The 56,975-nt window shown below is 55.5% G+C and carries 50 protein-coding genes, 3 pseudogenes and 1 other annotated feature (1 of these 54 running past the window's edge); of the genes and pseudogenes, 23 read left to right on the top strand and 30 right to left on the bottom strand.

Annotation, left to right across the window (positions count from 1 at the left end; translation table 11 throughout):
* From allB to allA, 8 genes are all read right to left on the bottom strand, one after another.
* Positions 1–1,286: the 5' portion of an allantoinase AllB gene (gene allB, locus HMPREF3178_RS21090; RefSeq protein WP_004099754.1), read on the bottom strand. The gene continues 76 nt to the left of window position 1, outside the view; only the first 1,286 of its 1,362 coding nucleotides appear in the window; its start codon is at positions 1,284–1,286; the stop codon falls past the left edge of the window.
* A 131-nt stretch (positions 1,287–1,417) separates the two neighbouring features.
* Positions 1,418–2,872 (bottom strand): allantoin transporter, encoded by a 1,455-nt coding sequence (locus HMPREF3178_RS21085; RefSeq protein ID WP_004099750.1) that lies wholly within the window; start codon positions 2,870–2,872, stop codon positions 1,418–1,420.
* 79 nt (positions 2,873–2,951) lie between these two features.
* On the bottom strand, positions 2,952–4,208 hold the full coding sequence (locus tag HMPREF3178_RS21080; RefSeq protein WP_004099748.1) for an MFS transporter: 1,257 nt from the start codon (positions 4,206–4,208) through the stop codon (positions 2,952–2,954).
* A gap of 53 nt (positions 4,209–4,261) precedes the next feature.
* On the bottom strand, positions 4,262–5,140 hold the full coding sequence (glxR, locus tag HMPREF3178_RS21075) for a 2-hydroxy-3-oxopropionate reductase (RefSeq protein ID WP_004099746.1): 879 nt from the start codon (positions 5,138–5,140) through the stop codon (positions 4,262–4,264).
* Positions 5,141–5,259: 119 nt separating this feature from the next.
* Positions 5,260–6,036, bottom strand: coding sequence for a hydroxypyruvate isomerase (gene hyi / locus HMPREF3178_RS21070; protein WP_004099744.1), 777 nt, complete (start codon positions 6,034–6,036; stop codon positions 5,260–5,262).
* Between the two features lie 13 nt (positions 6,037–6,049).
* Positions 6,050–7,831: a glyoxylate carboligase gene (gene gcl / locus HMPREF3178_RS21065; protein ID WP_017146473.1), complete on the bottom strand. Its 1,782-nt coding sequence runs from the start codon at positions 7,829–7,831 to the stop codon at positions 6,050–6,052.
* A gap of 88 nt (positions 7,832–7,919) precedes the next feature.
* The gene (gene allR, locus HMPREF3178_RS21060) at positions 7,920–8,738 is read right to left on the bottom strand and encodes an HTH-type transcriptional repressor AllR (RefSeq protein ID WP_004099742.1); all 819 of its coding nucleotides are present in this window, start codon (positions 8,736–8,738) and stop codon (positions 7,920–7,922) included.
* Positions 8,739–8,829: 91 nt separating this feature from the next.
* Positions 8,830–9,312, bottom strand: coding sequence for an ureidoglycolate lyase (gene allA / locus HMPREF3178_RS21055; RefSeq protein ID WP_017146474.1), 483 nt, complete (start codon positions 9,310–9,312; stop codon positions 8,830–8,832).
* Between the two features lie 211 nt (positions 9,313–9,523).
* Here allA and allS point away from each other — a divergent pair, with 211 nt between their 5' ends.
* Both allS and mnmH read left to right on the top strand, forming a co-directional pair.
* Positions 9,524–10,447, top strand: a complete 924-nt coding sequence (allS, locus tag HMPREF3178_RS21050; protein ID WP_004111061.1) for an HTH-type transcriptional activator AllS — start codon at positions 9,524–9,526, stop codon at positions 10,445–10,447.
* Positions 10,448–10,534: 87 nt separating this feature from the next.
* Positions 10,535–11,614: a tRNA 2-selenouridine(34) synthase MnmH gene (gene mnmH, locus HMPREF3178_RS21045; protein ID WP_004099733.1), complete on the top strand. Its 1,080-nt coding sequence runs from the start codon at positions 10,535–10,537 to the stop codon at positions 11,612–11,614.
* A gap of 117 nt (positions 11,615–11,731) precedes the next feature.
* On the opposite strand, the gene HMPREF3178_RS21040 is transcribed toward mnmH, so the two are convergent.
* Entirely contained in the window at positions 11,732–12,877 is a 1,146-nt protein-coding gene (locus HMPREF3178_RS21040) for a porin (protein ID WP_017146475.1), read from the bottom strand.
* Between the two features lie 209 nt (positions 12,878–13,086).
* On the opposite strand from HMPREF3178_RS21040, the gene HMPREF3178_RS21035 reads away from it, so the two are divergent.
* Positions 13,087–13,392 (top strand): monooxygenase, encoded by a 306-nt coding sequence (locus tag HMPREF3178_RS21035; RefSeq protein WP_004099728.1) that lies wholly within the window; start codon positions 13,087–13,089, stop codon positions 13,390–13,392.
* A gap of 167 nt (positions 13,393–13,559) precedes the next feature.
* Here the strand turns inward: HMPREF3178_RS21035 and ybbP are convergent, their stop codons facing one another.
* Together ybbP and ybbA are read right to left on the bottom strand one after the other, a co-directional pair.
* Positions 13,560–15,977, bottom strand: a complete 2,418-nt coding sequence (gene ybbP, locus HMPREF3178_RS21030) for a putative ABC transporter permease subunit YbbP (protein ID WP_004099725.1) — start codon at positions 15,975–15,977, stop codon at positions 13,560–13,562.
* Complete coding sequence (gene ybbA, locus HMPREF3178_RS21025; RefSeq protein ID WP_004099723.1) at positions 15,974–16,660, bottom strand: putative ABC transporter ATP-binding protein YbbA; 687 nt, start codon at positions 16,658–16,660, stop codon at positions 15,974–15,976. The genes ybbP and ybbA overlap by 4 nt, the downstream gene beginning before the upstream one ends.
* Between ybbA and tesA the strand changes: the two genes are divergently transcribed.
* From tesA to HMPREF3178_RS21010, 3 genes are all read left to right on the top strand, one after another.
* Positions 16,631–17,254, top strand: a complete 624-nt coding sequence (gene tesA, locus HMPREF3178_RS21020) for a multifunctional acyl-CoA thioesterase I/protease I/lysophospholipase L1 (protein ID WP_032692296.1) — start codon at positions 16,631–16,633, stop codon at positions 17,252–17,254. The genes ybbA and tesA overlap by 30 nt on opposite strands.
* Positions 17,244–18,053: an SDR family oxidoreductase gene (locus HMPREF3178_RS21015; protein WP_016808714.1), complete on the top strand. Its 810-nt coding sequence runs from the start codon at positions 17,244–17,246 to the stop codon at positions 18,051–18,053. Before tesA ends, HMPREF3178_RS21015 begins: the two co-directional genes overlap by 11 nt.
* Before the next feature lie 61 nt (positions 18,054–18,114).
* Positions 18,115–18,969: a co-chaperone YbbN gene (locus tag HMPREF3178_RS21010; RefSeq protein WP_004099714.1), complete on the top strand. Its 855-nt coding sequence runs from the start codon at positions 18,115–18,117 to the stop codon at positions 18,967–18,969.
* Positions 18,970–19,067: 98 nt separating this feature from the next.
* On the opposite strand, the gene fetB is transcribed toward HMPREF3178_RS21010, so the two are convergent.
* Positions 19,068–19,850: an iron efflux ABC transporter permease subunit FetB gene (gene fetB, locus HMPREF3178_RS21005; RefSeq protein ID WP_004099712.1), complete on the bottom strand. Its 783-nt coding sequence runs from the start codon at positions 19,848–19,850 to the stop codon at positions 19,068–19,070.
* On the bottom strand, positions 19,837–20,517 hold the full coding sequence (gene fetA, locus HMPREF3178_RS21000) for an iron efflux ABC transporter ATP-binding subunit FetA (RefSeq protein WP_004099706.1): 681 nt from the start codon (positions 20,515–20,517) through the stop codon (positions 19,837–19,839). The genes fetB and fetA overlap by 14 nt, the downstream gene beginning before the upstream one ends.
* Positions 20,518–20,653: 136 nt before the next feature.
* Between fetA and HMPREF3178_RS20995 the strand changes: the two genes are divergently transcribed.
* Positions 20,654–21,571, top strand: a complete 918-nt coding sequence (locus HMPREF3178_RS20995) for an SPFH domain-containing protein (RefSeq protein ID WP_004099702.1) — start codon at positions 20,654–20,656, stop codon at positions 21,569–21,571.
* Positions 21,568–22,032 carry an NfeD family protein gene (locus tag HMPREF3178_RS20990; RefSeq protein ID WP_004099700.1) on the top strand — a complete coding sequence of 155 codons (465 nt, stop codon included), beginning with the start codon at positions 21,568–21,570 and terminating at the stop codon, positions 22,030–22,032. The genes HMPREF3178_RS20995 and HMPREF3178_RS20990 overlap by 4 nt, the downstream gene beginning before the upstream one ends.
* Here HMPREF3178_RS20990 and cueR read toward each other — a convergent pair.
* On the bottom strand, positions 22,029–22,439 hold the full coding sequence (gene cueR, locus HMPREF3178_RS20985; RefSeq protein WP_070585492.1) for a Cu(I)-responsive transcriptional regulator: 411 nt from the start codon (positions 22,437–22,439) through the stop codon (positions 22,029–22,031). The genes HMPREF3178_RS20990 and cueR overlap by 4 nt on opposite strands.
* 106 nt (positions 22,440–22,545) lie before the next feature.
* Between cueR and copA the strand changes: the two genes are divergently transcribed.
* From copA to ybaK, 3 genes are all read left to right on the top strand, one after another.
* Positions 22,546–25,047, top strand: coding sequence for a copper-exporting P-type ATPase CopA (gene copA / locus HMPREF3178_RS20980; RefSeq protein ID WP_017146477.1), 2,502 nt, complete (start codon positions 22,546–22,548; stop codon positions 25,045–25,047).
* Positions 25,048–25,313: 266 nt separating this feature from the next.
* On the top strand, positions 25,314–26,108 hold the full coding sequence (locus HMPREF3178_RS20975; protein ID WP_004111051.1) for a TraB/GumN family protein: 795 nt from the start codon (positions 25,314–25,316) through the stop codon (positions 26,106–26,108).
* A gap of 202 nt (positions 26,109–26,310) precedes the next feature.
* Complete coding sequence (gene ybaK / locus HMPREF3178_RS20970; protein WP_004099690.1) at positions 26,311–26,790, top strand: Cys-tRNA(Pro)/Cys-tRNA(Cys) deacylase YbaK; 480 nt, start codon at positions 26,311–26,313, stop codon at positions 26,788–26,790.
* 125 nt (positions 26,791–26,915) lie between these two features.
* Here the strand turns inward: ybaK and ushA are convergent, their stop codons facing one another.
* Positions 26,916–28,568 carry a bifunctional UDP-sugar hydrolase/5'-nucleotidase UshA gene (gene ushA / locus HMPREF3178_RS20965; RefSeq protein WP_017146478.1) on the bottom strand — a complete coding sequence of 551 codons (1,653 nt, stop codon included), beginning with the start codon at positions 28,566–28,568 and terminating at the stop codon, positions 26,916–26,918.
* Positions 28,569–28,731: 163 nt separating this feature from the next.
* Between ushA and HMPREF3178_RS20960 the strand changes: the two genes are divergently transcribed.
* Both HMPREF3178_RS20960 and ybaL read left to right on the top strand, forming a co-directional pair.
* Positions 28,732–29,952 carry an MFS transporter gene (locus HMPREF3178_RS20960; protein ID WP_004111050.1) on the top strand — a complete coding sequence of 407 codons (1,221 nt, stop codon included), beginning with the start codon at positions 28,732–28,734 and terminating at the stop codon, positions 29,950–29,952.
* A gap of 368 nt (positions 29,953–30,320) precedes the next feature.
* The gene (gene ybaL, locus HMPREF3178_RS30295) at positions 30,321–31,997 is read left to right on the top strand and encodes a YbaL family putative K(+) efflux transporter (RefSeq protein ID WP_077270132.1); all 1,677 of its coding nucleotides are present in this window, start codon (positions 30,321–30,323) and stop codon (positions 31,995–31,997) included.
* Positions 31,998–32,048: 51 nt separating this feature from the next.
* On the opposite strand, the pseudogene HMPREF3178_RS20950 reads toward ybaL, so the two are convergent.
* The 9 genes and pseudogenes from HMPREF3178_RS20950 to HMPREF3178_RS20910 form a co-directional block, all read right to left on the bottom strand.
* Positions 32,049–33,344 (bottom strand): annotated as a pseudogene (locus HMPREF3178_RS20950) (inosine/guanosine kinase); the annotation flags it as partial.
* 63 nt (positions 33,345–33,407) lie between these two features.
* The gene (gene hemH, locus HMPREF3178_RS20945) at positions 33,408–34,370 is read right to left on the bottom strand and encodes a ferrochelatase (RefSeq protein WP_004099681.1); all 963 of its coding nucleotides are present in this window, start codon (positions 34,368–34,370) and stop codon (positions 33,408–33,410) included.
* 127 nt (positions 34,371–34,497) lie between these two features.
* Entirely contained in the window at positions 34,498–35,142 is a 645-nt protein-coding gene (gene adk, locus HMPREF3178_RS20940) for an adenylate kinase (RefSeq protein WP_004099679.1), read from the bottom strand.
* Positions 35,143–35,444: 302 nt separating this feature from the next.
* Positions 35,445–37,319 (bottom strand): molecular chaperone HtpG, encoded by a 1,875-nt coding sequence (gene htpG, locus HMPREF3178_RS20935; protein ID WP_004099677.1) that lies wholly within the window; start codon positions 37,317–37,319, stop codon positions 35,445–35,447.
* Positions 37,320–37,430: 111 nt separating this feature from the next.
* Entirely contained in the window at positions 37,431–38,036 is a 606-nt protein-coding gene (recR, locus tag HMPREF3178_RS20930; protein WP_004099675.1) for a recombination mediator RecR, read from the bottom strand.
* Complete coding sequence (locus HMPREF3178_RS20925; RefSeq protein WP_004099673.1) at positions 38,036–38,368, bottom strand: YbaB/EbfC family nucleoid-associated protein; 333 nt, start codon at positions 38,366–38,368, stop codon at positions 38,036–38,038. The genes recR and HMPREF3178_RS20925 overlap by 1 nt, the downstream gene beginning before the upstream one ends.
* A 57-nt stretch (positions 38,369–38,425) precedes the next feature.
* Positions 38,426–40,336 (bottom strand): DNA polymerase III subunit gamma/tau, encoded by a 1,911-nt coding sequence (dnaX, locus tag HMPREF3178_RS20920; protein WP_017146479.1) that lies wholly within the window; start codon positions 40,334–40,336, stop codon positions 38,426–38,428.
* Positions 39,029–39,093: a sequence feature (DnaX frameshifting element), on the bottom strand. It overlaps the preceding gene by 65 nt.
* A 92-nt stretch (positions 40,337–40,428) precedes the next feature.
* Complete coding sequence (gene apt / locus HMPREF3178_RS20915) at positions 40,429–40,980, bottom strand: adenine phosphoribosyltransferase (RefSeq protein WP_004099669.1); 552 nt, start codon at positions 40,978–40,980, stop codon at positions 40,429–40,431.
* Between the two features lie 150 nt (positions 40,981–41,130).
* The gene (locus HMPREF3178_RS20910; protein ID WP_004099668.1) at positions 41,131–41,508 is read right to left on the bottom strand and encodes a DUF454 family protein; all 378 of its coding nucleotides are present in this window, start codon (positions 41,506–41,508) and stop codon (positions 41,131–41,133) included.
* A 69-nt stretch (positions 41,509–41,577) separates the two neighbouring features.
* Between HMPREF3178_RS20910 and priC the strand changes: the two genes are divergently transcribed.
* From priC to HMPREF3178_RS20895, 3 genes are all read left to right on the top strand, one after another.
* Positions 41,578–42,105, top strand: coding sequence for a primosomal replication protein N'' (gene priC, locus HMPREF3178_RS20905; protein ID WP_004099666.1), 528 nt, complete (start codon positions 41,578–41,580; stop codon positions 42,103–42,105).
* Positions 42,106–42,119: 14 nt separating this feature from the next.
* On the top strand, positions 42,120–42,293 hold the full coding sequence (gene rsmS / locus HMPREF3178_RS20900) for a pleiotropic regulatory protein RsmS (RefSeq protein WP_004099661.1): 174 nt from the start codon (positions 42,120–42,122) through the stop codon (positions 42,291–42,293).
* A 65-nt stretch (positions 42,294–42,358) separates the two neighbouring features.
* The gene (locus tag HMPREF3178_RS20895) at positions 42,359–43,147 is read left to right on the top strand and encodes an Rpn family recombination-promoting nuclease/putative transposase (RefSeq protein ID WP_017146480.1); all 789 of its coding nucleotides are present in this window, start codon (positions 42,359–42,361) and stop codon (positions 43,145–43,147) included.
* 35 nt (positions 43,148–43,182) lie between these two features.
* On the opposite strand, the gene mscK is transcribed toward HMPREF3178_RS20895, so the two are convergent.
* Both mscK and acrR read right to left on the bottom strand, forming a co-directional pair.
* Positions 43,183–46,524, bottom strand: a complete 3,342-nt coding sequence (gene mscK, locus HMPREF3178_RS20890; protein ID WP_004099657.1) for a mechanosensitive channel MscK — start codon at positions 46,522–46,524, stop codon at positions 43,183–43,185.
* Between the two features lie 130 nt (positions 46,525–46,654).
* Positions 46,655–47,304: pseudogene (gene acrR, locus HMPREF3178_RS20885) on the bottom strand (multidrug efflux transporter transcriptional repressor AcrR).
* Between the two features lie 142 nt (positions 47,305–47,446).
* Here acrR and acrA point away from each other — a divergent pair.
* The 5 genes from acrA (at position 47,447) to maa (ending at position 53,638) form a co-directional block, all read left to right on the top strand.
* A complete protein-coding gene (acrA, locus tag HMPREF3178_RS20880) occupies positions 47,447–48,640 on the top strand; it encodes a multidrug efflux RND transporter periplasmic adaptor subunit AcrA (RefSeq protein WP_004099653.1) in 1,194 nt (397 codons plus the stop codon).
* Between the two features lie 22 nt (positions 48,641–48,662).
* Entirely contained in the window at positions 48,663–51,809 is a 3,147-nt protein-coding gene (gene acrB / locus HMPREF3178_RS20875; protein ID WP_004099650.1) for a multidrug efflux RND transporter permease subunit AcrB, read from the top strand.
* 482 nt (positions 51,810–52,291) lie between these two features.
* Positions 52,292–52,666: an Hha toxicity modulator TomB gene (tomB, locus tag HMPREF3178_RS20870; RefSeq protein WP_004099648.1), complete on the top strand. Its 375-nt coding sequence runs from the start codon at positions 52,292–52,294 to the stop codon at positions 52,664–52,666.
* Positions 52,667–52,692: 26 nt separating this feature from the next.
* Positions 52,693–52,911 (top strand): HHA domain-containing protein, encoded by a 219-nt coding sequence (locus tag HMPREF3178_RS20865; RefSeq protein ID WP_004099646.1) that lies wholly within the window; start codon positions 52,693–52,695, stop codon positions 52,909–52,911.
* A 160-nt stretch (positions 52,912–53,071) separates the two neighbouring features.
* Positions 53,072–53,638, top strand: a complete 567-nt coding sequence (gene maa, locus HMPREF3178_RS20860; protein WP_004099644.1) for a maltose O-acetyltransferase — start codon at positions 53,072–53,074, stop codon at positions 53,636–53,638.
* On the opposite strand, the gene HMPREF3178_RS31850 is transcribed toward maa, so the two are convergent.
* Positions 53,607–53,744, bottom strand: coding sequence for a hypothetical protein (locus tag HMPREF3178_RS31850; RefSeq protein WP_224226720.1), 138 nt, complete (start codon positions 53,742–53,744; stop codon positions 53,607–53,609). The genes maa and HMPREF3178_RS31850 overlap by 32 nt on opposite strands.
* A 30-nt stretch (positions 53,745–53,774) precedes the next feature.
* On the opposite strand from HMPREF3178_RS31850, the gene HMPREF3178_RS20855 reads away from it, so the two are divergent.
* Complete coding sequence (locus HMPREF3178_RS20855; RefSeq protein WP_004099643.1) at positions 53,775–54,245, top strand: YlaC family protein; 471 nt, start codon at positions 53,775–53,777, stop codon at positions 54,243–54,245.
* Here HMPREF3178_RS20855 and HMPREF3178_RS20850 read toward each other — a convergent pair.
* The gene (locus HMPREF3178_RS20850; RefSeq protein WP_017146481.1) at positions 54,220–55,674 is read right to left on the bottom strand and encodes a MocR-like pyridoxine biosynthesis transcription factor PdxR; all 1,455 of its coding nucleotides are present in this window, start codon (positions 55,672–55,674) and stop codon (positions 54,220–54,222) included. The two genes, HMPREF3178_RS20855 and HMPREF3178_RS20850, sit on opposite strands and share 26 nt — an antisense overlap.
* Positions 55,675–55,776: 102 nt before the next feature.
* Between HMPREF3178_RS20850 and HMPREF3178_RS20845 the strand changes: the two are divergent.
* A pseudogene (locus HMPREF3178_RS20845) lies at positions 55,777–56,474 on the top strand (GNAT family N-acetyltransferase).
* On the opposite strand, the gene ykgO reads toward HMPREF3178_RS20845, so the two are convergent.
* Both ykgO and HMPREF3178_RS20840 read right to left on the bottom strand, forming a co-directional pair.
* Positions 56,471–56,611, bottom strand: a complete 141-nt coding sequence (gene ykgO / locus HMPREF3178_RS30285) for a type B 50S ribosomal protein L36 (protein ID WP_003859006.1) — start codon at positions 56,609–56,611, stop codon at positions 56,471–56,473. The pseudogene HMPREF3178_RS20845 and the gene ykgO overlap by 4 nt on opposite strands.
* Entirely contained in the window at positions 56,611–56,874 is a 264-nt protein-coding gene (locus HMPREF3178_RS20840; RefSeq protein WP_004099638.1) for a type B 50S ribosomal protein L31, read from the bottom strand. The genes ykgO and HMPREF3178_RS20840 overlap by 1 nt, the downstream gene beginning before the upstream one ends.
* Positions 56,875–56,975 lie beyond the last annotated feature (101 nt).

The raw sequence follows: 56,975 nt of genomic DNA, 5'->3' as shown, positions 1-56,975 counted from the left end.
CCGCGCAGGAGGGTTCTGGCGATCCGCGCGCCAATCGTACGGCCTACGTAAGGGCTGACTTTATGGCGATATTCAAGGTCTTCCGCCTGCAGAACGTAGCTGCTGTTCGGCTGAATAAACACCAGGTCGGCGTCTTTGCCCGGCGCGATGCGGCCCTTATGCTTCAGGCCGAAAATATCCGCGGCGTTGGTCGCCATCAGGCGAGCAAACTGCGGCAAAGGCATACCGCGCTTCTGGACCGCTTCATCGAACATGACGTCCATACAGTTTTGCAAACCGGCAATCCCGCCCCAGGCCTGCATGATATTGCCCGCCTTCATTTCCGGCGGGCACGGAGAGTGGTCGGACACCAGGCAGTCGATCTCACCGTTGAATAGCTTTTCCCACAGCCCTTTCTGATTTTCCGCGTCGCGGATCGGCGGAGAGCATTTCGCCAGGGTGCCAATCTTTTCAAACTGTTCGGTATCCAGTACAAAGTAGTGCGGGCAGGATTCGCAGGTGACATCCTGACCTTCCTGACGGGCGCGCGTCACTTCGGCGACCCCTTCCGGGCTGCTGACGTGGCACACGTGCAGGCGGCAACCGGCGACCTTCGCCAGATACAGAACGCGGCGGATCGCCTCAACTTCGGTGAATACCGGACGGGAGGCGACGTAATCATGGGCGGTCACGCGCCCTTCTCTTTTCGCCTCTTCGCCCAGCTCATCGCAGATCAGCGCGTTTTCGCAGTGCACCAGTACCGTCTGCTTCATCTCGGCCAGCTTTTGTACGCCTTTGAAGAACTGCCAGTCGTTAACGTCGCGGAAGTCATTGTCAATCCCGCGATCGCCGCAGGTCGCGACGAAGCATTTGAACCCCACCACGCCCACTTCATCCAGCTCGTGCAGCCGGTCAAGGTTATAGGAGACCAGGCCGCCAAGCTGCGCGGCATCGATGGTCAACTTGCCTTTCGCGGCGTCGAATTTCAGCTCAATGGTCTCTCGATCGACGGTGGCCGGCAGCTGGTTCAGCGGCATTTCGATCATCGTAGTGATGCCCCCTTTTGCCGCCGCGCGGGTACCCGTTTCGTATCCTTCCCAGTGGGTACGACCCGGCTCAGAGATGTGCGTATGCGCATCGACCATCCCCGGCGAAACGATCAGCCCCGTGGCATCCATGATCTGCTTCGCGTCCCCCAGGTTTTCACCGATAGCGGCAATTTTGCCGTCAGCAACCGCGATATCGACCACCCGGGATTCGTTTTCCAGAATGACGGTGCCGTTTTTAATGATTAAATCAAAAGACATATAAAACTCCTTGTATGTGTACAGACGATTAAGCCGCCATACTTCTGTTTGCAGCCACGTACACCGCAATACCAATGGCTTTGGCTCTTGAAGCTTCATCCATGAAATAAACTTTCCTGGTTGTAATAAAATCAATTCACAGCATTGGGGCGCGCCAGGTTATTCGGCTGGGCCCGTTTTTTCAGCAAGGCGTAGGCGGCAAAAGCGACAATAACACCAACAAACCACGACACGCGGGAGAACGGTTCGAGCAGCGGGATAAATTTTCCGCCGAGCGATAAAATAACCGCCACAATCGTTACCAGGAATGCGGTAACGTTAAATCCATTATCGAAATATTTATAATCTCCAGGTGCGGTGTAAAGTTCATCAAGATTAATTTGCCCACGCATGACGATAAAATAGTGCGCCATCATTACGCCAATAACCGGACCCAGCATGCCGCCGATAATATCGAGAAAAAGATAAATACTGTCCTGATTTTCCATTAATTTCCAGGGGCAGATCAGCAGGCTAATAATACTGGCAATCAGCACGCCGTTTTTATAGGTCAGTTTCGTGGGAGCAATCGCCGCAATTTGATAGCCCGCAGGAATAATATTACCGGTGGCGTTGGTGGAGATCGTGGTCATTAATATCACCAGCACCGCAAAGAACGAGGCAAACAGGCTGTCCCATTTCTGCACAATATCCAGTACGTTCCAGGTATCCATACCGTAATGGATACTGGCACCGGCGATAATGCACACTCCGGCCACCGCGAACAGAATATAGGCCACCACTAAGCCAAGGGTTTGCCCAACGGCCTGCTCGCGAAACGAACGCGCGTTCTGGGTAAAGTCCGAGGCGCTCACCGCCGGCGCGGCCCAGACGGCAACGACCGCATTGATAACGACCAGGAACAGGAAGCCGGTATGCTCCGCTTTCGCCACCCCGGTCGGCAGATAGTCAAGGATCGGACCGATCCCGACCAGCGAGATAGCCCAGATAGCCATGCCGCCGAAGACAATATAGATGCAGGGATTGAGGATTGCGGTAAATTTATTGAGAACTTTTCCGCCGCCGAAACCAATCGCCACATTAATCAGCCAGAAAACCAGAAAGGCGATCATCCCCGGCAACGACAGTCCCAGCAGCTTAAAATCACCGCCGAGCGTCAGAAACTCGGGCCACAGTTTGCCTAATAAGATCAGGAATGCCAGCGAGCCGGCATAGCATTGCAAACCAAACCACATAATTGCCGCAATGCCGCCTCTGAGCAGGCCGGGTAATAATGCCCCACGCACACCATAAGAAGCTCTTAATATCATTGCGAAGGGGACGCCGTATTTACTTCCGGCAGCACCATTAAACACCATAACCAGGGCAATAATAAAAGCACTCAATATTATCGCCATCATTATACTAAACGTTGATAGCCCGAGAATAAAAAAACCACCAACCATTACATAATTAGGCACGTTGTGTACGGAGCCCATCCATAAGGTAAAATAGTTAAATGTTTTCCAGTTACGCTGCGAGGCTACTTTGGGCAGTAGATCGTCGCTGTAACCCCTGGCTTTGTACAGGTCTTGAGTTTGTTCCATAATTCCCTCTTAATACGCATCGGATTACGTTTGTAGGTTTAGCTATGTGGAACAACAAATTTTAATTATTTATTTTTTATTATACTGGGATTGTCTTTGACTGTATTTTGTTCTTACGCAAGGTAATTAGCGCAAACAGTATCGTTCCGGTAATAACCAACCCGGCAGACATCACAAAACTAATTTCTTTTGAACCGGTCAGGTCGGAAATAAAACCGGTGAGCGTCGGTGCGACCACCGCCGAACTCATGCCAAAGAAATTAAACAAGCTAAAGGCGCGGCCTAATGTTTTCGCTGACGCCTGTTCGGAAACGAACGAGATAAGAATCGGGTCAACGGCCATTTTGCCCAGTAGTCCGTACAGCACCAGGCTAATCATCAGCATGGTGGTATTCGGCGAGAGAACGGTAAACATCAGCATGGCCGCAGCGACAATCTCCAGCCCGAGAATCACTTTGACTTTACTGTCGCGGAACTTATCCGAGAGATGGCTGAAGAACAGCGCGCCCGGCACCCCGACCACCGCCACCAGCGCGGAAGCAAAACCAATGGCGCCGCCGTCAAAGCCGCGTTCGGTCTGAAGATAAGAAGGCAGCCAGGTGACGATCAGGTAGTAGCCGTAGCAGGTGCAGAAATAGAGAAAGTAGACGCTGCACAGCAGCGGCGAAAACAGCGGCGCCGATTTCTCTTCAGCGACCGGAGCGGCAGTCGCTGCGCCAGGCTTATTCTCCGCTACGGCGGGCTCTTTTAGCTTGCGGCGAATCACCAGGGTAAACACGCAGAGCATCACCACCAGGATCGCGGCGACGATAAACAAGACATTTTGCCACGCCATATGCATGCTTTTGACCAGAATGCTTGAGCCAATCAGGCCAATCCCCATGCCGATGGCGGAGCCGCTGTTGATGATGGCGTTCGCCAGCGCCCGGCGTTCCTGCGGCACATTGGCCGAGGAGAGCGAATAGGCGGAGCTAAAAAACGACGCGCAACCAGCGCCGGCCAGCAGCGAGCCGATATAAATCAGCGTCAGGTTTCCCGCATTAGCAATACTCAACGTACCAATAATAAACAGCGAGAAACCGCACATCAGCATAATTTTTTGTCCCAGCTTATCGACCAGAATGCCGCAGGGGATCTGCATTCCGCAATAGGCCAGAAAATAGAAGCTGGCAATCGCGCCGATTTCAGCATTACTGACGTTACCTAAGGACGCCTGAATTTCCGGATAAATAGGTGTTAATACGGTACGATAAATCCATATTGCCACCCAGCCCAGACTCATGACCACGACTATTTTCTTCCAATAGTCGATACCCGTTTTATTGATAGTATCCATAAATTCACCCGTGAGGTTTAAAAAACGCTGCCGGAACCGGCAGCATTTTCTTATTACGATATTTTATGATTTGCCATTAATTCCAGCGCCTGAACTAAAGACGAGTGGTCTAATTCACTACCACCGTTGGCGGCACAAGTGTTAAATAACTCCTGACAGGTTGCCGTATTCGGTAAATTAAGCGCCAGTGCTTTCGCGCTCTGCAATGCCAGATTAAGATCCTTCTGGTGCAGGGAAATTTTAAAGCCGGGATTAAACGTCCGGTTCAACATTCTTTCGCCATGCACTTCCAGAATACGCGAGGAGGCAAAGCCGCCCATCAGCGCCTGACGCACGCGAGCGGGATCGGCTCCGGCTTTAGACGCGAAAACCAGCGCCTCGGACACTGCTTCAATATTCAGCGCGACGATAATCTGATTGGCGACTTTGCAGGTCTGACCGTCGCCATTACCGCCTACGAGGGTGATGTTTTTACCCAGAATATCAAACAGCGGTTTCACGCGGGCAAAGACGTTTTCATCGCCGCCGACCATAATTGAGAGCGTGCCTTCACGCGCGCCGATTTCGCCGCCGGATACCGGAGCATCCAGATAATCCGCGCCCAGGTCGCGCACCTGCTGCGCAAACCGCTTGGTTTCAATCGGCGAGATAGAGCTCATATCCACAATGGTTTTCCCCTTCAGCGCCGCTTTGGCGCAGCCGCGCTCGCCAAACAGAACGTCGGCAACCTGTGGGGTATCCGGAACCATGATGAAAATAATCTCCGACTGCGCCGCAACCTGCTCGGCGGTAGCCAGATGCTGCGCGCCTTGCTTGAGCAGGTCGTCAGCAACCGGGCCGATGGTAGTAACGTGCAGAACGTGGCCTGCCCTGGCAAGTCGGAGCGCCATCGGGGTGCCCATAATACCCAGACCAATAAATCCCAGTTTCATAAGTTTCCTCTCAGAATTTCTGTTTCGATTTACCCGGGCAATAGTTATCCCTTCCTGTTGTCAGGAAATAAAACCCCTGCGTCTGGAATAATAAATACTGCCCAAAGATAAATTAAAAATTAGCGGTAGTGATTAAACCATGTCAAACCCGCTTCGGTGGTGGTCAGCGGTTTATATTCGCAGCCCACCCAGCCGTCATAGCTTGATCTATCAATAAATTTAAAAAGATAATCGTAATTAATTTCACCGGTCCCCGGCTCACCGCGATTCGGATTATCAGCAATCTGTAAATGACCAATACGGTTAGCATAAGTTTGCATCGTATGGGTTAACTCCCCCTCCATCCGCTGCATATGATAAATATCGTACTGAATTTTCAGATTATCGCTGCCGACCTCATCAATAAGCGCCAGCGCCTGATGAGTGGTATTCAGATAAAAGCCCGGCATATCGAAGTAATTAATCGGTTCGATCAGCAGCAGAATACCTTCCTGCGCCAGCGCGGCAGCGGCAAAACGTAAATTCGCCACCAGCGTGGAACGAATATGATCCTCGCGGTAGCCAGGCGGGGTTTTACCCACCAGGCAGTTGATTTTGCGATTGCCCAGCGCTTTGGCATAGCGGATTGCGGCATCCACGCCTTCGCGGAACTCCGCTTCGCGACCGGGAATACAGGCTATGCCGCGCTCTCCCGCCGCCCAGTCGCCGGCGGGTAAGTTATGTAAGGTATGCTCCAGCCGGTTGTCGCTCAGCTTTTGCTTTAATACCTCGGGCGCATAATCATACGGGAACATAAACTCAACGGCGCGAAAACCGCAGGCCGCCGCTTTCTCAAAACGATCCAGAAAATCATATTCCAGAAATAACATCGAAAGGTTGGCTGAAAAGCGCAACATAGGTTCACCTCATTTATTCATATTTCATAAAGCAGGTTTCGGTTGGCGCATCGATGGCGCTATCGGCAACATCTTCAAACTCCATCACGTTATCCAGCTCGCTACCCATGGAGATATTGGTGACCCGCTCAAGGATCACTTCCACAACAACCGGTACGCGATACTCTTTCATCCAGACTTTCGCCTGCGCCAGGGCGGGCGCGATATCCTCCGGCTTGAAGACGCGAATCGCTTTACAGCCGAGACCCTCGGCAACCTTGACGTGATCGACGCCGTAACCGTTCACTTCGCTGGAGTTGATGTTTTCGAACGCCAGCTGGACGCAGTAATCCATATCGAACGCGCGCTGCGACTGACGAATCAGGCCCAGATAGGCGTTGTTTACCAGCACGTGGATGTAAGGAATATTGAACTGCGCGCCCACCGCCAGCTCTTCAATCAGGAACTGGAAGTCAAAGTCGCCGGAGATGGCCACCACGTTACGCTCCGGATCGGCGGTGCAAACGCCCAGCGCGGCAGGAAGCGTCCAGCCCAGCGGCCCGGCCTGGCCGCAGTTGATCCAGTGGCGATCTTTAAATACGTGCAGCATCTGCGCGGCGGCGATTTGCGACAGCCCGATGGTGGTGACGTAGCACACGTCGCGACCAAAGGCTTTATTCATCTCTTCATAAACGCGCTGCGGTTTGACCGGCACGTTATCGAAGTGGGTTTTACGCAGCAGCGTACGCTTGCGCTCCTGACACTCGGCAACCCAGCGCTCGCGACGCGGCAGGCGGCCCTCTTTTTGCATCTGCTGCGCGATATCTACCAGTTGAGCCAGCGCCGCTTTCGCATCGGACACAATGCCTAAATCCGGGCACAGCACGCGGCCAATCTGCGTCGGTTCGATATCGATGTGGATGATTTTGCGACCTGCGGTGTACTTCTCAACGGAACCGGTATGACGGTTAGCAAAGCGGTTACCGATGCCGAATACCAGGTCGGAGGCCAGCAGCGTGGCGTTACCGTAGCGATGCGCGGTTTGTAGGCCGACCATCCCGGCCATCAATTCGTGGTCATCCGGGATACAGCCCCAGCCCATCAGCGTTGGGATGACCGGAACTTGCGTAATCTCAGCTAATTGCTGCAGCAGCGCTGCGGCATCGGCATTAATCACCCCGCCGCCGGCGACAATCACCGGACGCTCCGCCATCAGCAGCATCGCCAGCGCGCGTTCGATCTGCGGACGAGTCGCCACGGGTTTATAAGCCGGGAGCGGCGCGTACAGCTCGGGGTCAAATTCGATTTCCGCCACCTGAACATCATAAGGCAGGTCGATCAATACCGGTCCCGGTCTGCCGGAACGCATCAGATGGAAAGCCTGCTGCAGCACGCCCGGTACCAGCGCCGCTTCGCGCACGGTAACCGCCATCTTGGTCACGGGCTTAGCAATGGATTCAATATCGACCGCCTGGAAATCTTCTTTATGCAGACGCGCGCGCGGCGCCTGGCCGGTGATGCACAAAATCGGTATCGAGTCCGCGGAGGCAGAATAGAGCGCGGTGATCATATCCGTTCCCGCCGGGCCCGATGTCCCCAGGCATACGCCGATATTACCGGCTGCGGCACGCGTATAGCCTTCGGCCATATGGGACGCGCCTTCCACGTGGCGAGCCAGAATATGGCGGATCCCGCCGTGCTTACGCATGGCGGAATAAAAGGGGTTAATCGCTGCGCCAGGCACGCCGAATGCGGTGGTAATCCCTTCTTTTTCGAGTACATACATTGCCGCGTCGACGGCTCTCATTTTTGCCATTTTTTACTACCTCACTATATTGGAAAATTTTTCCAAACTTGAACAAAGCCTAAAAATTCCCGCTCCTCCGAGCGGGTCGGTTCGGCGATCACTCTGCCTGGGGCTTCAGTCCCAGCGCGGTGCTGATATTCCTTGCCGTCTCCCTCACCAGCTCTCCCTGGCTGACAAAACGGTCCGGGGTTAAGCGGGACGCTGGCCCGGAAATCGAAATTGCCGCCACTACGGATCCGACATCATCGTAAACCGCTGAAGCAATACAGTTTAATCCTGTCACGTGCTCCTCCTGGTCAATGCTGTAGCCGCGGTCGCGCGCCTCATCCAGGTTTCGCTGCAGGACCGGTAAATCGACGATCGTCGATGGCGTAAAGCGCTGCAGCCCGGTCTTCACAATCACATCCACCAACTCATCCGGGGACAGCGGGTACAGCAGCGCCTTTCCGGCCCCAGAAGCATGCAGCGGCAGCCGGCTGCCGAGCGGCGCGCACATCCTTACCATCGATTTGCACTCCTGCTGGCCAATCAACACCGCTTCGTTGCCGTTACGAATCGCCACGTTTACCGTTTCCCCTGACATCAGCATCAGCCGCCGCATAAAAGGTCCGCCGACGGATAAAACATCCCGGTTATGGATGTACGCCGAGCCGACATTGAATGCGCCAAGCCCGATGTGCCACCAGCCTAGCTGCGCGTCCTGATAGACAAAATCCGCGCCCTCCAGCACTTTAAGCAGGCGAAAAGTGGTCGATAACGGTAAGTCCAGATTCAGGGAAATATCGCTGACCGACGAGCTGCCGCCGCTCTTTTCAAGGTATTGCAGTATCGCGATCCCTCTCTCCAGCGCCTGTGCGCCTTTTTGCGCGGAAGGCTCCTGCTGGCCCGGCCTTCCCCGCCTTCTCACTTCTGTCATACCTCGATTATCTCCGGCTCAAAACCTGAGCATAAATAGTGTGTAAGCGCCCACATGTTATGCAAGATAATCGACAGCGTCACGTGCAACCTCACGCAAAGCTCAGCTCCACGGTCGGGATCTCCACGACATCGCAGTTATCTTTTCCACCGCGATCGACGGTTAAAAAATCGGTTTCGCTCTGCCAGGCAAACAGCGGGTGATGCCAGACATTGCGATGATAATTTACCCCCTGGCGGCCATTGGAGATAAACGCGCGCAGCGTGGTCATGTCCGGCTCATCGCCTCCTGACGCAACCACCACCACAAAGGCTTCGCCGTTCATCGGCACGAACGCCTGGGTGCCCAGCGGATGACGTTCCAGCTCGGTGACGACAATCGGCAATACCGCCGGCTGGGCCCGATTAATGCTGATTAGCGTGCGATCCTGCTGCAGGGTCTCCACCATGGCCAGATCGTGAAAACGCTGCACTTTGCCATCATTAATATGAAAAAAATCCTGCCCTTCCGTTTCGATAACGTCCCCATAGGGACGGAATGCTTCGCGCGTCAGCGGCAATACCTCTAGCTTCATTGCAATATTCCTTAGTCATTAAAAACCGTCGCCCTCCTCATACCTTGAGGGTGATCGATGTACCGGTCAATTCATGGCCATCTCAAAGTGGTATCAACTATAAGTTGGAATAATTTTCCAAAACCTGATTTAAGCCACATAATTGAGAGGGTTATTATGAAAAAATACTTAAAAATCATGGGCGAATTATTAAATTACGAGGAATAAGGCGATGCTAGACCCCGAAACACTACGTACCTTTGTCAGCGTCGCGGAGACCGGCAGCTTCTCCAGAGCAGCGGAAAAACTCTATAAAACGACCGCCACGATTAGCTATCGCATCAAACTGCTGGAAGACAACACCGGCGTCGCGCTCTTTTCGCGCACTACGCGCAGCGTCCTGCTGACTCCTGCCGGAATGCATCTCCTGGCGCAGGCCAGAGAGTGGCTGGGCTGGATTGACAGTATGCCCGGCGAGCTGCAGCAGATTAACGACGGCGTGGAGCGCCAGGTGAATATTGTGGTGAATAACCTGATGTATGACCCTCAGGCCATTGCGCGGCTGCTGGCCTGGCTCACCCAGCGTTACCCTTTTACGCAATTTCATTTTTCACGACAAATTTACATGGGCGTCTGGGATACGCTCCTGCACGATGACTTTTCGCTGGCCATCGGCGTCACCGGCACCGAACCGTTAGCGGAGAATATTGCCGTCGCCCCGCTGGGTGAAGTCACCTGGCTGTTCGTGATGTCGCCGAATCATCCGCTAAGCCAGCAAACCGACCCCCTGTCGGAGGCCCAGCTACGCCGCTATCCTGCGGTCAACATTGAAGACAGCGCGCGGAGATTGACCAAACGTGTTGCCTGGCGCCTGCCGGGACAAAAAGAGATCGTGGTTCCCGATATCGAAACCAAAGTCGCCGCCCATATCGCCGGCGTCGGCATCGGCTTTTTACCCGAGCCGCTGTGCCAGCCGCTTATCGCGCGCGGCGAGCTGGTTTCCCGGCAGATACCGACCATGCGTCCCCCCTCTCCTCTGAGCCTCGCCTGGCGTAAAGATCATCATGGTAAAGCGGTGCAGGATATCACCTCGCTATTCGGTCACTCCGCCCCGGAAATCCAGGGATTCCTGACGCTATTCAGCGATACACCGTGAAAAATCAATCCAGCCTGCCGCTCACCGCGTACAATAGGAGGATTATCGCGTCGAGCGACGCGTCTGAATGGCTTAACGGTTTAAATGATGGAATTAGTCCCACAAAATATTCGGCAGATTCTTGCCAGCGATACGCCGCTGATTGACGTACGTGCCCCGGTTGAATTCAGGCAAAGCGCCATGCCCGCAGCGATCAACCTGCCGCTGATGAACGATGACGAGCGCGCTGCCGTCGGTACCTGCTATAAGCGTCAAGGGCCGGAAGCCGCTCTCGCACTTGGCCATCAGCTGGTGAATGGTAAGATTCGCGCCGGCCGCCTCGCCGCCTGGAAAGAGGCCTGCGCGCGTTATCCAGAAGGCTACCTGTGCTGCGCTCGCGGCGGCCAGCGTTCGCATATCGTCCAGCAGTGGCTGAAAGAAGCTGGCGTGGATTACCCTCTGATCGTCGGGGGCTATAAAGCGCTGCGCCAGGCCGCCATACAGCTTACCGAAGAGCTGGTACAGCGCCCTATCGTGCTGATCGGCGGCTGTACCGGCAATGGCAAAACTCAGCTGGTCTGCGCTCAACCTGACGGTATCGATCTCGAAGGGCTTGCCCATCACCGCGGCTCTTCATTCGGTCGCACCCTCCAGGAGCAGTATCAGCAGGCTACCTTTGAAAATCATCTGGCCGTGGCGATGCTTAAAAAGTCCGGGCAGCAGACGCGCTGGGTGCTGGAGGATGAGGGGCATATGATCGGCGCCAATCACCTGCCGGAGTGTATGCGTCTTCGCATGGCGCAGTCGCCGCTGGCGGTGGTGGAAGATCCGTTTGCTATCCGTCTTGAACGACTGCGGGAAGAGTATTTTGCGCGCATGCATCGCGATTTCCTGGCGGCCTACGGCGAAGAACAAGGCTGGCAGGCGTATAGCGAATATCTGCATCATGGCCTGTTCGCAATCCGCCGCCGCCTCGGGCTACAGCGTTTTGCCCAGCTCACCGCCAGGCTTGATGAAGCGCTGCTTGAACAGCAGCAAACCACCGACACCGAAGCGCATTTCAGCTGGCTGGTTCCCCTGCTGAATGAGTATTACGATCCGATGTACCGCTACCAGCTCGGCAAAAAAGCGGAGAAAATTATTTTCCGCGGCAGCTGGCAGGAAGTTGCCGCCTGGCTGGCGGAGTAATCACATCCTCTCTTGTCCCGGCTTGCGGCGTAAACGCCTTAGCCGGGCTACGGGTCCGCAGACGGCGGTGAACCTGTAGCCCCGGTAAGCGCAGCGTCACCGGGGAATGGTTACCGCTTAGAAGTCGTAGCGCAGACGCACCAGGTTCATATCGCCCAGGTTGTCGGTGCTCGACGTGAAGACGTGTTCATAGTCAACGCGGAAACCATAATCCAGCTGGAAACTCACGCCGACGCCGTTATCGATACGCTGATAGTTGCGGCCGTTCACGTACTGCAGGCGGTCGCCCATAAAGTATGGCTGAATAGATTTCACCGCATACTGACCAATCGGGAATTTATAACCGGCAAAGTACTCAATCCCCCAGGCATCGCCCGCGAAGTAGTTATGGACATCGGTTTTTTTGGTGGTCAGGAAGTTCTGATACCAACCGCCGCCCAAGGAGAAGGTCCAGTTATCCGGCGTCCAGCTTAGCGCGGTACCGACGATATTCTGATCGTATGATTTGCTGTCAGAACTGGACGGGTTACGCATATCGGCGCGGGTATAGTTCCACGCGGCGCCCCAGGTCAGATCTTTCATAATGTGGTAATCCGCGCCGATGGAACCGCCGCCTTTACGTTTATAGCGCAGACCGTTACCCGGCAGATATTCGCTGTCCTCAAACAGATAAGAGGCATAGAGATCGACATCGCCAACGGTTTTCTTATATTTCAGCATATTACGTGAGCGATAGGAGCCATCGTAGTCGCCGTTAATGCCGTTACCCGGCGCCTGGCCAATCATGTCATAATCCCAGATATCGGTTTTTACCCCGACCACGTCGTAATAAACGCTGTTCTGCTGACCGTAGGTTAACGTCCCCCAGATATCGCTTTTCAGGCCGGTATAGAGCATACGGCGGCTGGTGTTATTCGCGCCTTCGGCATAGTGGTTATCCCAGTCGAAAAGTGCCGGAATATTGACGCCCAGCTCGTAATAGCTGATCCAGCTAATATCATCAAACAGATAGTAGTCGGCCGCGAAGCGGAAACGGGTTCCGCCATCGAAACCGTTACGTTTATATGAGCCTTTGTCGCCATCGCCGGACATCATGTTGAACTGGGGACGGATACTCCCGCCGACGGTAAAATTAAGCCGGCTTAACGGATCGCCCGCCTGCGGATCTTGTTTTAAAAGCGTAATTTCCGCCTGGGATGCAAAAGAGGTTAACGCCAGGGCTGCGCCGATCGTTATCGCCAGCGCTTTTATTTTATGTGCCATACTTTTTCCTTGATTAATAAGCAACCTTATATTTTCCAGCTGAATATTAACTGCGATTGAGTATGGCGTGTTGCTGAGTTTTTAATGTTTTGTGCGGTTAAAAATCAGCAACTTATCATTTTGTGCCCTTAAAGAATCTGTGGTTATCTTTTCATCGCCATGTCATTAAAATGGTCTATTACCGCGCAAACATCATCCATGGAGGAAATATGTCGAAAAAACTACTGCAGCTGCACTTTGCTTTTAACGGTCCCTTCGGCAGCGAGATGTCCCGTCAGCTCGTGGAGCTGGCCGAGTCCATCAATCAGGAACCAGGGTTTATCTGGAAGGTCTGGACAGAAAACGAAAAAAATCAGGAAGCGGGCGGGATCTACCTTTTTGAGAATGAAGAAACTGCGCTCGCTTACCTCAACAAGCACACCGCGCGCCTCAAATCGCTTGGCGTAAACGAGGTTATCTGTAAAGTTTTCGACGTTAATGAGCCGCTCACCGCGCTGAACCACGGCCATTTGTAATAGCAACTCGCATCCGTGGCCCGAAGCCCTCCCGGGTTGCGGCTATCGCCTTACCCGGGCGACTTTCCCGCAGACGGCTGAGAAACGGTAGCCCGGCTAAGCGCAGCGCGAGCCGGGTGAAAACCCCGGGTTGCGGCTGACGCCTTACCCGGGCTATATAACTCACTCTATCCCTGGCTAAACTGGCGGAACAGCGCTTTACCTTTCAGCAGACGCAGCCCCAGCCAGCCGCCGCACAGCGACAGCAGTATCGCCCCGCACAGCGGCAGCATCACCCACAGGCGCCAGTCCGGAGACCACGGGAAGTCAAAGATTTTGCTTTGCAGCAGCGCCAGCGCAACCTCTGCACCAATCGCCGCCACGACGCCGGATACCACGCCCAGCAGCGCGAACTCCGCCCACAGCGTGGTGCGCAGCAGAGACTTACCGGCACCCAGCGTGCGCCAGACCACCAGCTCCTGGTAACGCTGACGCATCCCGACCTGCACCTGCGCCAGCAGCAGTAAAACGCCGCAGGCGGTGACCAGAATCACCATCACCTCAAGCGCGCGGCTCACCTGGGTCAGCACCTGGCCAATCTGCTGCAAAATCGCGCCGATATCCAGCAGGCTGACGGTGGGGAATTCGCGGTTGAGCTGCGTGAGCATCCCGTTGCCATTATCCCAGCGGAAGCTGGTCAGCCAGCTTTGCGGCTGGCCGTCGAGCGCCCCCTGCGGGAAGATAAAGAAGAAGTTCGGCCGCAGACTTTCCCAGTCGACTTTACGCACGCTGGACACCTTCGCGCTAAAGTCCTGAGTATCCCCGGTAAAGGTCACGCTATCGCCGAGCTTGACGCCCAGACGCTGCGCCAGCCCCTCTTCAATCGACACCTCACCCGCTTTTGGCGGCCAGCTACCGGCAACCAGCGGATTATGATCCGGACGCTCGCGGCTCCAGGTGAGGTTAAGCTCCCGGTTCAGGGCTTCATCTTTATTGCCCTCCGTTGCCTGGCCGTTAATTTGCGTCAGGCGGGCGCGCACGATGGGATAGAACTCGGTGGCGCGGGTCTGATGCTCGGCGAGGAAGGTTTTTACCGGCACCACCTGCTCCGGTGCGATGTTAATCAGGAAATAGTTAGGACTTTCTGGAGGCAGCTGCTGCTGCCAGCGGTCAAGCAGATCGCCGCGCAGCACCAGCAGCAGAGCCAGCAGCATAAACGACAGCGAAAAGGCCGCCAGCTGGCTCAGGGTCGACCACGGCTGGCGCAGCAGACGGTTCACCGCCAGGCGCAGCGGCAGCGCTTTTAACGTCAAACGCTTCAGTAACCACAGGACGCCCCATCCCGCCAGGCCGCACAGCAGCGCCAGCACTACGGCACCCGCCAGAACCGCCCACAGCAGGGGGCTGCCGCCCATCAGCAGCGCCAGCAGCGTCACCACCACCGCGCACACGATCGGGATGTAGAGCTTCAGCGGCCAGACGTTGGCGACGACGTCCTGGCGCAGCACCCGCAGCGGCAGCGTCGCCAGCAGCAGTCTATAAGGACGCAGCCCGACCAGCAGGGAAATCACCACCATCGCGCCGATCGCCCACAGCCACGGCCAGCCGCTCGCCGCCGGCAGCGCCGCCGGGAGCACCGGCTTAAGCATCGCCAGCAGAATATGCTCCAGCCCGACGCCCATCGCCCCGCCGGCGACCACCGCCAGCGCCAGCAGCATCAACCACTGGCCGACAATCAGTTTGCGCAGCTGCTCCCGTCCGGCGCCGAGGGTTTTGAGGATCGCCACCAGATCGTAACGACTGCGGCAGTAATGGCTCATCGCCACCGCCACCGCGGCGACCGCTAACAGCAGCGTTAACAGCGCCGACAGCAGCAAAAACTGCTGCGAACGTTGCAGCGATTTACCCAGCGCGCTGTCGTCCTGCTCTATGCCAATCCAGCGGTGCTCAGGCCCCAGCTTCGGCAGCAGCCACTTTTCGTAGTCCGCCAGCTGCTGCGGGGTTCCGGCATACTTATAGCGCCAGGAGACGCGGCTCCCGGGCTGCACCGCGCCGGTTTTCGCCACATCGGCGGTGTTCATCATCAGCCGCGGCGCCATCTGGAAAGGATTAAAACCGGCATCCGGCTCCTGTATTACCTCGCCGGCAATGCGCAGCGTGGCGTCGCCCACGTCGATGGTGTCGCCGGTTTTCAGATTCAGCAGCGCCATTAATCGCGGCGCCAGCAGCACGGTGCCGGCGTGCGGCTTCAGTCCGGGCGGCTGAGTTTGCAGCTGGCCATATAGCGGATAGGTGTCGTCAACCGCTTTGACATCCGCCAGCTGCGGCGTATCGCCGGAAAACGTCATGGTGGCAAAGCTCAGCTGCTCGCCGACGGTTAAACCAAGGCGGCGCGCTTCATCAATCCATGCGCCAGGGACGTCGCGCGAACTGCGCAGCGTGCGGTCGCCGGCCATAAATTCCCGGCTTTGCTGGCTAAGTCCTTTCTCCATGCGGTCGCTTATCGAGCCCAGCGCCAGCACGCAGGCCACCGCCAGGCTCAGCGCCAGCCAGACGATCAGCAGCGACGGCGAGCGCCATTCGCGCCAGAACCAGCGGGCAATCATGCTTCCTCCCGCAGCTGGCCATCAACCAGCCGCAGCCGTCGGTCGCAGCGCGCCGCCAGCAGCGGATCGTGGGTGACGAGGATCAGCGTGGTGCCGTGCTCGCGGTTCAGCGAAAACAGCAGGTCAGCGATTTTATCCCCGGTGTGACGGTCGAGATTGCCGGTGGGTTCATCGGCAAACAGCAGCTCCGGGCGGCCGTTGAACGCGCGCGCCAGCGCGACCCGCTGCTGCTCGCCGCCGGAAAGCTGTACCGGCAGATGATGCAGGCGCTTACCCAGCCCCAGTTGCTCCAGCAGTGCCCGGGCGCTGCCGCGGCTCTGGCTATCGCTTTCGCCGCGCAGCAGCGCCGGAAGCTCGACATTTTCCAGCGCATTGAGGGTGGGTATCAGCATAAAAGATTGAAACACAAAGCCGACGTGCTTAGCGCGCAGCTTCGCCCGCGCCTCTTCGTCCATCTGGTGCAGCGGTTGTCCGAGCAGCGAAACCTCCCCGCTGCTGCCATCGTCCAGCCCGGCGAGGATCGCCAGCAGCGTCGATTTACCGGACCCCGACTCGCCAATCAGGGCGATGGTCTGCCCCTGTTTGACAACCAGCTCAACTCCGGTAAGGATGGAAAGCTGATGCTCACCCTGACCGACGGATTTCTTAAGATGATGAACTTCAAGTATGTTTTCCGCTGGCATTTGCCTTTCCTGTTTCTGGTCCTGTTTACCTGCCGCGCCATGGCGGCCGACACGCTGTTGGTTCTCGGCGACAGTCTGAGCGCCGGTTATCGTATGGCAGGCAATACCGCCTGGCCTGCGCTGCTAAACGATAAGTGGCAGACAAAAACGCCGGTAGTTAACGCCAGTATCAGCGGCGATACCTCGCAGCAGGGGCTGGCAAGGCTGCCGGCCCTGCTTAAGCAGCATCAGCCGCGCTGGGTGCTGGTTGAGCTCGGCGGTAATGACGGGCTGCGCGGTTTCCCGCCTCAGCAGACGGAACAGACGCTGCGTACCATTATTGAGCATATCAAAGCGGCGGACGCCCAGCCGCTACTGATGCAAATTCGCCTGCCCGCCAACTATGGCCGCCGTTATAATGAAGCCTTTAGCGCTATTTATCCGGCACTGGCCAAAGAGTTTGATATTCCTCTGCTGCCCTTTTTTATGGAAGAGGTTTATCTGAAACCGCAGTGGATGCAGGATGATGGAATTCACCCGAATCGCGACGCTCAGCCGTTTATTGCCGACTGGATGGCGACGCGCCTGGCTCCCTTAGTTAATCATGACTCCTGATAACAGCGAGTCATTTGCAGGTAAAGTTATGCAAAAATCGGTTTTAGTTACAGGATGTTCCAGCGGAATTGGTCTTGAAAGCGCCCTGGATTTAAAGCGCCAGGGCTTTAACGTGCTGGCCGCCTGCCGCAAAGCGGAAGATGTCGCACGGATGCAGGCGCTGGGGCTGACCGGTGTGTTGCTGGATCTTGACGATCCGCAGAGCGTTGAACGTGCCGCCGCCGAGGTGATTGCCCTGACCGACAACCGTCTGTACGGCCTGTTTAACAACGCGGGCTACGGCGTCTACGGCCCGCTGCCGACCGTCAGCCGCCGGCAGATGGAGCAGCAGTTTTCCGCCAACTTTTTTGGCGCTCATCAGCTAACGATGCTACTGCTTCCGGCCATGGAGCCGCACGGAGAAGGGCGTATCGTGATGACCTCATCGGTTATGGGGATTATCTCCAGCCCGGGCCGCGGCGCCTATGCCGCCAGCAAATATGCGCTGGAAGCCTGGTCCGATGCGCTGCGTATGGAGCTGCGCCACAGCGGCATTAAGGTCAGCCTGATTGAGCCGGGCCCCATCCGCACCCGCTTCACCAACAATGTCAACCAGACTCAGGCCGATAAGCCGGTGGAAAATCCCGGTATCGCCGCCCGCTTCACGCTCGGACCGGAAGCGGTGGTGGAAAAAGTGCGTCACGCTTTTGTCAGCGATAAACCGAAACTACGCTATCCGGTAACCCTGGTGACGCACGCGGTCGCCTTGCTTAAGCGGCTGCTGCCGACCCGCGCGATGGACAAAATTATCCAGGGCTGAGTTGAAGCACCTGCCGCCGTCCCCATATATCTATACAAATATCGATTAAAGAGACTTGCTCATGTCCGCACAGAATATCGTCAATATTACCGAAGCTAATCTACACCAGACGCTGCAGCAATCCGCGACAACGCCGGTGCTGTTTTATTTCTGGTCCGCGCGCAGCCAGCATTGCGAGCAGCTGACGCCGGTACTGGAGAGCCTCGCCACCCAGTACAACGGCCTGTTTACCCTCGCTAAAGTTGACTGCGATGCCGAACAAATGCTGGCTTCGCAGTTTGGCCTGCGCGCTATCCCTACGGTTTACCTGTTCCAGAACGGTCAGCCGGTCGACGGCTTCGAAGGCCCGCAGCCGGAAGAAGCGGTTCGCGCGCTGCTGGATAAGTTCCTGCCACGTGAAGAGGAGCTCAAAGCGCAGCAGGCGCTGGCGCTGATGGAGGAAGAGAACTACGCCGAAGCGCTGCCGCTGCTGAAAGACGCCTGGCAGATGTCGAATCAGGAGAGCCAGATCGGCCTGCTGCTGGCGGAAACGCTGATTGCCCTCCATCGTTCCGATGAAGCGGAAACGGTACTGAAAACCGTGCCGCTGCAGGATCAGGATACCCGCTATCAGGGGCTGGTGGCGCAGATCGAGCTGCTGAAAAAAGCCGCCGACACGCCGGAAATTCAGCAGCTGCAGCAGCAGGTTGAGCAGAACCCGGAAGATGCGGCGCTGGCCTCCCAGCTGGCATTACAGCTGCATCAGGTGGGGCGTAACGAAGAAGCCCTGGCGCTGCTGTTCAGCCATCTGCAAAAAGATTTAGGCGCCGGAAACGGCGAGGTTCGCAAACTGCTGCAAGAGATCCTTTCCGCACTCGGCACCGGCGACGCGCTGGCCGCGAAGTACCGACGCCAGCTCTATTCTCTGCTTTATTAATGATAATCACCCGGCTCGCGCTGCGCGTAGCCGGGCTACAGGATGGCTGTTCTCGTGGCCCGGACAGGCGCGTTCAGCGCCGCATCCGGGAAAAAATCTCACGCGCGTTTTTTCAGCTGCGTCACCACCAGTTGATGGCGCGCATTGAAGAACTTCCGATAGGTCAGATACCCGGCGATGATCGTTGACAGGCTGGCGGTCGATAGCAGCATAAACGTCACCATAATCTGATACTTAATCGCTTTTACCGGATCAATCCCGGCGAAAATCAGCCCCGACATCATCCCCGGCAGGCTCACCAGCCCCACCGTTTTCGCCGAATCTACCGTTGGGATCAGCGCGGCGCGAATGCTATCGCGTATAAGCCTTGCAGACGCCATCTTCGGCGTTGCGCCCAGGCTCAGCTTTTCCTGAATCTGCTGCTGCTCGCTGCTAAAACGCTGCCCCATATTGTTGTAGCAAAGTCCAACCGCCACCATCGCGTTGCCGGCTACCATCCCGGCAATCGGAATCACCTGCATCGGCACAAAAGCAATCGATCCGGAAACAACCAGCACCGCCAGGGTTAACCCAGCGCCGGTCGTTATCGCGATAAACGAGGAGACAAAGGCTTTGTCGATATATTTGCTACGCTTTTTCGCATTCCACGCGGCGTTAAAGCAGATAAACAGCACCATCAGCAGCGTCAGCACGGCGTGATTAACGTTAAAGATATATTTCAGCACATAGCCGACAATAATCAGCTGCACTATTGCCCGACAAATGCTCCAGATAATCTCTTTTTCCAGCGCCAGCTTTTCCCGGTAGCTAACCACGATCGCTACCAGTACCAGAACCATAGATAACGCCAGCGACTCATTGGTAATATTATGCCCGTTCATTTTTTTTCTCCTCCTGCGCTCTTCCGCCAGCAGGCTTTAGCGTAATCACTTCATCCGCATGGGCAATTTCATTGCTATCGTGAGTGACCCACAGAACGGCGATGTTTTTTTCGCTGGTGTAGCGATGAATAATCTCATTCACATTGGTTTTATTGCTTTCATCCAGCGCGCTGGTAATTTCATCCAGCAGCAGCACCTGCGGCAAAAACTGCAGATTGCGTATCAACGAAACGCGCTGCTTTTCCCCGCCCGAAAGTTCATTGATTGACTTTTCCAGCGTATTTTCCGCCAGCCCAAAGCGCAGCAGATCGGCGACCAGCGCTTTGGGTTCAGGCTGTTTATTACGAATCTGCCACGGGAAGATCAGATTGTCATACACCGAATCGCCAAACAGCGCCGGGGTTTGCGCGCAGTAGGAAACCTGCTGGCGATAGGTTTCCGGCGTCAACGTGTTGATATCTTTACCCGCGAAGAGAATTTTTCCCGACGTCGGGCTCAGCAGCGAAGCGATTATTTTTAATAAGGTGCTTTTCCCGCACCCGGAAGGGCCGGTAATTAGCTTAAATTCCCCTGCCCTGAGCTGAAAACTTATCTCATTAAGGATGGTGACATCATCGGCCTGAAACCCCACGTTCTCCAGGCGCAAAATAGCGTTACTTTCGGTCATTATTATTCCCAGTTTTTCAACAACGCCTCTAGTTTACTCCACTTTCCTTTCACCCGGATGCGCGGAAAGATATACTCTGGTTAAACGCGCGCCACTCTCCCGGCGCATCAACAGGCAACAAGACAGGAGGTTTTTGATGCTGATTTTTATCCCCATTCTTATTTTCGTCGCGCTGGTTATCGTCGGAGCGTCGGTAAAAATTGTTCCTCAGGGCTACCAGTGGACGGTAGAGCGCTTTGGCCGCTATACGCAAACGCTGCAGCCGGGTATGAGCCTTGTGGTTCCCTTTATGGATCGGATCGGGCGCAAAATTAATATGATGGAGCAGGTGCTCGATATCCCTTCACAGGAGGTGATTTCGCGCGATAACGCCAACGTCACCATTGATGCGGTGTGCTTTATTCAGGTTATCGATGCGCCGAAAGCCGCCTATGAAGTCAGCAACCTCGAGCTGGCGATCATCAACCTGACCATGACCAACATTCGTACCGTGCTGGGCTCCATGGAACTGGATGAAATGCTCTCCCAGCGCGACAGCATCAACACCCGTCTGCTGCATATTGTCGATGAAGCGACCAACCCGTGGGGCATCAAAATTACCCGCGTCGAGATCCGCGACGTACGCCCGCCGGCGGAGCTGATCGCCTCAATGAACGCCCAGATGAAAGCCGAACGAACTAAGCGCGCCTATATTCTGGAAGCCGAAGGGATACGTCAGGCGGAAATTCTCAAAGCCGAAGGCGAGAAACAGTCGCAGATCCTCAAAGCCGAGGGCGAACGCCAGTCGGCATTTTTACAGGCAGAGGCGCGCGAACGTTCTGCGGAAGCGGAAGCGCGCGCTACCCAGATGGTGTCGTCCGCTATCGCCTCCGGCGACATTCAGGCCATCAACTACTTTGTCGCGCAGAAATATACCGATGCGCTGCAGCAAATTGGCGCGGCGAACAACAGTAAAGTGGTGCTGATGCCGCTGGATGCCAGCAGCCTGATGGGCTCCATCGCCGGGATCAGCGAACTGATTAAGGAAGGGGCTGGCGCCCAGAAAAAATCATGATCGCGCTGATTCTCACCCACCCGCATATTTTCTGGCTCAGCCTTGGCGGGCTGCTGCTGGCGGCGGAAATGCTCGGCGGCAACGGCTATCTGCTGTGGAGCGGCATTGCCGGCGTCGTAACCGGGCTGCTGGTCTGGATGCTACCGTTTAGCTGGGAGTGGCAGGGCACGCTGTTCGCCGTGCTGACCCTGCTGGCGGCCTGGCTGTGGTCGCGCTGGCTGCGTAACCGCGTAAAACGCCAGAAGCCGACGGACGCTCAGCTTAATCAGCGGGGACAGCAGCTGCTTGGCCGCCGCTTTACGCTGGAAACGGCGCTGGTTAACGGCCGAGGACACGTCCGCGTGGGCGACAGTTCATGGCCGGTAATAGCCGATGACGACCTCATGGCGGGCAGTAAGGTTGAAGTCGTCGCCGTCGAGGGGATTACGCTGCGGGTCAGGGAGCTCCCTAACGGCCGCTAGGCCTGGACTTTGCGGTGACAGCAGCCCGAGAGATTATCGATGATCGGGCAGTCCGCGCTGTCATCGCCGGGACAGGAGTCCGCCAGCGCCAGCAGCTGCGTACGCATCCCCTGCAGTTCGCTGATGCGGCGCTCAATTTCCGCGACTTTCTCCAGCGTCCGGCGCTTCACGTCGGCGCTGTGCCGCGACGGATCGTTGAACAGGAATATCAGCTCGCGACACTCTTCCAGATTGAACCCCACCTGACGCGCCTGGCGCAGCAGGGTCAGTTCATCCAGATGCTGTTGGCTGTAGCTGCGGTAGCCGTTTTCGCTACGCAGCGGCGGCGTTACCAGTCCCTTCTCTTCGTAAAAACGGATCGCTTTACTGGTTAAGCCGGTTTTTTTCGCCACATCGCTAATATTCATGTTTCCCCCTTGACCTTCCCCTTGCTGGAAGGTTTAACCTTGCTAATACTCGATGAAAGAGTGTGTTCGGTCAATCATTAACCGGAAATTTATTCAGGAGTTATTTATGTCTAACACTATCGACCTCGCGCTTGATGGCCTCTCCTGCGGCCACTGCGTTAAACGGGTGAAAGAGAGCCTGGAGCAGCGTCCCGACGTTGAGCAGGCGGAAGTTACCGTTACCGAAGCCCACGTCACGGGCAGCGCCAGCGCGGAAGCGCTGATTGAGACCATTAAACAAGCCGGATACGGCGCGGAGCTCAGCCACCCAAAGGCTAAACCGCTGGCAGAATCATCAATCCCGCCGGAAGCACTGACAGCGGCCACCACTGAGCTTCCGGCAGCCCGTGACGTAGATGACAGCCAGCAGCTGTTAATCAACGGCATGAGCTGCGCCAGCTGCGTATCCCGGGTACAAAACGCGCTCGCCGCGGTGCCGGGCGTCTCGCAGGCGCGGGTCAACCTGGCGGAACGCACTGCGCTGGTATTGGGCAGCGCGTCCGCCGCAGAATTAGTCCAGGCCGTAGAGAAAGCGGGCTACGGCGCGGAGGCTATCGAAGACGACCTCGAACGCCGCGAGCGTCAGCAGGAAACCGCCATCGCCACAATGAAGCGCTTCCGCTGGCAGGCTATCGTCGCCCTGCTGGTCGGGATCCCGGTGATGGGTTGGGGGATGATCGGCGACAACATGATGGTCAGCGATGATAACCGTACCCTGTGGCTGGTTATCGGCCTTGTCACGCTGGCGGTGATGGTATTTGCCGGCGGCCATTTTTACCGCAGCGCGTGGAAAAGCCTGAAAAACGGCACCGCGACGATGGATACGCTGGTGGCGCTGGGTACCGGCGTCGCCTGGCTCTATTCGATGAGCGTCAATCTGTGGCCGCAGTGGTTTCCGCTGGAAGCCCGCCACCTTTATTATGAAGCCAGCGCGATGATTATCGGTCTGATTAACCTCGGCCATATGCTGGAAGCCCGTGCACGTCAGCGCTCCTCGAAAGCGCTGGAAAAACTACTCGATTTAACCCCACCGTCAGCGCGGGTGGTCACCGACGAAGGCGAAAAAGATCTGCCGCTGGCGGAAGTTCAGGCGGGAATGACCCTGCGTTTGACCACCGGCGATCGCGTTCCGGTCGATGGCATCATTAGCCAGGGCGAGGCCTGGTTCGATGAAGCGATGCTCACCGGTGAGCCGGTGCCGCAGCAAAAAGGCGACGGTGACGCCGTGCATGCCGGGACCGTAGTGCAGGACGGCAGCGTACTGTTTACCGCCAGCGCCGTCGGCAGCCAGACCACCCTGGCGCGTATTATCCGCATGGTGCGTCAGGCGCAGAGCAGTAAACCTGAAATCGGCCAGTTGGCGGACAAAATCTCCGCCGTGTTCGTCCCGGCGGTCGTGGCGATAGCCCTGTTCAGCGCCGCGATCTGGTACTTTTTCGGTCCGGCGCCGCAAATTGTCTATACCCTGGTGATCGCCACCACGGTGCTGATTATCGCCTGTCCGTGCGCCCTGGGGCTGGCAACGCCGATGTCGATTATCTCCGGCGTGGGCCGCGCGGCGGAGTACGGAGTTCTGGTGCGCGATGCCGATGCGCTGCAGCGCGCCAGCACCCTGGATACGCTGGTCTTTGATAAAACGGGTACCCTCACCGAGGGTAAACCGCAGGTGGTGGCGATAAAAACCTTTGCCGCCATCGATGAAACCACCGCACTGCGTCTGGCGGCGTCACTGGAGCAAGGCTCCAGCCACCCGCTGGCGCGCGCCATCCTCGACAAAGCCGCAGATCAACGCCTGCCTGCGGTAGATAATTTCCGCACCCTACGCGGACTGGGGGTCAGCGGTGAAGCCGAAGGCCACCGTCTGCTGCTCGGCAACCAGGCGCTGCTTAATGAGCAAAAGATAGCAACGGCTGAAATAGAAGGCGAAATGAACGCCCAGGCGTCGCAGGGCGCGACGCCGGTGCTACTGGCGGTAGATGGTCAGGCGGCGGCGCTGTTCGCCATCCGCGATCCGCTGCGTGAAGATAGCGTGGCGGCATTAGCCAGGCTGCACCGCCAGGGTTATCGTCTGGTCATGCTGACCGGCGATAACCCAACCACCGCCAACGCTATCGCTAAAGAGGCGGGCATTGATGAGGTGATTGCCGGGGTTCTGCCGGACGGTAAAGCCGATGCGATTAAGCTCCTGCAAGGCCAGGGACATCAGGTGGCGATGATCGGCGACGGTATCAACGATGCGCCCGCGCTGGCGCAGGCCGATGTGGGGATCGCCATGGGCGGCGGCAGCGATGTCGCCATTGAGACGGCGGCGATTACCCTGATGCGCCATAGCCTGAACGGCGTCGCCGATGCGCTGGAGATCGCCAAAGCCACGCTGCGCAACATGAAGCAGAACCTGCTGGGGGCATTTGTTTATAACTCGCTGGGCATTCCGATTGCCGCCGGGATCCTGTGGCCGCTAACCGGAACGCTGCTCAATCCGGTGGTGGCGGGCGCCGCCATGGCGCTCTCTTCGATTACCGTCGTGAGCAACGCCAACCGCCTGCTGCGCTTTAAGCCAAAATCCTAAGCCGGAAGCCTAAGCTCCTGTCGTTTCAGCCGCCGTGCGGTTGGATTCCCGGCTGGCGGCGTCAACGCCTTAGCCGGGAGCACAACCGCAGATGACCGTGTACCCGTGCGAGAAAATAACCAGACGCCGACGTTCAGTCATTCTGCTCGTTCCGGTGAGTGCTCCAGCCGATAAACCAGTGCCTGCGCGCAGACGCTTTCCCAGGACTTTCCTTGCGCCGTTCTTCCCCAGGCGCTAGCATGAAAGCTTCACACTACGGAGCACGTATGGGCCTGTTAAACCGAATAAAAATGCTGTGGCAAGCCGCCCTCGGCTCGTCTTATTCCTGGCCCGCGCTGGATATCACCCTTCCCGGGGAACGCTATCTGCACCTGGTCGGCAGTATTCATATGGGCACCCGCGATATGTCGCCGCCGCCCGCCCGGCTGTTAAAAAAGATCCGTCAGGCCGATGCGCTGATTGTGGAAGCGGATATTAGCGGCAGCGAAACGCCATTCAGCAACCTCCCCTCCTGTCCGCCGCTGGCGGAACGCCTGAACGCTCCCCAGCTTGCTGCACTGCAAGAGCGAGCGGCAGAAATGGGCCTGTCTGTCGCGCTGTTCGACAGTCAACCGCTGTGGCAGGTGGCGATGGTACTGCAGGCAACTCAGGCGCAAAAACTGGGGCTCAGGGCGGATTACGGCATTGATTATCAACTGCTGATGGCGGCGCGCGAGAGCCATATCCGCGTGATGGAGCTGGAGGGAGCCGACAGCCAGATTGCGCTGCTGCGGGATCTGCCCGATGGCGGTCTGGCGCTGCTGGAGGATACCCTCACCCACTGGCGCACAAATGCGCGTCTGCTGCAGGTGATGATCGGTTGGTGGCTCGATCAGCCGCCGTCAAGAGGGGCTACCTCGCTGCCGACAACCTTTAGCCAGTCGCTGTATGACGTTCTGATGCACCAGCGCAACCTCGCCTGGCGGGAAACGCTGCTGGCGCTGCCGCCGGGACGCTACGTGGTTGCCGTCGGGGCGCTGCATTTATACGGCGAAGGGAATCTGCCGGACATGCTGACGTAAAAAAAATGGCCAATATTGCTATTGGCCCGTCAAAGAGGAATTTCATCATTATTATTATTCCGGGGTTCGCGCCCCGGATCGTCTGATTGTCGCTCAAAGTGACCATCACTGCCAATACTATTGCGCAAGATGATACTATTTTTTAGACAGCCGTCGGGCGTATGCTTATGTCACATTTAATCGGTTGGTAAGAAGGATAACGATGACTCCCGCCGTAAAATTACTCGAAAAAAACAAAATTAGTTTTCAAATCCACAGCTACGATCACGATCCGAACGAAACCAATTTTGGTGACGAAGTGGTGCGTAAGCTGGGACTGAACGCCGACCAGGTCTACAAAACGCTGCTGGTTGCCGTTAACGGCGACATGAAGCATCTGGCCGTTGCAGTGACCCCGGTTGCGGGTCAGTTGGATCTGAAAAAAGTGGCGAAGGCCTTAGGCGCAAAAAAAGTGGATATGGCAGACCCGATGGTCGCGCAGCGGGTTACCGGCTATCTGGTGGGGGGTATCAGCCCGCTCGGGCAAAAAAAACGTCTGCCGACGGTGATTGACGCACCGGCCCAGGCGTTTGCCACCATCTATATTTCCGGCGGCAAACGCGGGCTGGATATTGAGCTGGCGGCCAGCGATCTGGCGAAGATCCTTGAGGCAAAATTCGCCGATATCGCGCGGCGCGATTAATTGACGGTTTTGCGTCAGAGGATAATCCCGGAGGCGGCGCTGACGCGCCTTGTCCGGGCTACAAAATCCAAAACCGCTGAGACCTGTAGCCCCGGTAGCTACGCAACCGGGGTTTGGCTCAAACGTTACTGCCAGCTTACCTCGCCTTTCGGTTCATAAGCTGCCGCATCCAACGGTGAGTTTTTCTGGATATACTCTTTCAGCACTTCGGCATCGATAAAGCCGGTATTAACATAGCCGGGCTTCGTATCGATATGCGGATAGCCGTCGCCGCCGGTGGCGTTAAAGCTCAGGGTCGCCATACGATAGGTCTTTGCCGGATCGACCGGTTCGCCTTTGATGGTCAAATTATTGAGCTTGCCGTCTTTAGCCACAAAACCGACGTTGGCAAACTGCGGATAGGCGCCGGAGTCGGGCTTCATCTGCGCCACGGCGGTCAGATACTCGATCACTTCCTTACCGCTCATATCGACATAGACCAGCACGTTGCCGAAGGGTTGGACCTTCATCACATCTTTATAGGTGATATCACCCGCTTCAATCGAATCACGCACTCCGCCGCCGCTCATCACCGCGAAATCAGCATTGCTGCGCGCCATCTGCGCCGCCAGCAGCAAACGTCCCATATTGGTTTGCACGAAACGAACTTTGCTGCGATCGCCCTCCAGATGCGCGTTTACGCTACCGATTTTCACCTGTAGCTGCGCTTTGCCTTTATTCTGGAACGGCGTCAGCAGGGAGAGCATCTGCGGATTTTCGGGGATTTGCGGCGTATAGAGCACGCGCTCGCTCTCGCCGTTGTCCCAGGTGACCTTTTTCTTCAGGTTGACCGGGATCAGCTGATAGCGCACCAGCTTCATGTCGCCGTTGCGGAATTCAAAATCGGCGCGGCCAACATATTTACCCCACTCATGGGCCTGCACAATCCAGATACCGTTCTGCTTGTCCGGCGCGCACGGGCTACCCGGAACGTAATCCACCTGCTTCTTGTTCTCCGACGCCATGCATACCGGGTCCTGCGAGTGACCGCCGACGATCATCGCCAGCGCTCCCGCAGGCAGGCTGCGTGCCATCTCAACATCGCCCGGCGCGTTCGAACCGTGAGCGCCATTGTCATAATGGCCCATGTGGGTAGTAGCCAGAATCACGTCCGGCTTTTCATTCTGCTGCAGCTCCTGGATAACGAGTTTGGCCTCTTCCGCCGGTTTACGGAACTCGATATCGGTAAAGAACTCGGGATTACCAATTTTAGCCGTATCGTCGGTCGTCAGACCGATAACCGCAATATTCAGCCCGCCGCGTTTGAACAGCGCCCACGGCTTAAACAGACGCTCGCCGGTGCTTTTCTGATAAATATTCGCCGAAAGGAAGGGGAACTTCGCCCATTTTTCCTGCTGACGCAGTACGCTAAGCGGATTATCAAATTCATGATTCCCCACCGCCATCGCATCGTAGCCAATCAGGTTCATCCCGCGAAAATCAGGTTCCGCGTCCTGTAAATCGGATTCCGGCACGCCGGTGTTGATATCGCCGCCGGATAACAGCAGCACGCTGCCGCCTTCTGCCGCCACCTCTTTGCGAATACCGTCAACCAGCGTTTTTTGTGCGGATAGCCCATATTCGCCGTAGTCGCTACGCCAGAAGTGGCCATGATGATCGTTAGTATGCAGGATGGTTATTTTGTAAGTTTTATCCTGCTCATAAGCCTGCGCTGACAGGCTCCCCAGCGATAGCGCCGTAAATAGCGCCAGCGCAACGCCTTGCTTCATAAAGTGCATATTTCTCTCCCTGACGAAGTAACAACTGCCGAAAGTATAGCGAGTTGGCCGATTAGACAAATATGTTTTCAGAATTGCGACTTCCTTCAAACCTTAGGGGCAGGTATGTTAGGCAGATAATAATTCCACCTGCATCCTCTATAAAAAACACTTAAGTGAACCTATGGCAATGAATCAGACCGCACAACCCTTATCCGGCCCTGCTGCTGCGCCGCAAAAAGCACGCACCTCGTTTCGCATTCTCGGCGCCATCAGCCTCTCCCATTTGCTAAACGATATGATCCAATCGCTTATTCTGGCTATCTACCCGCTGCTGCAGGCCGAGTTTTCGCTGACCTTTGTGCAGATAGGTATGATTACCCTCACCTTCCAGCTGGCCTCATCGCTATTGCAGCCGGTCGTCGGCTATCTGACCGACAAACATCCGATGCCGTGGTCGCTGCCGATAGGCATGTGCTTTACCCTGAGCGGTCTGGTGCTGCTGGCGATCTCGGGGAGCTTTGGTATGGTTCTGCTGGCAGCCGCGCTGGTCGGCACCGGGTCTTCGGTCTTTCATCCGGAATCTTCACGCGTGGCGCGTATGGCTTCCGGCGGTCGCCATGGCCTGGCGCAGTCGATATTTCAGGTCGGCGGCAACTTTGGCAGCTCGTTAGGCCCGCTGCTTGCGGCCCTGATTATCGCTCCTTACGGTAAAGGTAACGTTGGCTGGTTTGTCCTGGCAGCGCTGTTGGCGATCGTCGTGCTGGCGCAAATCAGCCGCTGGTATGCCGCTCAGCATCGGATGAATAAAGGTAAACCGAAGGCGCTGATTGTAAATCCGTTGCCAAAAAACAAAGTTATTCTGGCGGTCAGTATCCTGTTACTGCTGATTTTCTCGAAATACTTCTATATGGCGAGCATCAGCAGCTATTACACCTTTTATCTGATGCAAAAATTCGGATTGTCGGTGCAAAATGCCCAGTTTCATCTGTTTGCCTTTCTTTTTGCCGTCGCGGCAGGAACGGTGATTGGCGGGCCTGTCGGCGATAAGATTGGGCGCAAATATGTTATTTGGGGCTCTATCCTTGGCGTAGCGCCGTTCACCCTTGTTTTACCCTATGCATCCCTGGAATGGACCGGGATTTTAACGGTGATAATTGGTTTTATCCTTGCCTCAGCCTTTTCCGCCATTCTGGTCTATGCCCAGGAGCTATTACCAGGGCGGATCGGCATGGTTTCTGGTTTGTTCTTCGGTTTTGCTTTTGGCATGGGTGGCCTTGGCGCCGCGGTACTGGGGCTCTTAGCTGACCATACCAGCATCGAACTGGTCTATAAAATCTGCGCTTTCCTGCCTCTAATCGGCATCCTGACGATATTTCTACCTAACAACCATCAAAAGTCATGATTCTTCGGTAGCCAAAGTGTAACTTTGGCTACCACAATCCCTTACCCCACCAGCATTACCCCGCATAAGCTGCTGCCATTTTGCGCTCCGTGCTTTTTTGCACGTCAATTGCATTTTTCTGCAAAATTCAACGATTATTCATAAACAAAACCGCTGAAAGTGTCATAAACTATTATTCGGTTTTTTGGTTTTATACCCTAATTCATTCAAGTTGCAGGACAAGCCACTTGTGCCTTGAACAGCGCTGGCGCTGGCCCCCAAGGGCGAGGCTCATGGATGAGCTAAGTAATAAAGCCTACGCCCATGCAAATTGAAGCATGACGGGTATGTACCGAAAATGGATCAGCTCACCACTGCAAGGAGACGGAATGCACCACGCAACACCGCTAATCACCACCATTGTCGGCGGCCTTGTGCTCGCCTTTATTCTCGGCATGATTGCCAATAAGCTACGTATTTCTCCTCTGGTGGGATATCTATTAGCGGGCGTGCTGGCCGGACCTTTTACCCCAGGTTTTGTTGCTGATACCAAGCTGGCGCCGGAACTGGCCGAGCTCGGCGTGATCCTGCTGATGTTCGGCGTGGGTCTGCATTTCTCCTTAAAAGATCTGATGGCGGTTAAGGCCATCGCCATCCCGGGCGCTATCGCCCAGATAGCCGTAGCGACCCTGTTGGGTATGGCGCTCTCTGCCATGCTGGGCTGGTCGTTAATGACCGGTATCGTTTTTGGTCTGTGTCTTTCTACCGCCAGTACCGTGGTGCTGCTGCGCGCGCTGGAAGAACGGCAGCTTATTGATAGCCAGCGGGGGCAAATCGCCATCGGCTGGCTGATTGTTGAAGATCTGGTGATGGTTCTGACGCTGGTGCTGCTGCCGGCGGTTGCCGGCATGACCGAGAAAGGCGACGTGGGCCTGGCTTCTCTGGCCCTCGATATGAGTATTACCATCGGCAAAGTCGTCGCCTTCATCGCCATTATGATGCTCGTCGGCCGCCGCCTGGTGCCGTGGATTATGTCGCGCAGCGCGGCAACCGGTTCACGCGAGCTGTTTACGCTGTCGGTACTGGCGTTAGCGCTCGGCATCGCTTTCGGCGCCGTTGAGCTATTTGACGTCTCCTTCGCCCTCGGCGCCTTTTTCGCCGGTATGGTGCTCAATGAATCCGAGCTCAGCCATCGCGCGGCCCACGATACGCTGCCGCTGCGCGACGCCTTCGCCGTGCTGTTCTTTGTCTCCGTCGGAATGCTGTTCGACCCGATGATTCTGCTTGAGCAGCCGCTGGCAGTACTGGCGACGCTGGCTATCATCATTTTCGGTAAATCGGCTGCCGCCTTCTTCCTGGTGCGGATGTTCGGCCACTCGCCGCGCACTGCCCTGACCATTGCCGCCAGTCTGGCGCAAATCGGTGAATTCGCCTTTATTCTTGCTGGTCTGGGAATGGCGCTGGATCTGCTGCCGCAGGCCGGGCAGAACCTGGTACTTGCCGGCGCCATTATCTCCATCATGCTCAACCCGGTCCTGTTTACCCTGCTGGAAAAATACCTCGATAAAACGGAGACGCTGGACAAACAGACGCTGGAAGAAGTGCTGGAAGATGAGAAACAGATCCCCGTTGATATCTGTAACCATGCGCTGCTGGTCGGTTTCGGTCGCGTCGGGAGCCTGCTTGGTGAAAAACTGATGGCTCAGGGGATACCGTTGGTAGTTATCGAAACGTCGCGCACCCGCGTTGACGAACTGCGCGCGCGGGGTATTCGCGCGGTATTAGGTAACGCCGCCAATGAAGAGATTATGAATCTGGCGCATCTGGACTGCGCGCGCTGGCTACTGCTCACCATCCCTAACGGTTACGAGGCCGGAGAGATCGTGGCCTCAGCGCGCGAGAAGTGCCCGAATATCGAGATCATCGCGCGGGCGCATTACGACGATGAGGTGGAATATATTGTTGAACGCGGCGCCAACCAGGTAGTGATGGGCGAACGAGAAATCGCCCGCGCCATGCTTAAGCTGCTTGAAACGCCGCCAGCCGGCGAGCTTATTACCGGTTAATGCTTCCGGCCCCGACTCCCCGGGGCCGACTTTATTTACCGGCTTAACGATCCAGTAGGCCTCTTCCAGACTATCTTCACGCTCCGGCAGGCCGCGGGTCAGACGCGGTGAATGCTGGTTCAGCACCTGATAGCTCACGCGGTTAGCGTATTTACACACCTGCGCCAGCGAGGAATAGGTCAGCCATTTGCATTTGTGCTTGCTGGAGTTCGGCACGTTATTGCGATGATAATTATTAGCGGTGATGTCGTGCAGCAGTGCCGCCAGCGCGCCGTCGCCGGCGCCGTTGGTGTTCATGATCTTCTCCGGCCCGCCCATATAGGGTGCGATATGCGAATAAATACGCAGCGGATTCTCGCAGTCCTGGTGGCGCATCGCGCGGCTGAATTCATACTGGTTAAACTCGGCAATCGCGCCAGGCAGCAGCGGATGCTGCGTTTTGCGCTTAGCCTCATCCTCGGTAAAACTGGCCATATACAGCCCGGCGGGCCCGGCGGTGCACAGTACCAGGTCAACCCACTCCAGCGCTTTGTCGGAAGCCAGCAGCGGATCGGATAGTCCGGTCAGCGCTTCCGCCTCTTCTTCGTTCATCGCCAGAATAGAAACGTGTTCTTTGAGGAACGCCTGCCACCACGCCGGATTATCAGCGATAACGTATTTAGTCCCCAGGGTCAGGACCACCGGTACATCGTGCTTTTTCGCATATTTGATGGCCTGCATCGTCGCGTCCGGCATCGGCTCACCCGGCTTGCAGCGGACGAGGTAGGAGGTCAGCACCAGTGCGGAAGCGCCGGCGATCACGCTTTCCGGAATGCTTTCCGGGCGGAGCTTATTCATATGACCGGGGCTGATCGCAAAGGTGCGCTCGCCGGAGTCGCTAATAAGGGTAAAGCAGCGACCAATCGCGCCATCCACGCCTTGCAGGTAGTTCAGATCGGTACGGCTGGAGGTGTTGCACAGGTAGCGATAGGCGTAGCCGCCGATTTCAATATTGCTGCACATGACGCCAAGCAGAACCGAGCGGTCATCCGCCAGCACCGAGTAGTTGTGCATGGTGTTTCCGATGGTACCACCGGCAAACTGGTGGGTAATCAGATCGTTGCGGACCAGTTCCTGGTACAACGCTTCGGCGACATCATCCTCAATCACCAGCGAATGCCCGGCGCTCAGGCCGTAGCGTACGATAAACGCCTCATCCACTTTCGCTTCGATATCGACCAGGGTTTGATCGATGCCGACGACCCAGGCGACGTTAGACTCATTGTCCGGCTGAATTTGTTGCAGCAGCGGATCGCGAGCGTTGACGGGAAAATAGTGTTTGGATTTGCGTTTACCGGGAAATTTCATAGTGGCGATTTATTGACAGTGAACAAGCGGGGAATAGTAGCATACTCCCCGCCGCACGCGCGATCAGCGATATTTCGCCGTCAGGTTGACCATCATTTCAATATGCGCGGTGTCCGCATTAAGCGCCGGTATGTACTCATATTGCTGGCCGCCGGCTTCAAGGAAGATTTCCCGGTTTTGCACCGCGATCTCTTCCAGCGTCTCCAGGCAATCGGCAGCAAAGCCGGGGCAGATAACCTGAATATGCTTCACCCCTTTCTCACCGAGCATTTTCAGCGTTTCGTCAGTATAGGGCGTCAGCCACGGCTCACGACCAAAGCGCGACTGAAAAGTCATCATGACCCGGTCAGGCGACAGGCCAAGGGCTGAAACCAGTTCACGAGTGGTATCGCGACAGCGCTGAGGATAGGTATCCCCTTGCTGAGCGTAACGCTGTGGAATCCCATGATAGGAGAGCAGCAGTAAATCCGGCTCGCCGTGCACCGCAAACGAAGCGCGTACGCTGGCGGCCAGCGCGTGAATGTAGTCCACATCATCGGCATAGTCGCGAATAAAAGAGATGCCGGGAATCGCGCGCTTTCTGGCGAGGATACGCCCCAGCTCATCCCAGACCGCCGCCACGGTAGAGCAGGAGTATTGCGGATAGAGCGGTAGCACCACGATGTGGTCCACACCCTGCGCCAGCAGTTCATCCACCGCGCTCTCCAGCGACGGCGAGCCGTAGCTCATCCCCAGCGCCACCGGCGTATCCGGAAGCCGCGCGGCCAGCGCCTGCCGCTGCTGCTGGCTATAGACCATCAGCGGCGAGCCGTCTTCCATCCAGATGGACTGATAGAGCTTAGCGACCCTGGGGGCGCGCAGGGGCAGTATCACGCCGCGCAGCAACGGCCACCACAGTAGACGGGAGGTATCCACCACGCGCCGATCGCTAAGAAACTGTCGTAGATAGCGCTTAACCGCGTCGGGCGTGGGCGCATCGGGAGTGCCTAAATTGGCTAATAAGATACCTGTTTTCGTCTGATGCATTACCGCCTCTTAACCATTTGAATCGCTGACAATTGTAGCTGAAATGGCGCTAAACGGAACCAATCATAGAAAAAGGTAAAATGAGAGGAGTTCTCACCCCGCCGCTGCGGGATGAGAACTAACGGAATTAACCGAGGATTTTTTCCAGTTCGGCGCGAACGTCCGCCACAGCTTTGGTGCCATCAACTTTCGCGTATTGGGTATTGCCCGCTTCGGCTTCTTTCTGATAATAGCCGATCAGCGGAGCCGTCATCTGATGATACTCAACCAGACGCTTACGCACGGTCTCTTCCTGGTCGTCTTTACGGGTGGTCAGCTCTTCGCCGGTCACATCGTCTTTGCCTTCGACTTTCGGCGGATTAAATTTGATGTGATAAACGCGGCCGGAAGCAGCGTGAACGCGACGGCCGATGATGCGGTCAACGATCAGTTCATCAGGAACATCGAATTCCAGTACGTAATCTACGGCAATGCCCGCTTCTTTCATGGCGTCAGCCTGAGGAATGGTGCGCGGGAAGCCGTCCAGCAGGAATCCGTTGCGGCAATCTTCCTGAGTGATACGCTCTTTCACCAGGGCGATAACCAGTTCGTCGGTGACCAGCTTACCGGCGTCCATAATATCCTTCGCCTTTTTGCCCAGCTCGGAGCCTGACTTCACCGCGGCACGCAGCATGTCGCCGGTGGAGATTTGCGGAATACCGTATTTCTCCATGATGAACTGAGCCTGAGTTCCTTTACCCGCGCCCGGAGCGCCAAGCAGAATAATACGCATTACGAAAATCCCCTCAAAAGTTGATTCAATATTTCAAAAAACGCTAAACCATACCACCAGAACGCGGATGGCTCAAGGAAGGCGGGGCGGCTGAAACGGTTAATGGTGAGATATTTTACGTAGAGTGCGTTTTGTTGCCCTCATTCCGCTCCTCTCCCGCAGGGCAAGGAAGAAAACACGCGCCGGAGCCAGCAGGGGAACAGGGAGAAGCAGGCTAAACGATGACAGCCTCCGCGCCAGCATGTCAATGCCGGGCAAGTCCCCTCTCCCTGACAGGGAGAGGGTGAGGCTGAGGGGAAAGATTACGACGCCAGCAGCTGGTTCATGCGGCGAATAAACTGGTTCGGATCTTCCAGCGTACCGCGCTCGGCCAGCAGCGCCTGATCGAGAAGCAGCTCAACCCACTCGCCGAATTGCGCATCATCCTGAGTGTCCGCCGCGCGTTTTACCAGCGGATGCAGCGGGTTCAGTTCGAAGATGTACTTCACTTCCGGCGCGGCCTGGCCCGCAGCGGCAAACAGTTTCGCCATTTGGGTGCTCATTTCATCCGCGTCGGTGGTAACGATGGCCGGCGTATCGGTCAGACGATGGGTCAGGCGAACCTCTTTCACCCGGTCGCCGAGCAGCGTTTTGGCTCGCTCAACGAACGGCTCCAGCGCCTTCTCAGCTTCTTTTGTGGTTTCATCCACTTCGTCCGTCAGCTTATCCAGCGACTCATCGGCTTTCGCCACCGACTGGAACGGCTTACCGTCGAACTCGGTCAGATAGCTCATCATCCACTCGTCGATGCGATCGGAAAGCAGCAGCACTTCAATGCCTTTCTTACGCAGCAGTTCCAGATGCGGGCTGCTCTTCGCGGCGGCGTAGCTGTCGGCGGTAATGTAGTAAATCTTCTCCTGCCCTTCTTTCATGCGGGAGACGTACTCTTCCAGCGACACGGTCTGCGCGGCGGAATCGGTATGGGTACTGGCGAAACGCAGCAGTTTAGCAATGGTCTGCTGGTTAGCGTGGTCTTCCGCCGGGCCTTCTTTCAGCACCAGGCCAAACTGCTGCCAGAAGGTCTGATATTTTTCCGCGTCGTCTTTCGCCAGTTTTTCCAGCATCTGCAGGGCGCGCTTGCTCAGCGCAGTGCGCAGATTGCGGGTCACGCTGCTGTCCTGAAGGATTTCACGCGACACGTTCAGCGGCAGATCGTTGGAGTCGACCAGGCCGCGGACGAAGCGCAGGTAGTTCGGCATAAACTGCTCAGCGTCATCCATGATGAAAACGCGCTGTACGTACAGCTTCAGGCCGTGTTTATGGTCGCGATTCCACATATCCCATGGCGCCTGCGACGGGATATACAGCAGGCTGGTGTACTCCTGCTTGCCTTCAACGCGGTTGTGGCTCCAGGTCAGCGGATCGCTGTAGTCATGGGCAATATGCTTATAAAACTCGTTGTACTCGTCGTCTTTGATTTCCGACTTATTGCGCGTCCACAGCGCCTGGGCTTTGTTAATTTTCTCCCAGGTAATGACGGTTTCACCGTCCACTTCTTCGCGTTTTTCAATTTCCACCGGCAGCGCGATGTGATCGGAGTATTTGCTGATGATCGAACGCACGCGCCAGTCGTTGAGGAAATCATCCTCGCCTTCGCGCAGGTGCAGCGTGATCTCGGTACCGCGATCGGCTTTGTTAATGTCGGCAACGGTATATTCGCCTTCGCCGGCGGACTCCCAGAATACGCCATTTTCTGCGCTGTCTCCCGCCGCGCGGGTACGTACGGTGACTTTATCGGCGACAATAAACGCTGAATAGAAGCCCACGCCGAACTGGCCAATCAGCTGGCTGTCTTTCGCCTGGTCAGAGCCCATGGACTCAAGGAATGCTTTGGTGCCGGACTTGGCGATGGTGCCGAGATGGTCAATCACTTCATCGCGGTTCATACCAATGCCGTTATCGGCAATGGTCAGGGTGCGGTTGTCTTTATCAAATGAAACACGCACGCGCAGTTCGCCGTCGCCTTCATACAGATCCGGCTGGGACAGGGCGCGGAAGCGCAGCTTGTCGGCCGCATCGGAGGCGTTGGAAATCAGCTCACGCAGGAAAATTTCTTTGTTGGAATAAAGAGAATGGATCATCAGGTGCAGAAGCTGCTTAACCTCTGACTGAAAACCACGAGTTTCTTGTCCTTTCATCTAAATCAACCTCAACAATGCCATTGTTAATGGTAAAAAAACCGTTGAGGGTGAGATGGGGACAGAGGAAGACGTTTTCAAGCGGAGGCCCCGAAAAGCGCCTCCGTTTGATTAAAAACGAATCTTATGCCGTCCGGCAAGAGAGTGTGACAGCGTTGTGCCGTCAACCATTTCCAGCTCGCCGCCGACCGGTACGCCATGAGCGATACGGCTCGCCTCTACGCCATACTGCGCGCAAAGCTCGGCGATATAGTTCGCGGTCGCCTCCCCTTCAACCGTTGGGTTGGTTGCGAGGATCACTTCCTGCATCGATTCGTCACGCAGACGCTGCTCCAGGCGATCGAGCCCAATGTCATCCGGCCCGATGCCGTCAAGCGGCGACAGGTGGCCCATCAGCACAAAATAACGACCGGAAAACTGCCCGGTCTGCTCGATAGCGTAGATATCCGCTGGGCTCTCTACCACGCAGATCTGGCCGTTTTCCTTCCGCCGAGGGTTGCTGCAAATATTGCATACCTCCTGCTCGGTGAATGTGCGGCAATCGGCGCAGTGGCCGATTTCCGACATCGCGCGCGTCAGCGCTTGCGCCAGGCGCATCCCGCCGCTGCGATCGCGCTGCAGCAGGGTAAACGCCATGCGCTGCGCCGACTTCGGGCCGACGCCCGGCAGGCAGCGCAGTGCTTCCATAAGCTGCGTTAACAGCGGACTGGTTTGCATCAGAACGGCATCTTAAAGCCTGGCGGCAGCTGCATACCGGCGGACACAGACGCCATTTTTTCTTTCTGCGTCTCTTCGATGCGGCGGGCGGCATCGTTAAACGCAGCGGCCACCAGATCTTCCAGCATCTCTTTGTCGTCTTCCAGCAGGCTCGGGTCGATCTCAACGCGGCGGCAGTTATGCGCGCCGTTGATGGTGACTTTGACCAGGCCTGCGCCGGATTCACCGGTCACTTCCAGTCGAGCGACTTCTTCCTGCATCTGCTGCATTTTTTCTTGCATCTGCTGGGCCTGCTTCATCAGGTTACCCAGACCGCCTTTTCCACCAAACATAGGCTTCTCTCTCAGTAGGTCATCGTTAAGGATGCTGACCGCAAGTCAGACTTGCAATCAAATGGGGCGAATACTCTCTTCATCCAGGTCCGCATCGAAAAATCGACGCAGCGTCTGAATGTTATTATCCGCAATAATCGCTTCACGCGCCTGCGCGAGCTTTTCTTCATAAATTGCCTGCCGCCACTCAAGCGGCGTGCGCATCGCGGGATTATCATCTTCCACGATGGTCAATTCAACCGGCGTACCGTACAAAATACCGAGCGCTTCCGCCAGCTTTTGCTGCGCGCCCGCCGAATTCAGGTGCCGCTGGCTCGGGCGAAGATGCAGGCAGACGCGGTTGCCCTCCTGCTCTTTCCAGGCATTGAGGGCGACCTGCTCCACCAGCTTTGGCACCGCAAGCCGGCTGACTTCCGCCGCCCAGCTATCGCGCTCGACCGCTTCAATAGCCAGTTTTGCCGCCAGTTCCGGCGTTTTTTCATGCTCCAGCGCTTTTTTCAGCGCCTTCGGCGTCGCCACTTCTTCTTTCACGGTTTCAACAACCGTCGTCGATTTCCAGCGATAAGCTTCTTTTTTCGCTGGCGCTTTTTCCAGCGCAGCAGCAGCCGGACGCGCCTGTACGCGTTCAGTAATCGAACTCAGTCGTTCCAGCGCAGCGTTATTCACCGGCCGCGCGCGGGAAGCGGCTGCCGGTTCACTCTTTTTTGGGGTGGGCGCTCCCTGGCTGCGCTGCAGTTGGCTGCGTGCCGCCAGCACCTGGCTGGTGGTCTGCGGCAAATTCTGCGGCGGCGGCGGCGGTGGAGCGGATGCCGGGGCGGACTGCTGTGCAGGGGCGGCCTGAATAGCCGGAACCGGCGGCGCCTCCGGTTCCGGCAGCGGCATACGCGGATGGAACGCCAGCGCACGCAGAAGCGTCATCTCAACGCCCATCCGGCGATCCGGCGCGTACGGAAGCTCTTTACGGCCAATTAATAACGTTTGATAGTACAGCTGAACATCGGTAGGCGGCACCGTCCGCGCCAGCTCGCGCATGCGTAGCTCTATCGCGGCCATATCCGCCCCCAGCGCCGACGGCAACAGCTGAACCATTGCAATGCGGTGCAACAGGCTCTGCATTTCCACCAGCAAAGCCTCCCACTCCACGCCGCGAGCGGCAGCTTCATTGACGCCGGCCATGACGCGTTCGCCATCGGCGGCCACCAGCGCTTCAATCAGCGAGAGCGCCTGATCGTCGTCAAGCGTACCGAGCATGGTGCTAACGGATTCAGCCGTCAGACGGCCGTCGCCGCTGGCGATAGCCTGATCGGTCAGGCTTAATGCATCGCGCAGGCTGCCATCCGCCGCGCGCGACAGCAGCTGCAGCGCGCGCGGTTCGAAAGCGATCTGCTCGACGCCGAGGATATGCTCAAGCTGATGGCGAATCTGTTCGACATCCAGCGCCTTAAGATGGAACTGCAGGCAGCGGGAAAGAATGGTCACCGGCAGCTTCTGCGGATCGGTGGTCGCCAGCAGAAATTTTACGTGCGCCGGCGGCTCCTCCAGCGTTTTTAACAACGCGTTGAAGCTGTGGCGCGAAAGCATATGGACTTCATCGATCAGATAGACCTTGAAGCGACCACGGGCCGGCGCGTACTGAACGTTATCCAGCAGATCGCGGGTATCTTCGACTTTGGTGCGCGAAGCGGCATCGATCTCTATCAGATCGACAAAGCGCCCCTGTTCTATTTCACGGCAGTTATCGCAGACGCCGCATGGCGTGGCGGTAATACCGGTTTCACAGTTTAATCCTTTTGCCAGCAGGCGTGCGATAGAGGTTTTACCCACGCCGCGGGTGCCGGAAAAGAGATAGGCATGATGAATGCGCCCTAACGACAAGCCGTTCGCCAGTGCGGTCAGCACATGTTCCTGGCCGACGACGTCAGCAAAGGTTTGTGGGCGCCATTTACGGGCTAAGACCTGATAACTCATGGGCTGGCTCTGAAACGCTGGAAGGTGAAAACACGAGGGGGTCATGCTATCACAGCCCCGCTCAATCAGCGAGGCTATGTGGAGGGATTTGCTTAGTGACCCGGGAAAGGGACCAGGCTATAGCAGTTAATTCCCAGTTTTTCCAGACGCTGCTCGCCGCCCAGATCGAACAGATTGATAATAAAAGCCGCATCGTGCACTTCACCGCCCAGGCGACGGATAAGCTTCACGGTGGCGTCGATGGTGCCGCCGGTTGCCAGCAGATCGTCAACCACCAGGACTTTATCGCCTTCTTTGATCGCATCGACATGGATTTCCAGCTGATCGGTGCCGTACTCAAGCTCGTAGCTTTCTGCGATGGTCTCACGCGGCAGCTTACGCGGCTTGCGTACCGGAACAAAGCCTACGCCCAGCGCCAGCGCAACCGGTGCGCCAAACAAGAAGCCACGCGCTTCGGTGCCCACCACTTTGGTAATACCCGCGTCTTTATAACGCTCGGCCAGCAGTTCAATGCTGAGCGCATAGGCCTTCGGGTCTTCCAGCAAGCTGGTGACATCACGGAAAAGGATGCCAGGTTTCGGATAGTCCTGGATGCTTTGGATGCTGTTCTTCAGATATTCAAGCTGCTGTGCTGTTGCGGTCATAAGTGTATGCCTGATTAAAACGGTATTACTCACGGGCATGCCAAATGGGCCAAAGAAACATTTGTTTAACCTTTGACCAGGCTTACCCGCGCTCGAAAACGCCAGAATTTACTGGCTGTCAGCGACAATTGCAACCATCATTATTGCGCATCAGTGCTTTTGTTGCTTTGCATCAACCACCGGAATGCGCCACATAAATATCAGCAGACAGGCCAGAATGATCAGCAGCAAGATGCGCACCCAGGTAAGATTAACCAGCCACAGGGAAATAGCAAAGGTCAGCAAAATCATCGCTATCGCGCGCGGCTTCGCTCCCGGCGGCATGGCGCGGTATTTCTGCCAGTGACGCAGGTAACCGCCAAACCATGAGCGGTACAAAAGCCAGTGGTGAAAACGCGGCGACGAGCGCGCAAAGCACCAGGCGGCAAGCAGGATAAAAGGCGTCGTCGGCAGTAGCGGTAAAAATACGCCCAGCGTTCCCAGCGCTACCGCCAGCCAGCCAATGATGATCAAAATAATACGTGGCATAATGCGAATCGTTATCAAGAAGATAACGCTAATGTAGCACAGTTGCTTATCAGGGGATGGAGGAGTTATTTGAAAACCACCCGGCTTTTACATTCGCTGGAAAATCAGCTTGCGGAGCTGGCCGTCCGGGTAGCGCCAATGGCGAATCACGCGACCCTCAGCCCGCGTTTCGATCGCCAGCTGTTTCGGACCCGCAGCACGCAGATGCAGGCTTATCTCAATGAGGCCAGCGATCGTTTAACGGAGTTAAAGCTGGCGGTCGAACGCCAGCAGCTCCCCCAGGTTGCCTGGCTGGCGGAACATCTTGTGGCCCAAATCGCCGCCATTAGCCGGGAAACGGCCACCTGGTCGTTACGCGCCTGGGATAGCGCTTCGCCGACGCTTAGCCGCTGGCAGCGCCGGCGTATCCAGCATCAGGAATATGAACGGCGTCTGCTGGCCATGCGCAACGATCGCCAGAGACAGCTGGCGCAAGCCACCTCTCTTGATGAACAGCAGCGGCTGGCAAAAGAAGTTGACGCCTACGCCGCACGCCTTGCCCGCTGTCGCGACGCGCTGGAAAAAATTGAAAACAGGCTGGCCCGATTAACACGTTAAGTGGAGGAAGAAAGATGTCGCTGGAAAATGCGCCTGACGAGGTCAAGCTGGCCGTCGATTTAATCATGCTGCTTGAGGAAAATAATGTCCCTGCGCAAACCGTGCTAGCTGCGCTGGAGATTATCCGTCGCGATTATGAAAACAAAGTAAAAAGTGCGGAAGAGGCCTCGCAAAACGCGCCGGAGTAGCCTGTTGCCGGATCGTTGGGGGTGGCAGAGTCATCGCCTGCCCTTACCAAAACGGATAAATGCTCATGGAAAGATTCTCACGTACGCCGCACGATGCCATTTTTCGTCAAATGTTGACTCAGAAAGAGGTCGCCCGCGATTTTTTACAGCTTTACCTCCCGGCGCAGTTTTTAAGTATCTGCGATCTTAGTACGCTGCAGCTGGCTTCAGGCAGTTTTATCGAAGAAGACCTGCGCTCCAGCTACTCAGATATACTTTACTCTCTGCAAACGCGGCACGGCGCCGGATATATCTATGCGCTGATTGAACATCAAAGCTCTCCGGACAAGTTCATGGCTTTTCGCCTGATGCGCTATACGCTCGTAGCCATACAGCGTCACCTTGATGCTGGCCACGATACGTTGCCCCTTGTGGTCCCCATTCTGTTTTATCACGGCGCCGTCAGTCCCTGGCCGCATACGCTCAACTGGCATCATCTCTTTGACCATCCTGAGCTTACCAGCGCGCTGTACGGCGGTGATTTTCCACTGGTGGACCTGACCGTTATGCCAGTTAATCAATTCATCCTCCACCAGCGTATGGCGATGCTGGAACTGTTGCAGAAGCATATCCGCCAGCGCGATCTGGCCGAATTGCAACCGATACTGATTGCGCTGCTGGCGATTGCCGAATGGCTGGAAGAGAAAGGTCGTAAAAAAGGGAGAAGAGAAGGCAGACTGGAGGGTCGACAGGAAGGCCGTAAAGAAATCTCGCACAGCATTGCGCTGAAAATGCTCGCCAGCGGGCAGGATCCTAAGATGGTGATGGAGCTGACGGGTCTGAGCCAGGAAGAACTCTCCTCGCTCAGCCATTAAAATCTGCGGGGCGGGTATTTACCGCCCCGCCATGCTTAGCTCATCGCCGGAGTGGCATCGTCGCCTTTATCCCGCTTCACCTCGGTGACTTCATCGCCCTTCTCATTGCGAAGATGAACCTCCAGCTGGTTAAAGGCGATATCAATATTGTTCTCACGACACAAACGATCGATCGCCCGGTTAAGCTCATCCACTGCATAGCTGCGATCGCGAAGTTCGCGCACGTATAGTCGTAGTTCATGATCGAGCGTACTGGCGCCGAAAGTGGTAAAGAAAACCGACGGCGCGGGCTCCTGCATCACTTTCGGATGCTCGTGCGCAGCCTTAAGCAGCACTTCTTTAACCTTATCCAGGTCAGAACCGTACGCTACGCCAAGGCGGATGACAACGCGGGTGACGGTATCGGAGAGCGACCAGTTAATCAGACGCTCAGTCACGAAGGCCTTATTGGGGATAATCACCTCTTTACGGTCAAAATCGGTGATGGTCGTGGCGCGAATGCGGATTTTGCTGACGGTGCCGGAGAAGGTGCCAATGGTCACCGTATCGCCAATGCGCACCGGGCGCTCAAAGAGAATAATCAGACCGGAAACAAAGTTACCGAATATTTCCTGTAAGCCGAAACCTAAGCCAACCGACAACGCCGCTGCCAGCCACTGTAGTTTATCCCATGAGACGCCCAGAGCGCCAAATACCGTCATCGCGCCAATAACAATAATGGCGTAATTAAGGATTGTCGTAATGGCATAAGACGCACCCTGGCGCATATTTAGTCGGGACAGCACCAGCACTTCCAGCAGTCCCGGCAGGTTGCGAATTAACGCCCAGGCAACCATCGAAGCGACAATCGCGAACAGCAGGCTCCCCATGGTAACGCTTTTCACGGCGCTGACCCCGGCTTCGGTACCATTGTAATGCCACAGCGTAATACTATCGAGATAGGCGAAGACGGTGATGAGATCCGACCAAATCGCCCAGAACAGGACCGCAAACAGCGCGATCATCACCAGCATCGTAATACGCAGCGTTTGCTGGTTAACCTGCTCCAGAGCAATTGTCGGTTCTTCCTGCGGCTCGGCCCCTTCAGCCCCCTCTTTAACCAGATGCTGACGACGCGCCAGCGCGCGGCGCCAGGCAATACGCCGCGCGGCCACGCTCAGGCCGCGCAGCACGGTCTGATACAACAGGTTCCACAGCATCACCAGATAAACGGTTTCAATCCAGCGGCCGGCCAGACGCAGCGTCGTATAGAAATAGCCGGTTGCCGTCAGCACCATCAGGGCGATGGGAACGATCGATAGCACGGTAACGGTGATAAGGCGCAGGCTGTGAGATTCTTTATCACGCCAGCTTTCGCGGCACATCGGCAAGACAAGCACCGCGATCAGCAACAGGTTGAGGAAAATAACGAACTGCCCGAGAACGTCATCCATCAGGTGCAGCGGCGACAGTTCCGACATCACCGACCAGAAGTTGAGCGGCAGCAGCGCAAGGCTCACGCGAACAATCTGCCGCCGCCAGTGGCTGGTCAGCTGTGACGGCATATTAAAGTGGCTCACCGCCACGCCGTCTTTTTCCAGCACTTTCCAGCACAGGCCAAACACCAGCCAGAATAGCGCCAGCTTCTTGCTATAGGCCCACAGAAGGTCGCTAATATTCAGCTGCATCGTCAGCAGAATCAGACCGACGGCGAGTATGACCAGCACCACAGGCAGCGCCCGAATCAGATCGATAAGAATCGCTTTCGGCGTGTGGAGCTGCGTATCGTTGCGCAGTTGCCCCACCTGCGACGCCAGCTTAGCCTGATACGCTTTCAGCCAGTTCAGACGCCAGCGAATCAGACCGGCAATCAGCAGCAGCGGCAGGCCGGCCAGAAAAGCGATAAATACCGCAGGCCAGGCCTTTTCCCAGTTTACGGTGATTTTCATCGCCTTAAACTGTCCTTTCAGCGCCTCCGGGAAGGCTTTAAACCACTCCCAGTCCATCGGGCGGTTGCTATTTACCCAGAAAATCTGCTGCGTCAGGATGGCTTTCAGGTTGGTTGACACGCTCATTAGCTGCTGCTGATTGATTTGCAGGTTAATCGCCATCATCAGCTGGTTGCCGAGCTGTTTATTAAACTGATCGAGCAGTTCCCGGCGCATATCAACAATCTCAAGAAGTGCATCATGCACTTCGGGATTCACCTCGCTGCTATGCCCCTCCTCCAGCTTCGCGACATACGCATCGCTCTGGAATAGCGCATCGCGCTGCTGGTTGACCTCGAACTGCTCAAGGCGCAGGTCGGCGATGCGGTTGGTCATGTCGCTTAGCTCCTCCGCAGAGGGCAGCGTTTGCTGTTGCTGATAAAGGATACGCGACAGCAGCAGGCTGCCTTTCAGCACGGAAATCTGCTCTTTAATATCGCGCTCGGATTGCAGAGCACGATCGAGCCAGGTCTTCACTTTGATGTTGCGCTGAACCAGCTGATTACCCGTTTCCGTTGCCGAAATGAGCCTTTCGCTCAACTGGTGATTAATGTCCAGCTCCTGCTTGACCAGCGGGTTTGCCTGAATACGGGCCGTTTCGTCCGGAGAAACCGCTTCCTGAGCCGTCTTTTCCGTCAGCGTCAGGCGCTTGCTATTCACCGCTTCCTGCAATAGCTGAAGCTGATGCTCCAGTCGATTGCTGTAAGCGGTGATGTAGTCACGCTGCTTTTGCAGGGTATCCTGCAGCACCGTGTTGCCTTCCAGGCTTTTACGCTGTTGATCTATCTGTGCATTCAGCAAGGCCTGCTGCGCCAGCAGCAAATTCTGCTGGGTAGGACGTAGCGCCTCTTCGCCCGTAGTCGTGCCATTCAGACGATTACGGATCTGCTGCAGCTGCTGAGAGGCGGAATACATCGCATTCTGCACGCGTTCCGGCTGCGTCTGTAGCGAAACAAGCTGACTATTATAAGTCGCCAGATCGTTTTGCGCGTTTTGCAAATCGTCCAGAGTCTGAGAGACGCGCGATTCCAGCTGGCGCAGCGACAAGGTGCTCAGCGTTTTACGCGTCGCCTCGTCGTTGGGGACATCGCTTAGCGCGTTCAGGCTATCGATAGCCTGATTCATTTTCGCAGGCGCCTGAGCGACCTGCTGGCGCAGCTGCGTCGTTTCCGACTTTATGCGCTCAATTTTATCGAGCGTTTCCAGCGTCTGAGTCAGGTCCTGCTGAACCAGCTTATCCTGGGGAGTCAAATCTTTTTGCTTGTTCAGCGTCGTGAGCTGGCTCTGGACCTCGGAGCGTTCAGGTAAATCAGCCGCCAGCGCCGAATTAACGCTAATACAGCCGATAATAAGCATCAGGGTAAGAACTACAGCAGAGAGGGCATTTCGCCAACGGATAGTATGCAGCATAGTGTTAACATGAGTGATTGCAAAAGCCGGAGAATACCGGGGGTCGTCGCAGCGCGAAGAATAGCACTTCTGTTATCACTAAAATAGCGGCGGACAGCAGGAATCATTCCTCTGGTGTCCGCTAGCCGGGTTAAGCGTCCAGTCCTTCAGAACTGCGCAGAGAGGGGCAAAATTGATACATTTCCAGCAGGACTTCGACATAATCCCGCGCTTCTTTTTGCAGATCAAAGGCGTTCGGCGCCAAAAGCCAGTTCTCCATCAGGCCGGAAAGATAGCTGCGCATGAGGATCGCCGCCCGGCGGGTTAATAAATTGGCGGGTAGCATCTTCGCGACGATGCACTCCTTTAATGTTTGTTCGATACGGTCGTAGCTCTCAAGGCAAAGAATGCGCTGCGCTTCTTGCAGCGTGACCATCTCACCGACGAATTCACATTTATGAAAGATGATTTCCATCATCAGCCGTCTGCGTTTTTCTGTCACAGTGGCTTCAAGGATATACACTAAGATCTCTCGCACAACTGACAGTGGATCGTTGGGGAATTTTGCCCGATACTCAACTTCGAGATCGTTAATATTGGCTTCTGACAGCACCCATATTTCATTAAATAAGTCCGATTTATTTTTGAAATGCCAATAGATAGCCCCCTCGTCACACCGGCAGCTTTTGCAATTGCGGCCAGCGAGGTGGATGATACGCCTTGCTGCGAAAACAAACGCAGAGCAACATCCAGAATATGTTGCCGGGTCTCAAGCGCCTGTTGTTTGGTTTTTCGTGCCATAGGTCGATGAGTTTACAGAGGTTACGTTTACATACATTTGTGAATGTATGTACCATAGCATGACCATAATAGAAACACAGCAGTGGGTTTGTGGTCGATTGAGCCACTGAACAATTTGAAATTGGACACTCGAGGTTTACATATGAACAAAAACAGAGGGTTAACGCCTCTGGCGGTCGTTCTGATGCTCTCAGGCAGCTTAGCGCTAACAGGATGTGACGACAAACCGGCTCAGCAAGGAGCCCAGCAAATGCCGGAAGTCGGTATTGTGACGCTCAAATCCGCTCCTCTACAAATTACTACTGAACTGCCGGGCCGTACCAGCGCCTATCGCGTTGCGGAAGTTCGTCCTCAGGTCAGTGGCATTATTCTGAAACGTAACTTCACCGAAGGCAGCGATATCCAGGCTGGCGTGTCTCTTTATCAAATCGATCCGGCAACCTATCAAGCCACCTATGAAAGCGCGAAAGGCGATTTAGCCAAAGCGCAGGCTGCCGCCAATATGGATCAGCTGACGGTTAAACGTTACCAGAAACTGTTAGGCACTAAGTACATTAGCCAACAGGATTACGATACTGCCGTAGCCACGGCCCAGCAGAGCAACGCTGCCGTCGTCGCCGCTAAAGCCGCGGTTGAAACCGCGCGCATCAATCTGGCCTACACTAAGGTGACCTCCCCGATCAGCGGCCGCATTGGTAAATCCGCGGTCACGGAAGGCGCGCTGGTGCAGAACGGCCAGACTACTGCCCTGGCGACCGTGCAACAGCTTGATCCTATCTACGTGGATGTGACTCAATCGAGCAACGATTTTCTGCGTCTGAAACAAGAGCTGGCTAACGGCAAACTGCAGCAGGAGAACGGTAAAGCGAAGGTTGAACTGGTCACTAACGACGGTTTGAAATATCCGCAGAACGGTACGCTGGAGTTCTCCGACGTTACCGTTGATCAGACCACCGGTTCTATCACGCTGCGCGCGATTTTCCCGAACCCTGATCACACTCTGCTGCCCGGCATGTTCGTTCGCGCGCGCCTGGAAGAAGGCGTAAATCCTGATGCGATTCTGGTTCCGCAGCAGGGCGTAACCCGTACCCCGCGCGGCGATGCCAGCGCGATGGTTGTCGGCGAAGACGATAAAGTCGAAGTTCGCCAGATTACCGCCACTCAGGCGATTGGCGATAAATGGCTGGTCACCGAAGGGCTGAAAACTGGCGATCGCGTCATTATTAGCGGTCTGCAGAAAGTCAAACCAGGCGTACAGGTAAAAGCGCAGGAAGTCGTTTCTGATGAAAAACAGCAAGCCGCAGGCAACGCTCAGTCAGAACAAACCAAGTCTTAACTTAAACAGGAGCCGTTAAGACATGCCTAATTTCTTTATCGATCGCCCCATATTTGCCTGGGTGATCGCCATCATCATTATGCTGGCTGGGGGGCTCTCGATCCTCAAGTTGCCAATAGCGCAATATCCGACGATTGCGCCGCCGGCAATTTCCATCACGGCCATGTACCCCGGTGCCGACGCAGAAACCGTGCAGAACACCGTGACTCAGGTTATCGAACAGAACATGAATGGTATCGATCACCTGATGTACATGTCTTCAAATGGCGACTCCACCGGTACAGCAACCATCACTCTGACCTTTGAATCCGGTACCGATCCGGATATTGCTCAGGTACAGGTTCAAAACAAACTGGCGCTGGCGACACCGCTGCTGCCGCAGGAAGTACAGCAGCAGGGTATTAGCGTTGAAAAGGCATCCAGCAGCTTCCTGATGGTTGTCGGCGTTATTAATACTAACGGCACCATGAATCAGGATGACATTTCTGACTATGTTGCCGCCAACATGAAAGATGCGATTAGCCGTACCAGCGGCGTTGGTGACGTGCAGTTGTTTGGTTCCCAGTACGCTATGCGTATCTGGATGGACCCAAACAAACTTAATAACTTCCAGTTGACGCCGGTTGACGTTATCAGCGCCCTGAAAGCGCAGAACGCCCAGGTTGCAGCAGGACAGTTAGGCGGTACGCCCCCGGTGAAAGGCCAGCAGCTGAATGCCTCCATCGTGGCGCAAACTCGTCTGACCAATACTGAAGAGTTTGGCAACATTCTGCTGAAGGTTAACCAGGATGGCTCCCAGGTTCGTCTGCGCGATGTCGCGCGCATTGAGCTGGGTGGTGAAAACTATGACGTTATCGCGAAGTTTAACGGTCAGCCAGCTTCTGGTCTGGGTATTAAACTGGCGACCGGCGCGAACGCGCTGGATACCGCAAACGCCATTCGCGCCGAACTGAAGAAAATGGAGCCTTTCTTCCCTTCTGGCCTGAAGATTGTTTATCCGTATGACACCACTCCATTCGTGCAGATCTCCATTCACGAAGTGGTAAAAACGCTGGTTGAAGCCATCATCCTGGTGTTCCTGGTAATGTATCTGTTCCTGCAGAACTTCCGCGCCACCTTGATTCCGACGATTGCCGTGCCGGTCGTACTGCTGGGGACGTTCGCCATCCTCGCGCTGTTCGGTTTCTCGATAAACACGCTCACCATGTTTGGTATGGTGCTCGCCATAGGCTTGCTTGTGGATGACGCCATCGTGGTGGTGGAAAACGTCGAACGTGTAATGGCAGAGGAAGGGCTACCGCCGAAGGAAGCCACGCGTAAATCAATGGGCCAGATTCAGGGCGCGCTGGTAGGTATCGCGATGGTGCTTTCTGCGGTGTTTATCCCGATGGCCTTCTTTGGCGGTTCCACCGGTGCGATTTACCGCCAGTTCTCGATCACCATCGTCTCCGCGATGGCGCTGTCGGTGCTGGTCGCTCTGATTCTCACCCCGGCGCTTTGCGCCACGATGCTGAAGCCAATCCAAAAAGGCAGCCATGGCGCAACCACTGGCTTCTTCGGTTGGTTTAACCGCATGTTTGATAAGAGCACGCATCACTATACCGACAGCGTAGGCAACATCCTGCGTAGTACCGGTCGCTATCTGGTGCTGTACCTGATCATCGTTGTGGGAATGGCCTGGCTGTTCGTTCGTCTGCCAAGTTCGTTCCTGCCAGACGAAGACCAGGGCGTATTCCTGAGCATGGCGCAGCTGCCTGCAGGCGCAACTCAGGAGCGTACCCAGAAAGTACTGGATGAGATGACCAATTACTATCTCACCAAAGAGAAAGATAACGTTGAATCGGTATTCGCCGTAAACGGTTTTGGTTTCGCGGGTCGTGGACAAAACACCGGTATCGCGTTCGTCTCTCTGAAGGACTGGAGCCAGCGTCCAGGCGAAGAGAACAAAGTTGAGGCGATTACCGGCCGCGCGATGGGCTATTTCTCGCAGATCAAAGATGCAATGGTCTTCGCCTTTAACCTGCCGGCAATTGTTGAACTCGGTACCGCAACGGGCTTTGACTTCCAGCTGATCGACCAGGCTGGCCTGGGCCATGAAAAACTGACCCAGGCACGTAACCAGCTTTTTGGAATGGTTGCGCAGCACCCTGACGTATTGAGCGGCGTTCGTCCAAACGGCCTGGAAGATACTCCGCAGTTCAAAGTGGATATCGATCAGGAAAAAGCGCAGGCGCTTGGCGTGTCTATAAGCGATATCAACACGACGCTTGGCGCGGCATGGGGCGGAAGCTACGTCAACGACTTCATTGACCGTGGCCGCGTGAAGAAAGTGTATATCATGTCCGAAGCGAAATACCGCATGCTGCCGGAAGACATTGGCAACTGGTACGTACGCGGTAGCGATGGACAGATGGTACCGTTCTCCGCCTTCTCAACCTCGCGCTGGGAATACGGCTCGCCGCGTCTGGAGCGCTACAACGGTCTGCCATCGATGGAAATCCTCGGCCAGGCGACACCGGGTAAGAGTACCGGTGAAGCGATGAACCTGATGGAAGAGCTGGCGGGTAAACTGCCTGCCGGTATCGGCTATGACTGGACGGGTATGTCATATCAGGAACGTTTGTCAGGTAACCAGGCGCCAGCGCTGTACGCTATCTCGCTGATCGTCGTCTTCCTGTGTCTGGCGGCGCTGTACGAGAGCTGGTCAATTCCATTCTCGGTCATGCTGGTCGTTCCGCTCGGTGTTGTGGGGGCGCTGCTGGCTGCCACCTTCCGAGGATTGACTAACGACGTTTACTTCCAGGTTGGTCTGTTGACCACTATCGGCCTGTCGGCGAAGAACGCGATACTGATCGTTGAATTCGCCAAAGACCTGATGGATAAAGAAGGCAAAGGCCTGATTGAGGCAACGCTTGAAGCCGTTCGTATGCGTCTGCGTCCGATTCTGATGACCTCCCTGGCGTTTATCCTCGGCGTAATGCCGCTGGTTATCAGCTCCGGCGCAGGCTCCGGCGCGCAGAATGCCGTAGGTACTGGCGTAATGGGCGGGATGATTACCGCGACGGTTCTGGCGATTTTCTTCGTGCCGGTATTCTTCGTGGTCGTGCGTCGCCGCTTCAGTAGGAAAAATGAGGATATTGAGCACAGCCATCCGGTTGAGCATCATTAATCTCTCCATTAAGGGCCGCATTCGCGGCCCTTTCACTTTGTCTCACTTTAAAACGCACGGATTGTGATTGTTTATTTTATAACCTGAGATATAATATTTAATGATGATTACCGCTGCTTATCTATGACCTTTTTTTCACTGACTTTACTCCCTCAACTCTACACTAAGAATATTCTCAATCACTGACATTATGTATGGTTGTATCAACGTGTCAGCTAAACGCACGGGCTAACCCGATGATATATAAGGTCAGTCTTCGATTTTTCCGTTGTAGTTAAAGGCACGATATAATAAAGACCGAGGCATTTAAGATAAATTGACCGCGTTAATTGTAATTTTTCGTAATAGCACGATGAAATCTTTTTAAGAGTGGATTATAGTTAAAGAGCAAGATTACAATGTATGTGTCAGGTCTGTTAGTCGTGTTCATCCCACAACGGTGTCGATAGTCGTCGTTAAACCACTAAAAAGGGGGATGCGTTATGGACGAATACTCGCCAAAAAGACATGATATTGCGCAGCTTAAATTTCTCTGCGAAACCCTGTATCATGACTGTCTTGCAAACCTGGAAGAGAGCAACCATGGCTGGGTTAATGACCCAACCTCAGCTGTCAATCTTCAGCTTAATGAATTGATCGAGCACATTGCCGCGTTCGCACTTAATTATAAAATTAAGTATGCTGAGGATAATAAGCTGGTGACTCAGCTTGACGAATATCTGGATGACACTTTCGTGTTGTTCAGCAACTACGGCATTAACACTGCAGATCTGCAGAAATGGCGTAAATCAGGCAACAGGTTATTCCGCTGCTTTGTGAACGCCAGTCGGGAAAACCCGGCCAGTCTTTCTTGTTAATATTATTACAATCAAAAGGTGAATTTATGTCTGATAAAACATTAACCAAAATAGACTATTTGATGCGCTTACGACGTTGTCAGACAATTGATACGCTGGAGCGCGTAATTGAAAAAAATAAATATGAACTTTCTGATAATGAACTGGCGGTATTTTACTCAGCAGCCGATCATCGTCTTGCTGAACTGACGATGAATAAACTGTATGACAAGATCCCGCCATCGGTCTGGAAATTCATCCGCTAATTATTTCAAATGAAAGCCCGAACTCTTGTGTCGAAAACGCCCTTCCCTCATGCTGCTGATAAATGCGACACCGGTCACAGAAGCTGTTTCTGTACCTATATGAAACCGGTTTCTTTTTTATACTGTGGCGGCCTACAATGAGGAAATAAGGGAAGCCTCCATGAGTGAAGAAAAACAAAAAATGATTGCCGGTGAGCTGTATGTGTCTGGTGACGCTGAGCTAAAGGCCGACCGTCTACTGGCCAGACAACTGTTGCATCGTTACAATCATTCAGCGCCTGAAGAGCGTGAATTAAGAAAAGCATTACTGACGGAACTGCTAGGCCACGCAGGCGACGCTTATATCGAACCCACTTTTCGCTGCGATTACGGCTACAATATCTTCCTCGGGAAAAATTTCTACGCCAACTTTGATTGCGTGATGCTGGATGTGTGTCCGATACATATTGGCGAAAACTGCATGCTGGCGCCGGGTGTGCATATTTATACCGCAACGCATCCCCTTGACCCTGTTGAACGAAATAGCGGTAAAGAGTACGGAAAACCCGTCACTATTGGCCACAATGTGTGGATTGGCGGCCGGGCCGTAATTAATCCTGGCGTGACTATCGGCGACAATGCCATCGTGGCTTCCGGTTCCGTAGTGGTGAAAAATGTGCCAGCCAACGCCGTCGTCGGCGGAAACCCGGCTCAAATCATAAAAATGGTGGAGAGCGAAAAACGGTAACTGTTATGCTTTTCCGCAACCAATCTGTTACTTTTCCCACGGATTTACGCAACATAAAATAGCCTTCAGGCTGAGCCCAACGCGCATCTGTTCGCCGCGTCTGCATAGGGGCTCATGGCAGAATTTGGGGAATAAAATGACAGAAATACAGCGGCTGCTGAAAAGCACCATTGATGAGCTTAATGTGCAAGAGAAGCGCGATAACCGTCCGCGCTTTAGCATAAGCTTTATTCGCAACCATCCATGGCTTTTTGTCGCGATGTATGCGGCTTTCCTGGCAACACTCATCGTGATGCTGCGTTCTGAAACGCTGGTAGATTCGGTCTGGCTATTAATCGTACTATTTGTTCTGCTGAACGGCTTCTTTTTCTTTGACGTTTACCCGCGCTATCGCTATGAAGATATTGATGTTCTGGACTTCCGCGTTTGTTATAACGGGGAGTGGTACAACACTCGATTTGTTCCCGGTCAGCTCATCGAACGAATCCTGCAGTCGCCGCGCGTCGATGGCGAGCAGAAAGCTCAGCTGCAAAAAATGATCGCCACCAAAGGCGAACTCTCATTTTACGATGTCTTTTCCCTTACCCGCATCGGTGCTGCGCAATAAGGCGATCCAGCGTCCGTATCGCAGAAGGAAAGCGTGATGCGGACGTATTACCGTAGCCCAGAACAAAGCCGCTTCTCGCCTTTTTTTCATTCAGATAAAAACGGCTTAATGCGCCGGGCGCGAGCTGAAACCGCCGGGCCTGCTGCACAATAGCTTCATCATCAACGTCTTCGACGACGACAGTCAGGTGTAACCCCCCCTCGCCGCCTGATATTTCATAAGGGTGAGTAAGCTCTGCCGCCAGCGTTTCCCGCAGCTGCTGCTGGCGTTTGCGATACAAGCGGCGCATAGCGGCAAGATGACGCGCGTAGTGCCCCTCTTCGATAAACAGCGCCAGCGCCCGCTGTTCAGCACGATGACCGCCGCGTAACAGTGAACCAATCGCGCCTCTTGCGGCATCCGCCAGCCCCTCCGGCATCACCATAAAGCCAATACGCAGCGCGGGAAAAAGCGTTTTGCTGAATGTCCCCAGATAAACTACCGGCGCCTGCCTGACCATTCCCAGCATGGCGGGAATCGGTTCGCCGCTATAACGAAATTCACTATCGTAATCATCCTCGATAAGCCAGGCGTCATGACGGCGGGCGTATTCCAGTAAAGCCAGTCGCCGCCCGGCGCTCATCACCGTACCGCAGGGGTATTGATGGGACGGTGAAGTAAAGATTAATCGCGGTGCTGCGCTATCATCATCGGTATCGAACCGCATACCCTCTCGATCGACGGGTATACCCTTGATGTGAAGCCCGGCTTTAAGAAACATGCTTTTTGCCCCTAAATAGCCGGGTTCTTCCACCCATGCCGTCTCCCCGGCAACGCTCAGCAGATGCGTACATAAATCAACGGCTTCCAGCGCTCCTTCCGTAATCACAATTTGCCCGGCTTCGCAGCGAATACCCCGGGAGAGCGCCAGATGACGGGCAATCGCTTTGCGCAATGCAAGTTCCCCCTGCGCATCGCCGTAGCCCAGCAATGCACTTCCCTCCTCGCGCAATACCCGGTCAAGGAGTCGACGCCAGATAGCAAGAGGAAAGTAGTTAACCGCAGGCATTCCCGGCGTAAAGAGCAGCGTGGGCGAATCACGACGCGTGGCGGCGGGTAATCCCTGAAGATACTCGGGGAGCACAATCACGCGCGCCGCAACCTCCTTTTCTCCCTGCGACTTCAAAAGCGCGGCGTATGTCCCCTGGCGGCTACGCAGCAGATACCCCTCCATCGCCAGCTGCTCCAGCGCGCCGTTGACGGTATTGCGCGATAGCTTCAGACGCTGCGCTATAGCCCGTGAACCTGGCAGGCGGCTACCGCCCGCCAGCGTACCTTGCAAAATGGCCGCTCGCAGACGGAGATAGAGCGTGCGCTGCAGGGTTTCACGCCCTCTGTCGCACAGCGCCTGCTCCAACAGAGTAAAAAAAGCATCATCAGGAATATTCATTTTGGCTCCTCGTGGTACTACGAAAATATACTCTTATGGCCCTTTTTTATGGAACCAATAAGCGCTTAATCTCACAGCATTCGTCCATAGAAGGAAATCCTGATGAGCCATCTTAATCAATACGATCAGCCCGTTGGCACCGCCCTGCCCGACTGGCAGCCCTGTCCACATCCTGAAAGGGTGAACCTGCAGGGCCGCTTTTGTCGGCTAGAGCCTTTGCGCTCCACGCATGCCGGCGCGCTGTTTGACGCCCACCGCTTAGCCCCGGATACCCGAAGCTGGACATGGCTGCTGCGCGAACCGGACAGCAGCGTAGAGGAGTACCGCGCATGGATTGAGAGCGTTTCCGGGCAGAACGACCCCATTCACTTCGCGGTGATCGATAAGCAAACAGACCAGCCCGTGGGCTCACTGGCGCTGATGAGAATTGACGCTAACAACGGCGTTGTTGAAGTCGGCCACGTTCACTTCTCGCCTTTACTGAGCCGGACTGCAATGGCCACCGAGGCCCACTGGCTGCTGATGGATTACGTCTTTGATACGCTCGGCTATCGGCGCTACGAGTGGAAATGTAACAGTCTCAACGAACCGTCACGCCGGGCGGCGCTGCGGTTGGGTTTCAGTATGAGGGGCAATTTCGTCAGGCGCTGGTGATAAAGGGCCACAACCGCGATACCGACTGGTTTTCCATTATTGATTCCGAGTGGCCACAGATAGACAGGGCAATGCAGCAATGGCTGGCCGCCGACAACTTCAGCGCCGACGGCCAGCAGTTACGTACGCTGGGGAGCTTTCGTTAACGTCTTTTCTTGCGTCCCTGCACGGCTTTAAAGCGGGGATTGCTTTTGCAAATCACGTATAGCCGCCCCTTGCGCTTCACGATCTGGCAATCCGGGTGGCGTTGTTTCGCGCTACGCAATGAGTTTAGCACCTGCATTATTTGTCCCTCTTCGCATCAATAAAGCCGCCAAAGCGCTGACGGAAACGCGCGGTACTACCTTCATTGTTGAAGGCCTTCTGCTTACCGGTGTAATACGGATGCGATTTGGACGATACATCAAGCGTCACGTAGGGGTACGTCTCGCCCTCCAGTTCGATCTCACGCTCGGTTCTGATAGTAGAACCGACCTTGAAGTATTCGTTGGCGCTGGTATCGTGAAAAACCACCGTACGATAATGCGGATGAATATTGGGTTTCATAGCGACCTCAATCATTATGTTATAACATAACAATACCGTACACCGTGTAAAGACAAAGATCAACCCTGTGTATGGGTCCACCACATATTGCAATTTTTACT

Origin of the sequence: Klebsiella sp. HMSC09D12 (genome assembly GCF_001808475.1) — a bacterium.
Lineage (GTDB): Bacteria > Pseudomonadota > Gammaproteobacteria > Enterobacterales > Enterobacteriaceae > Klebsiella > Klebsiella oxytoca.
This window is presented reverse-complemented; position numbering and strand designations above follow the sequence as displayed.

What these genes read in the sequence shown, in the direction of transcription:
- HMPREF3178_RS21085 (WP_004099750.1), bottom strand. Translation starts at nt 2,872, where the DNA reads ATGGAACAAACTCAAGACCTGTACAAAGCCAGGGGTTACAGCGACGAT.
- HMPREF3178_RS21080 (WP_004099748.1), bottom strand. Translation starts at nt 4,208, where the DNA reads ATGGATACTATCAATAAAACGGGTATCGACTATTGGAAGAAAATAGTC.
- glxR (WP_004099746.1), bottom strand. Translation starts at nt 5,140, where the DNA reads ATGAAACTGGGATTTATTGGTCTGGGTATTATGGGCACCCCGATGGCG.
- hyi (WP_004099744.1), bottom strand. Translation starts at nt 6,036, where the DNA reads ATGTTGCGCTTTTCAGCCAACCTTTCGATGTTATTTCTGGAATATGAT.
- gcl (WP_017146473.1), bottom strand. Translation starts at nt 7,831, where the DNA reads ATGGCAAAAATGAGAGCCGTCGACGCGGCAATGTATGTACTCGAAAAA.
- allR (WP_004099742.1), bottom strand. Translation starts at nt 8,738, where the DNA reads ATGACAGAAGTGAGAAGGCGGGGAAGGCCGGGCCAGCAGGAGCCTTCC.
- allA (WP_017146474.1), bottom strand. Translation starts at nt 9,312, where the DNA reads ATGAAGCTAGAGGTATTGCCGCTGACGCGCGAAGCATTCCGTCCCTAT.
- allS (WP_004111061.1), top strand. Translation starts at nt 9,524, where the DNA reads ATGCTAGACCCCGAAACACTACGTACCTTTGTCAGCGTCGCGGAGACC.
- mnmH (WP_004099733.1), top strand. Translation starts at nt 10,535, where the DNA reads ATGGAATTAGTCCCACAAAATATTCGGCAGATTCTTGCCAGCGATACG.
- HMPREF3178_RS21040 (WP_017146475.1), bottom strand. Translation starts at nt 12,877, where the DNA reads ATGGCACATAAAATAAAAGCGCTGGCGATAACGATCGGCGCAGCCCTG.
- HMPREF3178_RS21035 (WP_004099728.1), top strand. Translation starts at nt 13,087, where the DNA reads ATGTCGAAAAAACTACTGCAGCTGCACTTTGCTTTTAACGGTCCCTTC.
- ybbP (WP_004099725.1), bottom strand. Translation starts at nt 15,977, where the DNA reads ATGATTGCCCGCTGGTTCTGGCGCGAATGGCGCTCGCCGTCGCTGCTG.
- tesA (WP_032692296.1), top strand. Translation starts at nt 16,631, where the DNA reads ATGAACTTCAAGTATGTTTTCCGCTGGCATTTGCCTTTCCTGTTTCTG.
- ybbA (WP_004099723.1), bottom strand. Translation starts at nt 16,660, where the DNA reads ATGCCAGCGGAAAACATACTTGAAGTTCATCATCTTAAGAAATCCGTC.
- HMPREF3178_RS21015 (WP_016808714.1), top strand. Translation starts at nt 17,244, where the DNA reads ATGACTCCTGATAACAGCGAGTCATTTGCAGGTAAAGTTATGCAAAAA.
- HMPREF3178_RS21010 (WP_004099714.1), top strand. Translation starts at nt 18,115, where the DNA reads ATGTCCGCACAGAATATCGTCAATATTACCGAAGCTAATCTACACCAG.
- fetB (WP_004099712.1), bottom strand. Translation starts at nt 19,850, where the DNA reads ATGAACGGGCATAATATTACCAATGAGTCGCTGGCGTTATCTATGGTT.
- fetA (WP_004099706.1), bottom strand. Translation starts at nt 20,517, where the DNA reads ATGACCGAAAGTAACGCTATTTTGCGCCTGGAGAACGTGGGGTTTCAG.
- HMPREF3178_RS20995 (WP_004099702.1), top strand. Translation starts at nt 20,654, where the DNA reads ATGCTGATTTTTATCCCCATTCTTATTTTCGTCGCGCTGGTTATCGTC.
- HMPREF3178_RS20990 (WP_004099700.1), top strand. Translation starts at nt 21,568, where the DNA reads ATGATCGCGCTGATTCTCACCCACCCGCATATTTTCTGGCTCAGCCTT.
- cueR (WP_070585492.1), bottom strand. Translation starts at nt 22,439, where the DNA reads ATGAATATTAGCGATGTGGCGAAAAAAACCGGCTTAACCAGTAAAGCG.
- copA (WP_017146477.1), top strand. Translation starts at nt 22,546, where the DNA reads ATGTCTAACACTATCGACCTCGCGCTTGATGGCCTCTCCTGCGGCCAC.
- HMPREF3178_RS20975 (WP_004111051.1), top strand. Translation starts at nt 25,314, where the DNA reads ATGGGCCTGTTAAACCGAATAAAAATGCTGTGGCAAGCCGCCCTCGGC.
- ybaK (WP_004099690.1), top strand. Translation starts at nt 26,311, where the DNA reads ATGACTCCCGCCGTAAAATTACTCGAAAAAAACAAAATTAGTTTTCAA.
- ushA (WP_017146478.1), bottom strand. Translation starts at nt 28,568, where the DNA reads ATGCACTTTATGAAGCAAGGCGTTGCGCTGGCGCTATTTACGGCGCTA.
- HMPREF3178_RS20960 (WP_004111050.1), top strand. Translation starts at nt 28,732, where the DNA reads ATGGCAATGAATCAGACCGCACAACCCTTATCCGGCCCTGCTGCTGCG.
- ybaL (WP_077270132.1), top strand. Translation starts at nt 30,321, where the DNA reads ATGCACCACGCAACACCGCTAATCACCACCATTGTCGGCGGCCTTGTG.
- hemH (WP_004099681.1), bottom strand. Translation starts at nt 34,370, where the DNA reads ATGCATCAGACGAAAACAGGTATCTTATTAGCCAATTTAGGCACTCCC.
- adk (WP_004099679.1), bottom strand. Translation starts at nt 35,142, where the DNA reads ATGCGTATTATTCTGCTTGGCGCTCCGGGCGCGGGTAAAGGAACTCAG.
- htpG (WP_004099677.1), bottom strand. Translation starts at nt 37,319, where the DNA reads ATGAAAGGACAAGAAACTCGTGGTTTTCAGTCAGAGGTTAAGCAGCTT.
- recR (WP_004099675.1), bottom strand. Translation starts at nt 38,036, where the DNA reads ATGCAAACCAGTCCGCTGTTAACGCAGCTTATGGAAGCACTGCGCTGC.
- HMPREF3178_RS20925 (WP_004099673.1), bottom strand. Translation starts at nt 38,368, where the DNA reads ATGTTTGGTGGAAAAGGCGGTCTGGGTAACCTGATGAAGCAGGCCCAG.
- dnaX (WP_017146479.1), bottom strand. Translation starts at nt 40,336, where the DNA reads ATGAGTTATCAGGTCTTAGCCCGTAAATGGCGCCCACAAACCTTTGCT.
- apt (WP_004099669.1), bottom strand. Translation starts at nt 40,980, where the DNA reads ATGACCGCAACAGCACAGCAGCTTGAATATCTGAAGAACAGCATCCAA.
- HMPREF3178_RS20910 (WP_004099668.1), bottom strand. Translation starts at nt 41,508, where the DNA reads ATGCCACGTATTATTTTGATCATCATTGGCTGGCTGGCGGTAGCGCTG.
- rsmS (WP_004099661.1), top strand. Translation starts at nt 42,120, where the DNA reads ATGTCGCTGGAAAATGCGCCTGACGAGGTCAAGCTGGCCGTCGATTTA.
- HMPREF3178_RS20895 (WP_017146480.1), top strand. Translation starts at nt 42,359, where the DNA reads ATGGAAAGATTCTCACGTACGCCGCACGATGCCATTTTTCGTCAAATG.
- mscK (WP_004099657.1), bottom strand. Translation starts at nt 46,524, where the DNA reads ATGCTGCATACTATCCGTTGGCGAAATGCCCTCTCTGCTGTAGTTCTT.
- acrA (WP_004099653.1), top strand. Translation starts at nt 47,447, where the DNA reads ATGAACAAAAACAGAGGGTTAACGCCTCTGGCGGTCGTTCTGATGCTC.
- acrB (WP_004099650.1), top strand. Translation starts at nt 48,663, where the DNA reads ATGCCTAATTTCTTTATCGATCGCCCCATATTTGCCTGGGTGATCGCC.
- tomB (WP_004099648.1), top strand. Translation starts at nt 52,292, where the DNA reads ATGGACGAATACTCGCCAAAAAGACATGATATTGCGCAGCTTAAATTT.
- HMPREF3178_RS20865 (WP_004099646.1), top strand. Translation starts at nt 52,693, where the DNA reads ATGTCTGATAAAACATTAACCAAAATAGACTATTTGATGCGCTTACGA.
- maa (WP_004099644.1), top strand. Translation starts at nt 53,072, where the DNA reads ATGAGTGAAGAAAAACAAAAAATGATTGCCGGTGAGCTGTATGTGTCT.
- HMPREF3178_RS31850 (WP_224226720.1), bottom strand. Translation starts at nt 53,744, where the DNA reads ATGCAGACGCGGCGAACAGATGCGCGTTGGGCTCAGCCTGAAGGCTAT.
- HMPREF3178_RS20855 (WP_004099643.1), top strand. Translation starts at nt 53,775, where the DNA reads ATGACAGAAATACAGCGGCTGCTGAAAAGCACCATTGATGAGCTTAAT.
- HMPREF3178_RS20850 (WP_017146481.1), bottom strand. Translation starts at nt 55,674, where the DNA reads ATGAATATTCCTGATGATGCTTTTTTTACTCTGTTGGAGCAGGCGCTG.
- ykgO (WP_003859006.1), bottom strand. Translation starts at nt 56,611, where the DNA reads ATGCAGGTGCTAAACTCATTGCGTAGCGCGAAACAACGCCACCCGGAT.
- HMPREF3178_RS20840 (WP_004099638.1), bottom strand. Translation starts at nt 56,874, where the DNA reads ATGAAACCCAATATTCATCCGCATTATCGTACGGTGGTTTTTCACGAT.